Source organism: Desulfotomaculum copahuensis, from assembly GCF_001655685.1.
GTDB lineage: Bacteria > Bacillota > Desulfotomaculia > Desulfotomaculales > Desulfovirgulaceae > Desulfotomaculum_G > Desulfotomaculum_G copahuensis.
Window position 1 is genome coordinate 1 of sequence record NZ_LYVF01000013.1, and the last position, 57671, is coordinate 57671.

At 60.3% G+C, this 57671-nt stretch carries 52 protein-coding genes, 1 tRNA gene and 1 riboswitch (1 of these 54 running past the window's edge); of the genes, 6 read left to right on the forward strand and 47 right to left on the reverse strand.

Features of this window, described 5'->3' with window-relative positions:
• A partial coding sequence (locus A6M21_RS18585) for a hypothetical protein (protein WP_161485974.1) occupies positions 1-215 on the forward strand: 215 nt, incomplete at its 5' end.
• Positions 216-463: 248 nt separating this feature from the next.
• Positions 464-538 (forward strand) — tRNA-Val (locus A6M21_RS01335).
• Between the two features lie 191 nt (positions 539-729).
• On the opposite strand, the gene larC is transcribed toward A6M21_RS01335, so the two are convergent.
• From larC to A6M21_RS01410, 14 genes are all read right to left on the reverse strand, one after another.
• Complete coding sequence (gene larC, locus A6M21_RS01340; protein ID WP_066666111.1) at positions 730-1515, reverse strand: nickel pincer cofactor biosynthesis protein LarC; 786 nt, start codon at positions 1513-1515, stop codon at positions 730-732.
• Positions 1496-2275 carry a nickel pincer cofactor biosynthesis protein LarB gene (gene larB / locus A6M21_RS01345; RefSeq protein WP_066666112.1) on the reverse strand — a complete coding sequence of 260 codons (780 nt, stop codon included), beginning with the start codon at positions 2273-2275 and terminating at the stop codon, positions 1496-1498. The genes larC and larB overlap by 20 nt, the downstream gene beginning before the upstream one ends.
• Before the next feature lie 206 nt (positions 2276-2481).
• Entirely contained in the window at positions 2482-3582 is a 1101-nt protein-coding gene (locus A6M21_RS01350) for a M24 family metallopeptidase (RefSeq protein ID WP_242868727.1), read from the reverse strand.
• 79 nt (positions 3583-3661) lie between these two features.
• Positions 3662-4894: a benzoate/H(+) symporter BenE family transporter gene (locus A6M21_RS01355; RefSeq protein WP_066666113.1), complete on the reverse strand. Its 1233-nt coding sequence runs from the start codon at positions 4892-4894 to the stop codon at positions 3662-3664.
• Between the two features lie 100 nt (positions 4895-4994).
• Positions 4995-6419, reverse strand: a complete 1425-nt coding sequence (locus tag A6M21_RS01360) for a hypothetical protein (protein WP_066666114.1) — start codon at positions 6417-6419, stop codon at positions 4995-4997.
• On the reverse strand, positions 6419-7039 hold the full coding sequence (locus A6M21_RS01365) for a 4Fe-4S binding protein (protein ID WP_066666115.1): 621 nt from the start codon (positions 7037-7039) through the stop codon (positions 6419-6421). Before A6M21_RS01365 ends, A6M21_RS01360 begins: the two co-directional genes overlap by 1 nt.
• Before the next feature lie 2 nt (positions 7040-7041).
• Complete coding sequence (gene dmpG / locus A6M21_RS01370; RefSeq protein ID WP_066666116.1) at positions 7042-8061, reverse strand: 4-hydroxy-2-oxovalerate aldolase; 1020 nt, start codon at positions 8059-8061, stop codon at positions 7042-7044.
• Positions 8058-8933 (reverse strand): acetaldehyde dehydrogenase (acetylating), encoded by an 876-nt coding sequence (locus A6M21_RS01375; RefSeq protein WP_066666117.1) that lies wholly within the window; start codon positions 8931-8933, stop codon positions 8058-8060. Before A6M21_RS01375 ends, dmpG begins: the two co-directional genes overlap by 4 nt.
• Before the next feature lie 21 nt (positions 8934-8954).
• Positions 8955-9728, reverse strand: coding sequence for a 2-keto-4-pentenoate hydratase (locus A6M21_RS01380; protein ID WP_066666118.1), 774 nt, complete (start codon positions 9726-9728; stop codon positions 8955-8957).
• A complete protein-coding gene (locus tag A6M21_RS01385) occupies positions 9703-10623 on the reverse strand; it encodes a molybdopterin-binding protein (protein WP_066666119.1) in 921 nt (306 codons plus the stop codon). The genes A6M21_RS01380 and A6M21_RS01385 overlap by 26 nt, the downstream gene beginning before the upstream one ends.
• 2 nt (positions 10624-10625) lie before the next feature.
• Positions 10626-11432 carry a beta/alpha barrel domain-containing protein gene (locus A6M21_RS01390; protein ID WP_066666120.1) on the reverse strand — a complete coding sequence of 269 codons (807 nt, stop codon included), beginning with the start codon at positions 11430-11432 and terminating at the stop codon, positions 10626-10628.
• Entirely contained in the window at positions 11422-12243 is an 822-nt protein-coding gene (locus A6M21_RS01395; RefSeq protein ID WP_066666271.1) for an IclR family transcriptional regulator, read from the reverse strand. The genes A6M21_RS01390 and A6M21_RS01395 overlap by 11 nt, the downstream gene beginning before the upstream one ends.
• Before the next feature lie 320 nt (positions 12244-12563).
• Complete coding sequence (locus A6M21_RS01400) at positions 12564-12851, reverse strand: hypothetical protein (RefSeq protein WP_066666121.1); 288 nt, start codon at positions 12849-12851, stop codon at positions 12564-12566.
• A gap of 509 nt (positions 12852-13360) precedes the next feature.
• On the reverse strand, positions 13361-15151 hold the full coding sequence (locus A6M21_RS01410; RefSeq protein WP_066666272.1) for a SulP family inorganic anion transporter: 1791 nt from the start codon (positions 15149-15151) through the stop codon (positions 13361-13363).
• 683 nt (positions 15152-15834) lie between these two features.
• Here A6M21_RS01410 and A6M21_RS01415 point away from each other — a divergent pair.
• Positions 15835-16524 carry a manganese efflux pump gene (locus A6M21_RS01415; RefSeq protein WP_066666123.1) on the forward strand — a complete coding sequence of 230 codons (690 nt, stop codon included), beginning with the start codon at positions 15835-15837 and terminating at the stop codon, positions 16522-16524.
• A 59-nt stretch (positions 16525-16583) separates the two neighbouring features.
• On the opposite strand, the gene A6M21_RS01420 is transcribed toward A6M21_RS01415, so the two are convergent.
• The 8 genes from A6M21_RS01420 to spoIVA all read right to left on the reverse strand — a co-directional run bounded on the left by A6M21_RS01420 (position 16584) and on the right by spoIVA (position 25698).
• A complete protein-coding gene (locus A6M21_RS01420; protein ID WP_066666124.1) occupies positions 16584-18074 on the reverse strand; it encodes a flagellar assembly protein A in 1491 nt (496 codons plus the stop codon).
• A 301-nt stretch (positions 18075-18375) separates the two neighbouring features.
• On the reverse strand, positions 18376-19206 hold the full coding sequence (locus A6M21_RS01430) for a LysM peptidoglycan-binding domain-containing protein (RefSeq protein ID WP_066666126.1): 831 nt from the start codon (positions 19204-19206) through the stop codon (positions 18376-18378).
• Positions 19206-19359: riboswitch (cyclic di-AMP (ydaO/yuaA leader) on the reverse strand. It overlaps the preceding gene by 1 nt.
• Positions 19360-19497: 138 nt before the next feature.
• Positions 19498-19806: a hypothetical protein gene (locus A6M21_RS01435; RefSeq protein WP_078060301.1), complete on the reverse strand. Its 309-nt coding sequence runs from the start codon at positions 19804-19806 to the stop codon at positions 19498-19500.
• A 76-nt stretch (positions 19807-19882) separates the two neighbouring features.
• Entirely contained in the window at positions 19883-20170 is a 288-nt protein-coding gene (locus A6M21_RS01440) for a hypothetical protein (protein WP_151191747.1), read from the reverse strand.
• Positions 20171-20428: 258 nt separating this feature from the next.
• The gene (locus tag A6M21_RS01445; protein WP_066666129.1) at positions 20429-21667 is read right to left on the reverse strand and encodes an aspartate kinase; all 1239 of its coding nucleotides are present in this window, start codon (positions 21665-21667) and stop codon (positions 20429-20431) included.
• A 68-nt stretch (positions 21668-21735) separates the two neighbouring features.
• Positions 21736-22641 carry a homoserine kinase gene (thrB, locus tag A6M21_RS01450; protein ID WP_066666130.1) on the reverse strand — a complete coding sequence of 302 codons (906 nt, stop codon included), beginning with the start codon at positions 22639-22641 and terminating at the stop codon, positions 21736-21738.
• A 118-nt stretch (positions 22642-22759) separates the two neighbouring features.
• On the reverse strand, positions 22760-24052 hold the full coding sequence (locus tag A6M21_RS01455) for a homoserine dehydrogenase (RefSeq protein ID WP_066666131.1): 1293 nt from the start codon (positions 24050-24052) through the stop codon (positions 22760-22762).
• A gap of 167 nt (positions 24053-24219) precedes the next feature.
• Positions 24220-25698 (reverse strand): stage IV sporulation protein A, encoded by a 1479-nt coding sequence (spoIVA, locus tag A6M21_RS01460; protein ID WP_066666132.1) that lies wholly within the window; start codon positions 25696-25698, stop codon positions 24220-24222.
• Positions 25699-26012: 314 nt separating this feature from the next.
• Between spoIVA and A6M21_RS01465 the strand changes: the two genes are divergently transcribed.
• The gene (locus A6M21_RS01465; RefSeq protein ID WP_066666133.1) at positions 26013-27050 is read left to right on the forward strand and encodes a C40 family peptidase; all 1038 of its coding nucleotides are present in this window, start codon (positions 26013-26015) and stop codon (positions 27048-27050) included.
• Positions 27051-27225: 175 nt separating this feature from the next.
• Here A6M21_RS01465 and A6M21_RS01470 read toward each other — a convergent pair whose 3' ends face one another.
• The 22 genes from A6M21_RS01470 to A6M21_RS01575 all read right to left on the reverse strand — a co-directional run bounded on the left by A6M21_RS01470 (position 27226) and on the right by A6M21_RS01575 (position 52643).
• Positions 27226-28281, reverse strand: coding sequence for an NAD(P)H-dependent glycerol-3-phosphate dehydrogenase (locus A6M21_RS01470; protein ID WP_066666134.1), 1056 nt, complete (start codon positions 28279-28281; stop codon positions 27226-27228).
• A gap of 53 nt (positions 28282-28334) precedes the next feature.
• Complete coding sequence (gene plsY, locus A6M21_RS01475) at positions 28335-28916, reverse strand: glycerol-3-phosphate 1-O-acyltransferase PlsY (protein ID WP_066666135.1); 582 nt, start codon at positions 28914-28916, stop codon at positions 28335-28337.
• A gap of 156 nt (positions 28917-29072) precedes the next feature.
• Positions 29073-30401 carry a ribosome biogenesis GTPase Der gene (der, locus tag A6M21_RS01480; protein WP_066666136.1) on the reverse strand — a complete coding sequence of 443 codons (1329 nt, stop codon included), beginning with the start codon at positions 30399-30401 and terminating at the stop codon, positions 29073-29075.
• A gap of 151 nt (positions 30402-30552) precedes the next feature.
• Positions 30553-31863 (reverse strand): DUF512 domain-containing protein, encoded by a 1311-nt coding sequence (locus A6M21_RS01485; protein WP_066666137.1) that lies wholly within the window; start codon positions 31861-31863, stop codon positions 30553-30555.
• Between the two features lie 200 nt (positions 31864-32063).
• Positions 32064-32540, reverse strand: a complete 477-nt coding sequence (locus A6M21_RS01490; RefSeq protein ID WP_066666138.1) for a DUF3189 family protein — start codon at positions 32538-32540, stop codon at positions 32064-32066.
• 2 nt (positions 32541-32542) lie between these two features.
• Positions 32543-33829 carry a stage II sporulation protein P gene (gene spoIIP, locus A6M21_RS01495; protein ID WP_066666139.1) on the reverse strand — a complete coding sequence of 429 codons (1287 nt, stop codon included), beginning with the start codon at positions 33827-33829 and terminating at the stop codon, positions 32543-32545.
• The gene (locus A6M21_RS01500) at positions 33822-34556 is read right to left on the reverse strand and encodes a DUF1614 domain-containing protein (protein ID WP_066666140.1); all 735 of its coding nucleotides are present in this window, start codon (positions 34554-34556) and stop codon (positions 33822-33824) included. Before A6M21_RS01500 ends, spoIIP begins: the two co-directional genes overlap by 8 nt.
• A 250-nt stretch (positions 34557-34806) precedes the next feature.
• Entirely contained in the window at positions 34807-37002 is a 2196-nt protein-coding gene (locus A6M21_RS01505; RefSeq protein ID WP_066666141.1) for a bifunctional 4-hydroxy-3-methylbut-2-enyl diphosphate reductase/30S ribosomal protein S1, read from the reverse strand.
• Positions 37003-37009: 7 nt separating this feature from the next.
• Positions 37010-37603, reverse strand: coding sequence for a lysophospholipid acyltransferase family protein (locus A6M21_RS01510; protein WP_066666142.1), 594 nt, complete (start codon positions 37601-37603; stop codon positions 37010-37012).
• Positions 37603-38280: a (d)CMP kinase gene (gene cmk / locus A6M21_RS01515; RefSeq protein ID WP_066666143.1), complete on the reverse strand. Its 678-nt coding sequence runs from the start codon at positions 38278-38280 to the stop codon at positions 37603-37605. The genes A6M21_RS01510 and cmk overlap by 1 nt, the downstream gene beginning before the upstream one ends.
• Positions 38281-38367: 87 nt before the next feature.
• Positions 38368-39660: a 3-phosphoshikimate 1-carboxyvinyltransferase gene (gene aroA / locus A6M21_RS01520; RefSeq protein ID WP_066666273.1), complete on the reverse strand. Its 1293-nt coding sequence runs from the start codon at positions 39658-39660 to the stop codon at positions 38368-38370.
• Positions 39661-39805: 145 nt separating this feature from the next.
• Positions 39806-40900, reverse strand: coding sequence for a prephenate dehydrogenase (locus A6M21_RS01525; protein WP_066666144.1), 1095 nt, complete (start codon positions 40898-40900; stop codon positions 39806-39808).
• A gap of 117 nt (positions 40901-41017) precedes the next feature.
• Entirely contained in the window at positions 41018-42082 is a 1065-nt protein-coding gene (aroF, locus tag A6M21_RS01530; protein WP_066666145.1) for a 3-deoxy-7-phosphoheptulonate synthase, read from the reverse strand.
• Positions 42083-42330: 248 nt separating this feature from the next.
• Positions 42331-43158, reverse strand: coding sequence for a 3-deoxy-7-phosphoheptulonate synthase (gene aroF, locus A6M21_RS01535; protein WP_066666146.1), 828 nt, complete (start codon positions 43156-43158; stop codon positions 42331-42333).
• 13 nt (positions 43159-43171) lie between these two features.
• The gene (gene trpA, locus A6M21_RS01540; protein WP_066666147.1) at positions 43172-43978 is read right to left on the reverse strand and encodes a tryptophan synthase subunit alpha; all 807 of its coding nucleotides are present in this window, start codon (positions 43976-43978) and stop codon (positions 43172-43174) included.
• Positions 43978-45174, reverse strand: a complete 1197-nt coding sequence (gene trpB / locus A6M21_RS01545) for a tryptophan synthase subunit beta (RefSeq protein WP_066666148.1) — start codon at positions 45172-45174, stop codon at positions 43978-43980. Before trpB ends, trpA begins: the two co-directional genes overlap by 1 nt.
• A 168-nt stretch (positions 45175-45342) precedes the next feature.
• Positions 45343-45975 carry a phosphoribosylanthranilate isomerase gene (locus A6M21_RS01550; RefSeq protein ID WP_066666274.1) on the reverse strand — a complete coding sequence of 211 codons (633 nt, stop codon included), beginning with the start codon at positions 45973-45975 and terminating at the stop codon, positions 45343-45345.
• Between the two features lie 355 nt (positions 45976-46330).
• A complete protein-coding gene (trpC, locus tag A6M21_RS01555; protein WP_078060317.1) occupies positions 46331-47245 on the reverse strand; it encodes an indole-3-glycerol phosphate synthase TrpC in 915 nt (304 codons plus the stop codon).
• A gap of 78 nt (positions 47246-47323) precedes the next feature.
• A complete protein-coding gene (gene trpD, locus A6M21_RS01560; protein ID WP_066666150.1) occupies positions 47324-48358 on the reverse strand; it encodes an anthranilate phosphoribosyltransferase in 1035 nt (344 codons plus the stop codon).
• A 225-nt stretch (positions 48359-48583) separates the two neighbouring features.
• The gene (locus A6M21_RS01565; RefSeq protein WP_066666275.1) at positions 48584-49180 is read right to left on the reverse strand and encodes an anthranilate synthase component II; all 597 of its coding nucleotides are present in this window, start codon (positions 49178-49180) and stop codon (positions 48584-48586) included.
• 268 nt (positions 49181-49448) lie between these two features.
• Positions 49449-51113 (reverse strand): anthranilate synthase component I family protein, encoded by a 1665-nt coding sequence (locus A6M21_RS01570; protein ID WP_066666151.1) that lies wholly within the window; start codon positions 51111-51113, stop codon positions 49449-49451.
• A 264-nt stretch (positions 51114-51377) separates the two neighbouring features.
• Complete coding sequence (locus A6M21_RS01575; RefSeq protein ID WP_066666152.1) at positions 51378-52643, reverse strand: MgtC/SapB family protein; 1266 nt, start codon at positions 52641-52643, stop codon at positions 51378-51380.
• Between the two features lie 101 nt (positions 52644-52744).
• Between A6M21_RS01575 and A6M21_RS01580 the strand changes: the two genes are divergently transcribed.
• Both A6M21_RS01580 and A6M21_RS01585 read left to right on the forward strand, forming a co-directional pair.
• On the forward strand, positions 52745-52945 hold the full coding sequence (locus tag A6M21_RS01580; RefSeq protein ID WP_066666153.1) for an aspartyl-phosphate phosphatase Spo0E family protein: 201 nt from the start codon (positions 52745-52747) through the stop codon (positions 52943-52945).
• A gap of 292 nt (positions 52946-53237) precedes the next feature.
• Positions 53238-54440 (forward strand): MFS transporter, encoded by a 1203-nt coding sequence (locus tag A6M21_RS01585; protein ID WP_066666154.1) that lies wholly within the window; start codon positions 53238-53240, stop codon positions 54438-54440.
• A 121-nt stretch (positions 54441-54561) separates the two neighbouring features.
• Here A6M21_RS01585 and fabF read toward each other — a convergent pair whose 3' ends face one another.
• The 3 genes from fabF to A6M21_RS01600 all read right to left on the reverse strand — a co-directional run.
• Complete coding sequence (gene fabF, locus A6M21_RS01590) at positions 54562-55791, reverse strand: beta-ketoacyl-ACP synthase II (RefSeq protein WP_066666155.1); 1230 nt, start codon at positions 55789-55791, stop codon at positions 54562-54564.
• Between the two features lie 151 nt (positions 55792-55942).
• On the reverse strand, positions 55943-56386 hold the full coding sequence (locus tag A6M21_RS01595; protein WP_151191748.1) for an acyl-CoA thioesterase: 444 nt from the start codon (positions 56384-56386) through the stop codon (positions 55943-55945).
• A 279-nt stretch (positions 56387-56665) separates the two neighbouring features.
• Positions 56666-57671, reverse strand: the 3' portion of a protein-coding gene (locus A6M21_RS01600; protein ID WP_151191749.1) for a class I adenylate-forming enzyme family protein. It continues 662 nt past the right edge of the window; 1006 of the gene's 1668 nt are visible here — the last part of the coding sequence; its start codon lies beyond the right edge, outside the window; the stop codon is at positions 56666-56668.

The window sequence follows — 57671 nt, forward strand, 5'->3', positions numbered from 1 at the left end:
CGCTCAAGCAGGACGTCAGCGGACTCAAGCAGGACGTACTGGAGTTGAAGAAAGGCCAGGCCGCCCTTGAAGCCGCGATCAATGATTTAAGGGCCGCGAACCGCAGGACGCACAAAGAAATATTCAGCCAGCTCAATGCCATGTGGAAGGATATCAAACAACTTACTGCGCAAGATAAAAAGGCCGCCGACAAGTCGGCCTGCAACGACCGGTAACTGCCCGTGCGGCGGGGTGTTCCCGCCCGGAGAAAACGGAATCCGCCGTCCGGCCGTGCCGGCGCCGCTCCACATCGCCTTATTGATAATTGCCACCTGTGCCAGACGAAGATGCCGCCTGTTCATACCGGGCGGGCGGCAGTTTTTGAAGCAGCCATTTTACCCCTTGCCAAAGGACAATGTTTATGTTAAAATTATTTTTGCAACGGAACAAAGGGCGGGGCAAGAACGTAACCGTTGTGCAACAAGGGGGCATAGCTCAGCGGGAGAGCGCTTGACTCACATTCAAGAGGCCGGTGGTTCGAAACCACCTGTCCCCACCAGTAAAATCAAGGCTTGCAGGGATCGGTGAGGCTGTTGAGAAGCTCATTTGCCCACCATTTATCCACAAGCCTTTTTTCATGCCTTTTGGCGGTTTTTTCTTCATGCAAGCAGAGCCTGTATTGGAATAAACGGGCGAAGCGACGGCGATGGGGAGCATGGATGGGTAGGAACCGCTTTGCCCCAATTTATTTTACCGGCTGCCCCCTCCTGTCAAGGCGGGCAAAAGATTAGCCGGAAGTTTTTGTTGGCGGGGCAGCTCATGGTATTTCCCCATGATGAGACGCAAAAGATTCGGGTGTTCCAGGATTGTCTTTCCGGCCCCATAGCCTGTTTTTTCAACGGTCATCAGTGGCAGGGTAACAAAGGCTTTAGCTAGAGTTGTAATCAGCGCTGCCCCGGTAGGGGTAACCAGTTCACCCTCTATGCCTGCTCCGTAAATGGGTGCGTTCTGTAAAATTTCAAGCGTGGCCGGAGCCGGGGAGGGAATGATGCCGTGCATGCATTTGATAAAACCTTTCCCCATGGGCAGGGGTGAAGCGTAAATCTCGTTCACTGCCAACAGGTGCAGGCCCAGAACAGTGCCCACCACGTCCACTATGGCGTCCACGGCCCCCACCTCGTGAAAGTGGATATTGTCCGGGGTGGTATCGTGAACGGCGGCTTCAGCCACCGCCAGCCGGTGGAAAACGGCTTTGCTTTTTTCTTTCACTTCCTCCGGCAGCATACTGTGGTCGATAATTTGCTCAATATCGGCCAGGTGCCGCCCGGGCTGGTTGATATCCAGCAGGTCCACATAAACGTTGGCGGCGGCAATCCCATTCCGTTTGACCTTTTCCCAGCGCAGGTCATAACCTGCCACCGGAAGTTTGGCCAATTCCGCTTTCAATTGTTCAAAATCCACCCCGGCGCTGATTAAAGCGCCCAGGCACATGTCCCCGCTGATTCCGGAAAAACAATCAAAATAGGCGATTCTCATCTTTTGCCCTCTCCATCATCAGGGTAATGGCGTTGGCCATGGCGCCGGCGCCAAAACCGTTGTCGATATTGACCACGCTGACCCCCGATGCACAGCTGTTCAGCATGCACAGGAGGGCCGAAAGCCCGTTGAAGCTGGCCCCGTAGCCCACACTGGTGGGAACGGCAATAACGGGCTGTTCGGCAAGCCCTCCAACCACACTGGCCAAAGCGCCTTCCATGCCCGCCACCACAATGAGCACGTGCGCCCAGCGGATCAGGTCCAGTTTGTCCAAAAGCCGGTGAATACCGGCCACCCCCACATCATAAGCCTTGCGCACATCATTGCCCATGATTTCCGCGGTGACGGCCGCTTCTTCGGCCACCGGCAGGTCGGCGGTCCCGGCGCTCAGCACCAGGATATTGCCTTTTTTATGCGGTTCCTCTCCCCGGCGGACCACGATGGTTCTGGCCAGCCGGTTGTATTCCGCATCCGGGTAAATTTCCCTCACCGCTTCATAGGCCTCCGGAACCGCCCTGGTGCCCAGGATACTCCTGCTTCCACAACAAAGCTTTTGAAAGATTTGGGCGATTTGTTCCATCGTCTTGCCCTGGCAGAAAACTACTTCCGGAAAACCCTTGCGCAGGGCGCGATGGTGGTCCAGAACGGCAAAACCGAGATCCTCGTAAGGCAGGTTCTTCAGCTTGCCCAGCGCGTCCGCCACATCCACCCGGCTGTTTTTTACATCCTCCAGCAATTTTAGCAGTTCATCTTCCAGCATATTCAACAACCCGCTTTGCGATTTTTTATTAACATGTGCCTAAAACAAATTCAATTTTTCATGGGCAACGGCATAACGTGTCCGTTTTCAAAATTTGATCACCATTGACCGTGGGGTGATCCGGAACACCATTACCTGTTCAGCTGTTTTATATGGTTTTGATGGCGTCGCCCATAGATGCGGTAAGAATCAGCGGCTGTCAGGCTCTATACAATAATTAGATCACGCGGATAGGCAGTTAAAATCTCGTTCTGGTTTTCTCCGACATAAATGACATCGGTAACCCGGGGGCCGCCGGTTCCGGGCCGGTAAACGGTAGGCAGAAGCAAATCAACCACCATTCCGGCTTCAATTATATCACTTCCGCCCTTGCCGATGACCGGATAAAATTCGGATTGGCGCAAACCCATGCCATATCCAATGTAATCAAGAAAACTGCGTCCATAACCGGCTGCTTCAACGACCGCGCGGGCGGCCCGGTCGACATCGCCGGTGGTCACGCCGGGTCTCAAAGCTTCAATCGACCGCTGCTGGGCTTCCTGCAACACTTGATAAACTGCGGCCTGCTGCGGCGGAATTTCACCCACGGCAACAGTACGGCATATTTTGGCGCAATAGCCTTCGCATGTCGCCCCCAAATGAACGACCACGATTTCGCCCGGCTGGATCTTTTTGCTGCTGGCACACGGATGAGTCAGGAGTGCGCGTTCGCCTGAAACCACCTGCGGCCGGAAGGGTGAACCGGCCGATCCGGCCTTGAGCATGGCGTATTCCGCTTCGGCCAGGACATCCAGTTCCGTAACCCCCGGCCGGACTGCCCCGGCCGCCGCCTCCATGCCCCGGCAGGCGGCCATTGCCGCCTGCCTGATCAGCGCAACTTCCTGCTCATCTTTTATTGAACGTATTTTATAAAACAAATCAGCCGCACCGGTAAATCCGGCCTCCGGGAAAGCAGTCCGCAACCCGTCAAACAGGGCGAAACCAACAAAATATCGTTCAAACCCGATTCTCGGTTTTGTCAGACCATACTCCCGGATACGCTCAACGACCTTATCAACCAGACTTTCTTCGGGAAAAACATAACCGTAGGTTTTTAAACCGGATCCTTCCCGCACGTATGCAGCGTCCAGCCAGAGGGTGACAGCGCAGGCCTCTCCCTCTCTGGGAATCAACACCGCCATGCATTCAATCTGGGTCAGCCCGGTAAAATAAATGAGGTTTTCCCGGTTCACCACCAGAAGCAGGTCCAGGTCCATCTCTTTCATGGCTTCACGGGCACGGCGGATCCTGTCTTCAGTATTTAACACCACAATCACCCCGGGTAAAGTTTTGTCAATTTTCCAGTGAAAGACAGATGCTTATATAACCAAACAGACTCATTTAAAACTAAGCCGGGTTATTTACATTCTGAAAATCCTCTTTTTCCAGTAGATATGAGGCGATAACACCGCCAATTAACCCCCAGAACGGAGAACCGATTTTGAACAGGCTTATTCCCGAAACCGTGATCAGGAAAGCAAATACCGCACCCATTTTAAACCGCCCCGTAAAGGCATCCTTAAAAGTGCCCACCAGCACGCCAAGCATTGCCAACCCGCCTAGAATGCTGATTAGCGCCGCCGGTAAAATCTTAGTGATGGAAGCGGCCACAGGGGTGACAAGGGCAAATAATATCCACAAAATACCGTTAATTATCGAGGCGACATAGCGTCCATCTTTAGCACCGGAGGAAGGACTCGAGCAAATTGCCGTCGTCGGACCGGCTATACATGCAGGATGCCCTCCGAAAAAGGAGTTGACCAGCGTACCCAGACCACTGATGATCGTAAAACTGTTGATTGGTGGCTTATATCCCTGGTTTACCAGGACCCCAATCGCCTGGACGTTTTGCACTCCAATGACCATCAAAGTCAGGGGGATGGTCAGCTCCAAAAATGAATCCAGAGAAAAACCGGGCGTTACCAAAACAGGATGTGCGATCCCAATCGACAAGACGCCCCAATTGGCGACCCTGTCTATTGTCGCCGCAATCAAGCCTATGACCAAAGCCCCTAATACCGGTGGGATTTTTTGGGCCAATTTTTTTGAAGAGCTGAAAAGAACAAATGAAACGAGGGTTATAGCACCCACCAGCGGTAGTTTAGGTATACTGGATATTACATTAACACCGAGGGGCATTAATACACCCGCTACCATACCCAGCATTACCGGTACGGGCAACCAGCGCATGGCTTTTTTGACTATTCCGGAAACTCCCAACAAAAACACGAGCAATCCGGTTATAATGTATGCCCCCACTGCCTGGTTGAAACTAATGTGTGTCAGCGCAGAACCTACCAAAACGGCCCCCGGTATTGTCCAGGCGGCGGCCACCGGCTGACGGTAATAGAGCGCAAAAAATATGGAAATCAAACCACCAACTAAATAGATAATAAAAAGCCAGGATATTGTCATCGCCAATGTCAGGTGTGCCTGTTTAGCTGCGCTGAGTATGATCAGCGCCGGGCCGGTGACCCCAAACAACCAGGCCACGATTCCGGTGCCAATGGTCGCGGCATTCAGGTGCCCAATAACTTCCTTCAAGTTTATTTTTCCTTGCGCAGGCTCAAAGATCTGCATAAAATCACCTCATGCTCTTTAGTGTATTTAGGACCCCTCCGCAGATGGGTCCTAAATACTCAATTTCTGAAACGTCAAAGTTTAAACCAATTATGCTGTTTCAGCGCTGAATCACCCCCCGCTGCCGCAGCCACTTCGGCAGCAGTTCCTCATCGACCCGCCGGCTCACTGCCGGCGCTTTTTGCAGCAGCAGTTCGGCCAGCGGTTCGCTGACGTTGATGCCGCCCATGGCGCCGTCAAAAATGACCACTTTCCCGGTGCCGGTGGCTTTGTAGGCGAAGTCCATGGCCGCTCTGGTGTCTTCGGCCACCACGGCGTGCGCCATATAGGTCAGGTTTTGCGGGTCGCGGTTAAACAGTTCGGCCTGCTCCCGGCCCACCACCACGGTGGGGATATGCTCACTGAAGAAGGCGCTGGGGTATCCGGTCCAGGCGTAGTTATGCACACACATTTTGATGGCCGGGTTAAGCGGCGGGATGTCGTCAAGCAATGGCCGGCCGCGTTTGCCGTAGAAGGCTTCCGTGTACCAGGTATAGGCCGGCAGCGGCATGTCCAGGTCGTAAAGGTCCGTATTCGCCCCGGCAAAGTTGGCGTAAATCACCCCGGCCGAGAAAACGTAAACCACCGGGCAGGGGAAATCCAGCGCCGCGATGCACTCGTCAATTTCACCGAAAAGAGTCATCATTTTGCCGTAGTAACGGCAGCCGGTTTGGGTCACCCGGTCGTTCAAGGCGTACAAGTCGTTGTCGGCATCGACGCCGATGATGCCGTTCGGCGCCACGGTCAGGAAAGAGGCAAAGGCAAACTTGCTTTGCACAAAAGGCGAATCGAAGATCGCCCGGGCTGTAAAGTTGGCCGCCCGCGGCCCCAGGTTCTGGTGATAGGTGGAGCGGGTCTCAATGCGCGCGTAGGACATGCCGAAAGGTTTGACCGCCCGGTCCACCTGGCGGTGGAAATGCACCTCCCGCACGTCGCTGTTATGGGCATGAACAATCCAGTCGGCGTCATAAACCTTTTTAATGCCGTACAAAGTTCCGATTTCCGTTTCAATGGGAATCCCCTGGTCCACCGGCGCCACGCCAATCGCTTTTCCGTTGAAGTGTTCGTCCAGGCCGTAGCGTTTGATATACTCCTCGGTTTCCCGGAAGCGCAGGCCGACGCCGGCGCGCAGGCGGATGTTCTTACAGCCGGTGCGTTTTTCAATTACGTCTTTGATCGTCTTTAACATTTCAGCGTAAGGTTCGCCGCCCAAAAGGGTAAACCCGTGGTGGGAAGCCAGGATATTGACGGAGTGCTCCGGCTTGATCCGGCTCATATCGATTTTTTCCAGTGCCGCTTCGGCAGCCTTGCGTACAGCCTCCACTCCGCCCGGGCCGGGGAAAATCACTTCCGGCAGGTCGGGAAACAGTTCTTTGAGCAGCACCGAAGTCATGCCCGGCAGTTCACAAACACGTGTTTTAACCATTGCCGGGTCAATGCCGTACTGCGATTTGCGCGGCGGTAAGGGGGTAATCGGGGCACGCATTACGCATCACTCCTTCCCTGCAGGGGTGCAGCCGCCACCCGGTCCAGAATTTTGATGTCTTCGTCAAAGTAAAAGCCGCGGCTGGCATATTTCTTTTTCACCGCTTCGGGGATCTCCCAGACCGTCACCGTGCGGCCGTACCACTGCCAGCCGCCTTTGGGCGGTTGGGGCTTGATGCCGGCCGCTTCCAGCAGCCTCAAGATTGGCTGGATACATTCCACCTTGCAGCCGGTGCGCGCCCCGGTCAGAAACGACACTTCCTCCGGGGATTTTGCGCCCTGCAAGATGGCGGCCGCCGCTTCCTCGGCCCGGGTGCCGGTGCAATAGCAGATTAATTGTTCCGGGTTTAGTTTTGCCCGGCGGCAGATATCCATGATCCGGTCATAGTCCACGGCGCCCACGTCAACTTTCACCACCAGCGGCTCGTCACGCTTGACCATGGTGATGGCAAGATCCGGGCAGCGCTGCTCGCAGTTGGCGCAACCGCGGCAGCGCTCCGCATCGACCACGGCCACGCGGTTCTCCACCTTGATCGCCAGCACCGGGCAGATGCGCTCGCAGGTCTTGCAACCCCGGCATTTTTCAGTGTCGACCATGGCCAGCAGGTTGACCACTTTCACGCTCAAGCACCTCCTCTTTTTTGCGCCAGTTGATAAGCGACATCGATGATCATGTCTTCCTGTCCGCCGACCATCCCCCTTTTGCCCAGTTCGACCAGAATATCCCGCGGGTCAAGGGAAAACTTTTCCGCCGCCCGGTAGGCGTGCAGCAAAAAACTGCCGTAAACACCGGCGTAGCCCAGCATGAAGGGAGCGTTGCGCACCACCTGCGGGCGGTGCATGACCGGCTCCACCAGGTCTTCCGCCACATCCATGATTTTGTAGAAGTCTACTCCGGTTTGGAAGCCGGTTTTCTCCAGCACGCCGACCAGCGCTTCGATCTGGCAGTTGCCCGCCCCGGCGCCAAGGCCCCGGCATGTGCCGTCCAGGTAACTGGCCCCCGCTTCCAGAGCGGCCAGTGAATTGGCCGTGGCCAGAGTGAGGTTGTTATGGGCGTGAAAACCAACGGGCACTCTAACGGCATCAACCACCGCCCCGACGCGGGCCTTGACCTCTTCCGGCAGCATCGCCCCCGCCGAGTCGGCCACATAGACCACATCCGCCCCGTAGGACTCAAACAGCTTTGCCTGCTCGACAACTTTTTCCGGTGGGGCCATATGACTCATCATCAAAAAACCAAATGCTTGCAGCCCCATTTTCCTGGCCATGCCGATGTGCTGTTCGGCGATATCGGCTTCGGTGACATGCGTGGCCACGCGCACTGCCCTGGCGCCGCAGTGGATGGCCATTTCCAGGTCTTCCTGTGTACCGATGCCCGGCAGCAGCAGGACGGTTAATATGCCGTTTTTAATCGCCCCGGCCGCGGCCGTTAACATTTCTTCTTCACTGATGGCCGACCAGCCGTAGTTAATTGACGAACCAGCCAATCCATCGCCGTGGGAAACTTCGATATATTCCACGCCCGCCTCGTCCAGTCCGGCCGCTATGGCGGCGATTTGCTCCGCCGTGTACTGGTGGCTGATGGCATGGCTGCCGTCCCGTAACGTTGTATCCACCAAGTGTACAAACCGTGTCCCGCTCATGCTACCACTTCCCTTCTCAACATTTTAGCCGCTAATTTTTCTGCCACCGCTACTGCCGCCGAGGTGATGATATCAAGATTGCCGGAGTATCTGGGCAGGAAATCCCCCGCACCCTCAATTTCCACAATAGTTGTCACTTTATGATCCTCAATAATGGGCGGCACACGCAAATGATAACCAGGCACGTATTTTTGCACTTCTTTGACCATGGCTTCCACAGAGGCACGGATAGCCTGTTCATCCGGATTTTCCACGTCCACATATACGGTATCCGTCATCATCAACGGTGGTTCGGCCGGGTTCAATACAATGATCGCCTTCCCCTTTTTTGCTCCGCCGGCTGCGGTCAATGCTTTGGCCGTGGTTTGCGTAAATTCATCAATGTTTTGTCTTGTTCCCGGGCCGGCGCTCTTACTGGCTATACAGGCCACGATCTCCGCGTACCTGGCCCCGGCTACCCGGTTGATGGCGTAAACGATGGGTACGGTGGCCTGTCCGCCGCAGGTGACCATGTTCAAATTTGGTTCATCCTGTACCTGATCGAGATTGACGCACGGGATCACATAGGGACCGACGGCGGCCGGCGTGAGGTCGATGGCGATTTTCCCGGCCTCTTTGAGCAAAGGGGCGTGCTGCAGGTGCGGTTTGGCTCCGGTGGCGTCAAAAACGATTTTGATCTCCTCGTCCGCCAGTACGGCCTGCACTCCATCGATGGAAGTTTTCACGCCCATATTGCGCGCCCGCTTGATCCCTTCGGATTCCACAATGCCGGTCAACAAGCCCATTTCCAGATCATTGCTGCGCAAGATTTTATACATCAAGTCGGAACCGATGTTGCCGGGGCCGATTACTGCCACTTTTACCCTGTCCACATTTACATCTCCCTTGTCTGTTTACACGAATTTCAGGTTCAATGAGCCCAGCGTGTGGAACGATACGGTGAACACGTCCCCCGCTTCGGCATCCACCGCTGCCGTCAGTGCTCCGGAAAGGATAATTTCACCGGGTTCCAAAGCAATGTCGAAAGCAGCCAGTTTGTTGGCCAACCAGGCCACCGCCGCCGCCGGATGTCCCCAAACGGCCGCGCCGGCGCCATTGTTCACCATCTCGCCGTTTTTCTCCAAAACCATGCCGGTGTGACGCAAATCAAGTTCATTTATCGGCACCAGGCGGCTGCCCAGGACGAAACGGGCGCTGGAAGCGTTGTCGGCGACGGTGTCCGGAAGCTTGATTTTCCAGTCCCGGATGCGGCTGTCCACTATTTCAAAGGCCGGCATGATTCCAGTGGTGGCCCGGTAGACATCGGCAATATTCACCCCCGGCCCCTTAAGCCGCTCTTTAAGTATAAAGGCGAATTCCCCTTCAATGCGCGGCCAAATCAATTCGTCCCGGCGGCAGGGCTCTCCTTCCAGAAGCAGCATGCGGTCGAAAAGGTGTCCGTAATCAGGTTCGTTTACGCCCAGCAACTGCTGCATGCCTTTGCTGGTCAAACCGATTTTTTTACCCACCACTTTGCAACCCTGCTGCAGCTTCATGGCCACTCCGGCCAACTGAATGCGGTATGCCTCCTCGACACTCAATTCCGGATTGGCGTCTGTCAACGCGTCCACGGGGGTCTGAGTGGCTTCCGCCTCTAACAGCTCAGCGGCGATGGTTTGATAATCCATTGGCATGGCCTCCTTTATTCATCATGTTCTGCCAGCGCTGTCGCAGCGCGGCGGCAATATATTCCGCCAGGCCGGCCTTGTCCAGGCCCTGTTGCAGGCCCTCAATCAGCCGGTCGCAACCCAGCGCGGCCTCCTCATGCGGCCCGGGCAGGGCGACCAGTTTGGCGATACCGGCCTGGCCCACGGCAATGCGCACACCTTCTTTGTGGTGCCGGTGGTAATCCGGCTTGAATTTCAGGATCCAGGGCGTGCAGGCATCCGGATCCAGGCGGCAAACGGCTTCAATGCTAAAGTCCTTGTCTTCCGCGCCGACGCCGCCGGTGGTGATGATCAGTCCGTAGCCCTGCTCCAGGACAGCCTCAATGCTGCGGGCGGCCGGTAATGCATCATCCGCCAGGATGCCGCCGAATTTCGCCTGGTAGCCGGCTTCCTGCAGGGCGTTTATAATGTACGGGGAGTTGGTGTCCTGGATTTTCCCGGCCATCACTTCACTGCCCGAGGCAAATACCATCGCCCGCCGGGAAACAGCTTTACTGATATCCGCGGCCATCTGCGCCGAGTCCGCCAGCACCCGGGCCGCCTCTTTCTCGCCCAGCGCAATCAGGCCGAGCACACCTTCCGAGTGCACCGACGCCGCCGGTCCCAGTTTGACTCCGGGCAACTCTTTCAAGCGCTGCAGGATTTCTTTTTCCCTGCCGGCTACGGCTTCCGCTTCCACCCGGCGCCGCATGACGTCAAAGGCCACCAATCCCGGACGCACATCAACCACCATCACTTCTTCCGTGTCCAGGCCCAGGGCGACTGCCGCCGCGCCGGCCACAGCGCCAAGGTTTGCGTCCGCAAGTTCAATGTCTTCAATCCAAAAGGTGGTCTTCTCCAACAGGTCCCATTCCACGGTCAAGCCCCCTCAGCTTGGACATCAAGGCGGAAGTCAAGCATGGGCGCATCGATGATCGCCCGGCCGACATCCACTATATCCGCCCCGGCGGCGATCACTGCCGCCAATTCGTCCCCGGTCACGCCGCCGGCAAAGGCAATCTGTACCTTTTCACGCCAGCCGCTGTTCACAGCTTCCTTTAAAACGATTTTCAGATCATTTACGTCCCCTGTATCAATCATCAAAATGGCCGCCCCGGCCTCAACCGCTTCCCGGGCTTCGTCAGCCACCGGCTGTTTTTCGCCCCGCAGCTGCACAACAACCAGCCGGCCGGCGTCAAATTCCCCGGCCCGCCTTACCGCCGGACCAATGCCGCCAAACATGCGCACATAGTTTTTATCCAGGTATACAAACGGCTGATCGGTGATGCGTATACCGGCCCCGCCGGTGGCGATGGCCCGGCGCAAGTCCATTCTCAGCTCCGGGGCAACCTTCTTCCAGGCGCCGCAGACAACTTTTATTTTGCCCTTGCTTTGCCGTACAAAATCCGCTGCCGCCGTGGCCACTCCGGATGGTTTGCCGATTACCCCCAAGAGCGTCTCTTCCGCCCGGGCAACTTGCTCCGCTTCGCCGCTGGCGCGAAAAACAGCCCTCCCGGGCAGCAGGGAGGATCCCTCCGGAGCAATCGAAGCCACATCAATCCGGAGCTCCGCCGACTTTTTTTCTAACTGGCCGGCCCCGGAAAAAATACCCTTTTCCCGAACGGTAATGGTAAAGTTGAAGCGTTGCTTTTTCAGCGGTGAAAATAGAAAATCTCTAAGTTCCAAGCAAATCACTCCCGACGGCGGCAGGCCGGTAACCCAGGGCGGCGGAGATGTCCGCTGCCGCCCTGGTAACTGATGTTACGGCCAGTTCAAACCGTTCTTTTGCCAAACGGGCCACCGGCCCCGATACACTGATGGCGGCGCAGGCCCTGCCGGAATGATCGAATACGGGTGCCGCCACACAACGCAGGCTGTCCATAATCTCTTCGTTATCCACCGCGTATCCCCGTTCCTTGACCTGCCGCAATTCATTTCCCAGCTTTTGCGCCTCAGTAATTGTTTGTTTGGTATAACGGGGCAAGCCTTTGGCGGCGATAACCCTTTTCAGTTCACTTTCCGGCAGGTATGCCAGCAATGCCTTGCCCACCCCGGTGCAGTGCGCCGGCAGGCGCATACCGACCTGGGAAACAATCCGGAGTGATTGGTGACTTTCCCGTTTATCGATGTATAATACCTCCCCTTTGTCCAGAACCGCCAGATGTACCGTTTCTTCAATCTCCCCCACCAGTTGCTGGATATACGGGACGGCAACCGTGCGCACATCCAGGGAATTACCCACAATGTTCCCGATTTCAAACAGGCGCATCCCCAATTTATAATTCCCGGTAAATGGTGATTGCTCTATATACCCGAAATCTTTCAAGGTGGCCAGCAACCCGTGGGCGGTACTTTTGGCCATTCCCAGCCTGGCGGCTATTTTGGCCAGGGGCAATTCCCCTTGTACTGAAGCCATATAGTCGATGATCATCAACGCTTTGGCTACAGAACGGATTTGCGTGCCTTCCGCGGTTTTCATCTGCCCGTTCGCCGGCATTACCATTTCCTCCTCAAAGTTCATCATGCCTTGTGTTCGGCATCGCCGAACACATTTCGGTATACTCATAATTTCGCCGCCAAAAATAATTTCCCTTTTTGTGAATCCAAAATTCCGTTCGGCATTGTCGCAAGTTTCAGCCCACAACTCGTCTTTACGCAATATTTGAATGATATAGGCGTAAGGAAACCAACACCGGGAATCACCTCGCGAAATAAGAAGCCCCGCCGGAAATGGGCTTAACCGGCGGGGCACAGCCAGGAGGAGATAAAAAAGAACCGGGGGAATTACCCGGTTTTCCGCATGCAGCAAGTTGAACCTTATTTCTTTTTCTTTTTGCTGATCAAAATATAAACAACACCGGCGACGATGAGCAGGCCGGCCAGGAAAAGAAGCAGGTAAATTGAAATAAAGCTTGTTCTTGTCAGCAACCGGGGCAGTCCCAGAATCGTATTGTGGGGCAGGGAATGGTAGTCCTTTTCAAGCAGGCGCCAGTCCCGGCCGATGTGCTCCGTCCGGTAAGCCAGTTTTCGCAACCGGTGACCGGCAAAAAACAATACGGCACAGGCGATGGCGATTAATAAAACAAATCCGGCCGCCTTTTTCATCTGCCGTCACCCCCCGCAGGCAATGCTTTTTACGCTTACGCTCCGCCGGTATGGTTCCACGTAAAATTCCCGGAACGGCGGTGCCCGTCCTCCCGCCGGATCCGTCATCCGGAGTTCGACGCCCCTTGCCGGATTCATGCCCCCGGGCCGCCGGCCGGATATGCCGGCTGCACCCACCGGACGCCGGGCGGCGGTGCAGCATACCGCCCGCACCGGAAGGTCCATATTGCCATTATACACTGCAAATTTGCCAATTTCCAGCGCGGAAACATCAGCCGCCCTTTCCCCGCCGCAGCATGGAACATTTCGTCAGCCGGGCGAAAAAAATGCCTTGATTTACTCCCGATCCGGGCGCAATCAAGGTTTAAAAATGCTATTGCAGAAGTAGAAGCGAGGGCATAGGTCTAGGTAACATCAAAGCATCATGTCCATCGGGAAAGGGCCGCTGATTATGCATACCCGAATGCCTTCCGGCGGCGCTTCCCCGCCGTACCGCAGACAAAGGTCCGCTAAACATAACTTCTTATCAGCAATTTGGGCTCTCTTAAATTATCCAGTAACACATTCGCCCTGTCGATGGCGTTTTTGGTTGAAAAGAACAAATCATTGGACTTGAGGAAAATGTTCTCTTTGCCGGTCATTTTTACGATACCCGCCCGGTCGAGGATGTCGTAAGTCTCCTGGTTGACGTCGGAGAACAGCACCGCCTTACCGTCGTTTATGGTGTTCCGCACAAAGTTTCTGATCACTTCCAGTGCCGTTACGTCAATGGCCGATACATTTCTAAACCTCATGATAAAGACCTTGGCATTGCCCATGGCAAAATCATCAAGCCTTCGCTCCAGATCCGACGCCAGCCCGAAGTACAGGTTTCCTTCCGGTTCGATGATCGCCACGGGGGATACTTCACATTTTTCCTCATTGCAGGACTGCACTTCATATTCCATCAAGTGACCGTGCTCGCTTTTCAGCGGAATAATGGTTTTGATACTGGCCCGGCCGGTTTGTTTCAAAAACAGGATGACGGCCAGCATCACACCGATATAAATGGCGTATTCAATCTGGAAAGCCACTACGGTGACCACTGCGGTGGTGAGCATGATTACCGCGTCGCTCCGGTTGAGCTTCAATATTTCCTTGAAAGCCCGTTTATCGATCATGGTATAGGCGACAATCATCAGTACGCCGGCCAGGCTGGCATTGGGAATGTACTTGATGAAGGGTTTGAACACCAGCAACATGGCCAGTACCAGGACGCCCGACATTATGCCGGCCAGCCTGCTTTTTGCGCCGGCACCGTAGTTGACGGCCGAACGGGTGAAGGAACCGGAACCCGGAAAACAGCTGAAGAACGACCCGATCATGTTGGCCATGCTCTGCCCGAATATTTCCTGGTTTGTATCAATCCTTTGCCCGGTCAGGGATGCGATTGATTTGGAAATGGCTATCGCTTCCATCAATCCGACAATGGCAATGGTCAATGCGCCGCTGAATAGTATCTGCATATCGCTTAACGAGAAATGGAGCATGTGAAACGGCGGGTATGCCGAAGGAACGTTGCCGCAAATTTTCACTCCGAGTTTGTCCAGATGCATGCCCATGACCACGGCGGTGGATGCGATTACGCCCAACAGCGGGCCGGGCAGCCACATGGCGATACCGGGGAATTTCTTTCCGATGATGCGGCAGGCGATGATAATCACCATGGTGGCTGCCGCTATCGCCAGGGCGTAGTAATTCGTTGCGCTGATATGCTGGAAGGTGTAAACCACCTTGGCAAAAGTGGGCATGTTAATGTTCTGGGGTACAGTGATCCCGAAAAACGTATTCACCTGCTGCATGGCAATCAATACGCCCGCTCCCGCCGTGAAGCCGACAATCAGGGAATGGGGTACATAATTAATCAAGGCGCCCAGTTTGAATACGCTAAACAGCAACTGGATCAGACCGACCATAAAAGTCAGGAGAAACAGCACTTCAAACGGATAGCTGGCACTTTTGCTAAAAAATGGGAACATGACGCCGGCAATTAATATGCATATTGCGTTGGTCGGACCGGTAACCAGATGGTTTGAGCTGCCCAGAAGCGAGCCGACAACAGCCATCACTATGGCTCCATACAGTCCGTAAACGGGGTTGATTTTGGCGATCATGGCGTAGGCCATGGCCTGCGGCAGGCCCACAATCATTACCGTGATGGCGGCCATAAAATCGAAACTGATTGATCCCTTGTCAAACGCCCGGATCAGTCCCTTTACCGGCTTGAAAATGAAATCATTTTTCAATAGTAATTCCGTCATTATGATCACCCCTCATTTTTCCTGCCTTTCTTTATTTGGCAGTTATAAATCGTTTTCCCCTCTCAACCGGTCCGGCCGACTTGCTTCCCCCGACCACCAACTCCCGTCATTTCCCCCGCTGCATCCTCAATAATCTTTTTTAACTCTCATCCCTCCTGCAATATGATTGTGCGTGCGTTCACACAGTTAGGAATAAGCATACTTCATGCCAGCCGTTAAAAGCCGGAAAAAGCGGTTAAAAATCCGGCCGGCATAAACACGCCGGCCGGCTGAACCTGTTTATAAACATACAGCGCTGCCGGCCGCAACCGCTTGTGCAAGTAGTTACAAGCGTTTGTGAATGTCTAAATACAGACAGCAGGTGCTTGATATCAAACACCTGCTGTCTTCTATAAAACTCCGGCCTGTTTTTGAAATGCCCGTGGCGGCATACCCGCCTGTTTTCGTGAAATATTTCTTGTTGCCTGACATCCGGCCTTCATAGAACCCGCCGGCTGCACCCGGACGGACAGCTTTTCCCCGCGGGCCGCCCCGTTTGGTTTTTCCATAACCGGCCGGTGATATTTTGACCGGCCCGGCCGCGGCGCGGGATGTTACCGGGTTCTTTTCCTATAATCTACCAGGCACGCCCCCTTTTTGCGCATCATAAAACTGTAATTAACAACATGCAGGAGGTCGTGACAATGAAACTGTTACCGGCAATTTTGCTGGCCATCTCGTCCAACCTGGACAATACCGGCATCGGTACCAGCTATGGTATCCGGCGCATCGGTCTTCCCTTCCGTTCAAACCTGATTGTCGCTATCATAACCACGGCCGGGACCATCTTGTCAATGTGTATGGGCAGCCTGGTGGCCAGGTATATTCCGGCCCATCTGGCCGTGCTCACCGGGTCGTCCATTATCGCCGGCGCCGGGGCCTGGGTAATCCTGCAGTCCTGGAGGGAACCGGACGGCCCGGGCGCACCGGTTTCCGCAAAAAAGCCCGCTCCGCGGCCGCAAGAAGATGAAAATTTGCCATCCAGAGCAAAAAAGCTGGTGGAGTTTCATATCAAGTCGCTGGGCCTGTTTATCCAGATTTTGCGGGAGCCGTGGACGGCGGACATGGATTTGTCCAGAAAGATAGAAGGCCGGGAGGCTTTCCTGCTTGCCATCGCCCTGACGATCAACAACCTGGCCGGTGGTTTCGGCGGCGGCATTGTCGGCATAGACATTCCCCTGACCGCCGCAATGGTGTTTGTTTTCAGCCTTTTAACCCTGGCCGGCTCAGTCCGGTTCGGCCACCAATGCCTGTCCCGCTGGTTGGGCCGCTGGGCCGGCCTGATCGCCGGTTTGATATTAATCGCCGTGGGCCTATACGAATTTTTTTCCTGAACGGCCGCCGCCGGCAACCGCCGTGGCGGCCGGGGTCCACTCCGTTCCGGGAACAGCACTCAAATCAGTTCCAGTTCCCCTTCCTTGTTCAGACGCGCCTTGAAGGAACCGGTTTCCTGCGTCAGGGTGTGCCTGCGCTGACCGGCCTGAATCACCGCGCCGGCAAAAGCCCGGTTCACCCGGATCAGCCCGCCGGCACCGACCCTGACCACCGGCGGCACGCCCAGGGCGCTGCCCAGTTCCTGCACCTCCGCGTTGCCCTCACAGAATATTTCCCCGCCTTTAAAGGCCCCTTTGATCCTTACATTGCCGCCGGCATTGATGGTGGTATTCACACAACCCTGGCTGGTTACCGTCACATTGCCGGAACTTTGCACGGTGGAGGCCATGGCGGAGTGAATAATCACATCTGCCGGGGCGGCGGCTTCTTCCTGCAGCATTTGCGCCGTTTCAGCAACATTTTGGGTCAACTCGGAGAAGCTTTTCACCGTCAGCGGGTTCAGCCCGACCAGATGGTTCAGTGATTTGGCGCAGCGGACCACCTCTTCCGGCACGTCACCTTTGGCCTGCGCGATCTGGCGCAGGGCATTTTTGACCAGCGGGCGCAAATTCTTGAAACGGGCATCCAGCAGGGTCATCAGCAGACGGCCGAAATTGATCTGTTTAAAATCCCTGTTCCGCTGCAATTGCTCCATCGCCCGGCTGACCTGCTCCAGTGCGGCCTGGATGTCGCCGAGCACAAAGGTCAGCTTTCTGGCGCCGGGGAAAGTCCGGCCGGCTTTGAGCCGGCTGCTGATCACGCCCCGGTGCACAACCAGACGGCCGCCGCTGATCACAGTGGCCCGGGTGAGCAGGCCGGTGATTTCCACGTTGCCGCTGGCCTGTACTTCCATGGCCTCACCCACGCTGCCCAGGATTTTTACGTCGCCCTTAAACCGTATATGACCGGTCTTGATGGAGACATCCCCTTTTTGCACCAGCAGCGGATCCACGTGCACGGTAAACAGGTTGCCCGTCTGCTTGTACCAGGGACGGCCGTTGACCAGGGCCACCGCCCGGTTTCCCTCCGCATTGACGGCCACATTTTTGCCCGCCCGCAGCTCGATCAAACGCGGCTCCGGGGGCGGCAGCGGTTCACCGGTCACGGCCGTTCCGGGCGTGCCCGGCCTGGATGGATGCTTGACGGCCAGCAGGGCGTCTTTTTCCACGGATATTATGGTGCTGGTGTCGCGAAAATCGACCCGGGCCGTTTCCCTTCCGGCTCCGGTTTCTTCCTGTTCATGCGCTTCGGTTTTTACCAGCCATTCCACCGTTTCGTCCACTCCCGGCTGCGGCGGCAGCCCTTCGGCGACGAGTACCGCTTCCGCCTTCGGTGCGGCGGCGAAGGAAGCCAGTGTTTCCCTGTTTATGCCGGACACCACTCCAGCCGCTTGCAGGGTGCGGGACAATGCTTCCACGTCGAGCGCCGCCACCCCGTCCGGAGCGGAAACCCAGGCTTTAAGTTTGTCGTTGGTAATGCTTACCTTTACCGGAGCAGTTTGTTGTTCCATATATAACCTCCGTCTTCAACCAGCGGGCCATTCAGAGCACGGGCAAAATTTCTGTATAACCATAATTTCGGCAGGCGGTCTGAAAATTTTATCCCCAATTTGATTTTTTCTCCACCCGCTGTCCGGTTTCCTGCCCGGGGCCGGCCATTTCCGCACCTGTTTTCCGCCGCCGGCAAGCCGCCGCCACCGGCCGGCTTCCCGGCGCCTTCCGAAGCCAGAAAACACAGGGGACGGCGGGCGCTGGACGCCCGCCGTCCCCTGCCGCCGAATAGGCGGCGGTTTATGTGTGATTGTTGATCAATCAGCTGGTAAATGTAAAATCATCAAGACACTGTTTGTTCGGGCGCGACTGCAGCCAGGGGTTGGTCACCCAGGAATCGAAAAAGTACAGGGCGCCGTGGGTGGGATCCTCGCCGTTCAACGCAGCCAGGGCGGCTTTTTGCGCCTGCAAGCTGGCCGGCCGGTTGATCCAGCCGTTGAGCACCGGCTCAAACTGGTAGGAACCGGTATCATCCACCTGGTAGATCACACCCGGAATGCTGTGCGGAAAAATGTCCGAGCGGGCACGGTTCAGCACCACCGCCCCCACCGCCACCTGGGTGGTAAAGGACTGGTTGTCCGCTTCGGCGGTAATCAGACGCGCCAGCAGGTCGAAGTCCGACCGGTCGTAAGATACGGGGCCGCGGAACAAAGCGCCCCGGCTCACCTGTGCCGGTCCGGCCGTGCCGCGGCCGCTGCCGGCCGCCGGTATGAGCAGGGTCTGACCGGGATAGAGCGACGTGCCGGACAAACCGTTGGCGTTGATGATCGACTGGTAGTCCACGCCGTAACGCCGGCCGATGGAATAAAGGGTGTCCCCGGGTTGCACCGTATATCTTGATTCCTGGACGGATGAGCGGCTGCTGTTTTCCCCGGGAATGATCAATTTCTGACCGGGGTAAATCATGTCCGTGGTCAACCCGTTTGCGGAACGTAATGCCTCCACTGTGGTTCCGTGACAACAACTGATGGTATACAGTGAATCGCCCGGGTTGACCACGCAGGTGGCCGCCAGGGCGATACCGGCGGGCAGCAGCAAAAAAGCAGCCACTGTCGCCAGCGCACACCGCAGGCTAAACGACAGGCTTCTCATTTTTCCCTCCTCCGGCCTCCGGAGTTAGTTGACGGATTCGGGCGAGGGCACCCTACCGCGCCTGTTTGTTTCACCTCCCGCCAGGCGTGGATTCACCCCGCATCGATTGAATTCCCCCGTACCTCCCGGTGGAGGATTCGGCCGATATATTGGTTGGTAAGTCTCTATTATTATACAAGCCTGCCTTTTATGCTGCCAAGCGGTAAATCATACCAGGTTGTCTGGCAAGAGCTTGCGCTTTCGGGCACCAGCCCTTCCGCCAAGCCGTCCGCAGTCCGGCCGCAGTGCCGTTTAATGCAGGCGGGAGCGGATTTTGGCGTTGATTCTTTCCATTAAATGGACGGTGGAAAAAACGTGGTAGAGCTGAACGGCAATGCTTTCCAAAGGACGGTCCAGGGAAATCAGGTCCGGTTCCACCACCAGTTCCGTGCCGTATTGTTTCTCCACCCGCCTTTTAAATTCGTCCAGAATGGCGGCGCGGACGGCCCCGTCGCCGGTGGACAGCCAGGGCGTGGCAGCATCGCACGCCGGTACCCGTTCCCTCGCCGTTTCAAGCAGACCGTTCAAAAACTGCTCAAATGATGGTTTTTGCTCTTTCAATCGGATCACCTCATTATAAATTCAGGAACCCTTCTCAAGTGAGAAGGGTTTGACGCCAAATGACGCTTTGCCGCCATCAGAACCGCGGATGAAAGCGGTTTTTCAGACGCCCGTCCGGCGTATACAGCGGTTCCGCGGGATCAGCGGCCGGAAAGACCAGGGCGATGGTGATCATTGAGGGCCGGGGAGGCTCTTTGCCGTCCGGAGCGGGCTTGTCTTTTCCCCGGGCAACCGTCCGGACAGGACGGTTTACGCGCCCGCCCGGACGCCGCACCGGGGCGGCGTCCCCGGCGCCGCTGCGCCAGAGCAGGACCAGCGTGGCGGCAAAGAGCACCGCGGCCAGAAATAAAAGTATAAAGGCCACAGGAAGCATCCTTTCGCAAGCAGTATTTACCTGCCATTATGGCCACTATGCTTCCTTTTTATTCCACCACCGTCCTGCACCGGACGGCAATTTCGCCCGGCAATCCGGTCTGCCGCCGGCACCGGCCGGCGGGCAGCGCGGTTCAAACCGGTGCGCAAACCCGCCTGACGGACAGTGCATCAATTACCGCCCGCTCCCTCCGCCGCCGGCCGTCAACCCTTCCCTCCGGCACCGGCGCGGTGTTCAACGGGAACCGGTTTATGCGCTGGCCACACAGTTCTCGTTCTCCACGCACGAACTGAACCGGCGGTGCAGCGCGCGCACCGCCCTGGCCGCCTCGGAGGCTTTGATGATGCAGGAGATTTTGATTTCCGAGGTGCTGATCATATCCAGGTTGATGTTTTCCCGGGCCAGGGCGTCGAACATCATGGCCGCCACGCCGGGGTTGGAAACCATACCGGCGCCGACAATGGAAACTTTGGCCACATTTTCGTCGTAAGTATAGCCGCCGGCTTCCACCCGGTGCTGAACCTTCTCCACCACCGCCAGCGCCTTTTTCAAATCGCTCTGGGCGACGGTGAAGGAGATGTCGTTTACGCCGTTGCGCATGGCGCTTTGAATAATGATATCCACGTTGACATTTTCATCGGCCAGCGCCTGGAAGATGGTCCAGGCGATACCCGGCCGGTCCGGCACGTCAAACAGGCCGATCTTGGCCACATTCAAATCGTGGGCGATGCCGGTAACCACCAGTGCCTTCTCCATCTCGCCAACCTCCTTGATAATGGTGCCCAGGTTGTGGTTGAAACTGCTGCGCACATGCAAAGGAATACCGTATATCTTGGCGCATTCCACCGAGCGTGGGTGCAGCACCGCGGCGCCCAGATGGGCCAGCTCAAGCATTTCATCATAGGAGACGCAGGGCAGCTTGCGGGCGTCGGGCACCAGGCGCGGGTCGGCGGTAAAGACGCCGTCCACGTCGGTGAAAATCTCGCACAAATCAGCCTTGAGGGCGGCGGCCAGGGCGACGGCGGTGGTGTCCGACCCCCCCCGGCCCAGGGTGGTGATGTCATTGGCCGTGTTCATGCCCTGGAAGCCGGCCACCACCACCACCTGTCCGGCGGCCAGCTCTTCCTTCAAGCGGTCTGTTTTGATTTCCACAATGCGCGCCTTGGTGTGCACGTCATCGGTAAGAATGCCCACCTGAGGGCCGGTGAGGGAGATCACCTTTTCCCCCAGCTTGTTTATCGCCATGGCCAGCAGGGCGATGGAAACCTGCTCGCCGGTGGAAAGCAGCATATCCATTTCCCGTTCGGGCGGGTTGTCAGTAATTTTTTGAACCAGACTGATTAGTTCGTCAGTGGTATCGCCCATGGCCGAAACCACCACCACCACGTCGTCACCCTGCCGGCGCAAATCCACCACCCGCTGGGCCACCCGCCGGATGCGCTCCGGGCCGGCCACCGAACTGCCGCCATATTTCTGTACTACCAGCAATTTGCCATTCCCTCCAGGTTGATTAATCCATTGTTATCCAAACCGGAAGCGTATGCCGCAAATCCGGATCACGTTTTTATTTCCAGCGCCCGCGCCCCGATCGGACTGGGCTCCAGGACCATCGCCCGGGCCGGCACGCCGTTTTGTGTAAAGGTGTCTTTCATCGCCCGGGCGATCAGTTCCAGGTTGGTGTCGGCAAAGGCGATCAGCGTCGGACCGGCGCCGCTCAGGCAGACCCCGCGGGCGCCGGCCAGACGGGCGGCGGCCAGCACCTTCTTCATCCCCGGCACCAGGGAGGCGCGGTAGGGTTGATGCAGCCGGTCTTCCATCACCCCGGTGAGCAGGCCCAGGTCACCCCGGCAAAGGGCGGTCACCAGCAGGGCCACGCGGCCCAGGTTGAAAACGGCGTCCTGCATGCTCACCTGCTGGGGCAGGACCTCCCGGGCCATTCTGGTGGACAGTTTGAACTCGGGAATGGCCACGGCCGCTTTCAGGCCGGACGGCGGGTCGATACGGGCATACCTGACCTCGCCCTCCACCGCCGAAGTGACCACAATACCGCCAAAAAGCGCCGGCGCCACATTGTCGGGGTGCCCCTCAATCGCCGCGGCCAGGGTGAGCAGTTCCTTCTGTGTCAGCCTGCCGCCGGCAATGATATTGGCCGCGATCAGCCCGCCGGTGATCGCCGACGCGCTGCTGCCCAGTCCCCGGGCCACCGGAATGTTGTTGATCAGACGGATGCGCAGGCCGCCCGGGGCGAAACCAACCTGGTTGAACAGGCGCATGGCAGCCCGGTAGACCACATTGGTCTGATCCCGGGCGATTTCCTGCGCTCCTTCCCCGTGAACTTCGATGGACAGGCCCGCGTGCAAACGAACCATTTCCACCGTGTTATAGAGTTTGAGGGCCAGTCCCAGGCAGTCAAACCCCGGCCCCAGATTGGCCGTTGTGGCGGGAACCTGTACGCGGACCATGAAACCAAAACCTCCTGCCACCGGAACTCTATTCTAGTATCATAACATAAAAAGGCATGCCGGGGGAAGCCAATCCTGCATTCCGCGGCACGGCACCCCGGCCGGTCACGGAGGGCGCTTAAATTTCCTCTTCCACCCGGATGAAATTGCTCACTTCATCCACGGAAGACAGGCGCTCCACCAGGCGCAGGGCGTCTTGAAAGTTCTGCTCCCGTACCCGGTGGGTGACCAGCACGATTTCCGCCTTTTCGCCGTCGGTGTGCTTCTGCAGCACCGAGGCCAGGCTGACCTCCTTGTCGCCGAAGGCATAGGCGATGGAAGCGAGCACGCCCGGACGATCGGCCACCTGCAGGCGGACGTAGTATTTGCTCTCCACCAGGCCGGTTGGTTTGAGCGGCTTTTGTTCAAAACAGGTGCAGCTGATCAGGCCCGGTACATGATGCAGGCGGTTGCGTGCAGCATCCATCAGATCGGCCGCCACCGCGCTGCCGGTGGGCATTTCTCCGGCCCCCCGGCCATAGAACATGGTTTCCCCCACCGCATCGCCGCGGATGAAAATGGCGTTGAAGACGTCATTCACCGCCGCCAGGGGATGACCAACCGGAATGAAGGTGGGATGCACCCGTACCTCCACTCCATCGGCCGTTTCCTTGGCGATGCCGAGCAATTTGATCACATAATTCAGTTCCCGGGCATAGGCGATGTCCCGGGCGGTAATGCGGGTGATACCCTCCACGTATACATCGTGGACTGTGATGCGGCTGTTGAAGGCGATCGAGGCCAGGATGGCCAGCTTGCGCGCGGCGTCCACGCCTTCCACGTCGGCCGCCGGATCCGCCTCGGCGTAGCCCTTCTCCCGGGCGTCCTGCAGCGCGTGCTCGAAACTGCAGCCTTCCCGGGTCATCCGGGTGAGCATGTAGTTGGTGGTGCCGTTGATGATGCCCATGACCGTCTGAATGCGGTTGGCGGCCAGACACTGTTTCAGCGGGCGGATCACCGGAATGCCGCCGGCCACGCTACCCTCAAAAAGCAAATCGACCCCGCCGGCCGCGGCCGCGGCGTACAGTTCCTTGCCGTGCAGGGCAATCATGTCCTTGTTGGCGGTGACCACGCTTTTACCCCGCTCCAGGGCGGCCAGCACATAGTCCAGCGCCGGGTGGATGCCGCCGATTACTTCCACCACCACGCCAATCTCCGGATCATCCAATATATCGTCTATATTATCCGTCAGTAGGGCCGGCTCTATTTCCACTTCCCTCTTTTTGGCCGTGTCACGCACCAGCACCCGGCTTATTTGCACCGGGGCGCCCACCTTGCGGGTGATATTGGCGGCATTGTCCCGCAATATTTTATAGACCCCGCGGCCCACCGTACCCAGGCCCAGCAGGCCCGCTTTCACCGGTTCCTGCAAAATCCACTCTCCCCTTCCCGCCAAAAGCTCAAAAAATTACTGTCATTATAGCACCGGGGCATCACCACTGGCAATATGCGTGCCGCAACCGGGAGCACTTATAATTTTAACATAGAACCGTTAAGTTCCGGTGAAAAAGGCAAAAAAAAAACCGGTCATCCGACCGGTTAAATGATGATGCAGATTAATCCGCCGCTGCCGTCGTTCACTATGCGCTGCAGGGTTTCCTGCAGTTTGGCCTGGGCGTTTTCCGGCATCCGGTGCAGCTTGTTCTGGATACCCTCGCGCACCAGGTCGTGCACCGATTTGCCGAAGATTTCCGACTGCCAGATCTTTTGCGGGTTTTCCTCGAACTCGTTCAACATGTAGCGGACCAGTTCCTCGCACTGCCTTTCCGTGCCGATGATCGGGGTCAGTTCGGTGGTAATGCTGGCCCGGATCATGTGCACGGACGGCGCACTGGCCTTCAATTTCACGCCAAAATGGGCGCCCTGCCGGATCAGCTGCGGTTCCTCCAGATTCATATCCTCAATGCTGGGCGTCACCACGCCATAACCGGATTCCCGCACTTCCGCAAGGGCCTCGGCCACCTTGTCGTATTCCCGTTTGGACACCGCCAGTTCCTTGACCAGGCGGAAGAGTTCGTGGTCCCCTTCCACCCGGAAGCCGGATTCCTCACTGAGTACCTGGTAGAAAAGGCCTTCCGGCGAAGTGATTTCAATGGCCGCCACTCCGGTGCCCATATCCATCTTGTGCAGCTGTACATTCTGGACGAAGTCGTAATCGGCCAGCCCGTCCACCGCCCCGTTGACATCGCGCAGGCGCCGCACATGCTGAATGGTTTCCTGCACCGAAGACTCGAACTTCTGCCGCAGCCAGTGCCCGGCATCCAGTTCCTCCACCCACAGCGGCAGGGAGACATTGACCTCGTTGACCGGGAATTCCATCAGCACCTTTTCCAGGATATGCAGCACATCCTGCTGGGACATCTGTAAAACGTCCACCGGCAGCACCGGCACGTCGTATTTTTCGGAAAGCTCCTCAGCCAGGGCGATTGTTTCCGGGTCGGTGGGGCGGGTGCTGTTCAACAGCACCAGGAACGGCCGGTTGATGTCCTTGAATTCGGCAATCACCCGCTCCTCCGCTTCCAGGTAGTTCTCCCGCGGGATGTCGGTGACGCTGCCGTCGGTGGTGACCACGATGCCCATGGTGGAATGCTCGGAGATCACCTTGCGCGTGCCGATTTCAGCAGCCTCCTGAAACGGAATCGGTTCGTCGAACCACGGAGTGGACACCATGCGCGGCCCCTCTTCCTCTTCATAGCCCAGCGCACCTTCCACCCGGTAACCGACGCAATCAACCAGCCGCATTTTAACGGTCAGGTTGGGCATAATCTCGATTTCAACCGCCTCGTTGGGCACAAATTTGGGTTCGGTGGTCATCACCATCTTGCCCGCGCCGCTCTGGGGCAGCTCATCCTTGGCCCGCTCCCGGTCATAAGGGTTCTGGATATTGGGAATCATCAGCAATTCGGCGAAGCGCTTGATAAATGTAGACTTGCCCGTGCGTACGCCGCCACTCACGCCCAGATAGATGTCACCGCCCGTCCGTTCCGCAATATCCCGGAAGATATCAAGCTTTTCCATGGGTTCGCCCCCTCCTTTTAAAAATTGTAAAGTTGTATCTTCAACCTGAATTGCATCCCCCCTGGGAGGTGGCCGCAATTTTCGGGCTGCTTCCCAAACCGTGTATTCACCTGAAACGGCCTAGTCCAAGTGAATTTTTTTCCAGTGGCATACATTAACAATATATATATATTACCAGTCAACCGGAATATGTCCGCCCGCTTTATGAATTTTCATTTTAACAAATTTTTGGATCATCCGGCAGGATTCCCGTTCCCGGTGTCGAAGAATTTTTCAACGCCAAGGTGAAGTTGTCAGGAAGGGATAGGTGATGCATGAAAAACAAGGTTGGCGGGAATCATTCCCGGGCGGCAAAATACCTTTGTTTACTGTGGTTGCTCTGTTTGCCCGCCTTTCCGGCCGCGGCGGCTGCGGCTGATTATACGGTGAAGCCGGGCGACTCACTGTACGCGATCAGCATGCATTACCACACCACGGTAAAAAGCCTGCAGTCGGCCAACGGCCTGGATGGCAGTATGATTCATCCGGGACAGAAGCTGATGATCCCGGAAAAGGGTAACAACGTGCGGCCGGCGGCCGGCACCGGTGCTTTGCCGTCCCCGCAAAAGGCGCCGCACGCCTTGAAGGCGGACAAAGCACGGACAGCGGACAGACAGCAGACGGCGGCCGGAGCAAACAAAGCCGGAGGGCGCGGGAGCGCCGCACCGGCGGAAAAGCCGCCGGCGTCCGGCTCAACCGGCTACCGGGTGCAGCCCGGCGATTCCATTTACCGGATCGGACTGCGTTTCGGTGTGGATGAACAGGCCATCATGCGGACAAACAGTTTGAATTCCACCCTGATTTACCCCGGCCAGACGCTGGTCATCCCCGGTGCGGCAGGCGGCAAGCCACCGGGCGTCACTGCTCCCCCCGGGGGGTCTTCCGGCGGCGCGCCACCCGGCGGTACCGCCGCGCCGGCGGCCGTTTCACGCGGCGCCGCGGTTGACGCCCGCACTGTGCTGGCCGAAGCAAACTCGCTGCTGGGCCGGCCCTATGTTTACGGTGCCGCCGGGCCGTCGTCCTTCGACTGTTCCGGTTTCACCATGTTTGTTTTCAACAGCGCGGGTATCGCATTGCCCCACAACGCCGCGGATCAGGCCATGCTCGGCCGGACGGTGGACAGGTCCGCCCTGGAACCGGGTGATCTGGTGTTTTTCGGCTACAACGGCAGCAAGGACATTGAACATGTCGGTATATATGCCGGTAACGACCAGTTTATTCATGACTCTTCCACCGGCGGCGTCAAATATTCGTCGCTGAACGAATCCTATTACGCCGCCAATTACCGGGAAGCGCGCAGGCTGTTGTCTTAGCACGGAAGCGGCCAAACGGCGGAAGCCGGCCGGCAACATGGCACCGGCAAAGCCCGCTGCGCTGCAGCGGGCTTTGCCGTCCGTCCGGCCTGATTGATCATCGCCGCGCGAACCCGGCGTGCAGCCGGCGTGCCGCGGAGCAGTTACTGCCGCGTCAGCCGCCCCCGCTGGGCAATCACTTTTGCACCCGGTCGTAGCGCCAGGCCACCGCGGCCAGGGCCACCTCTTCCATTTCCCGCCGCCGTCCGCGGCTCATCAGGTTTTCCAGTGCCTGGCGGGGCGGCAGGTGCTCAAAAAGCACCCGGTACATCTGTTCCGTAATCGGCATTTCCACGCCGTATTGAGCGGCCAGGCGGTAGGCGGCCCGGGTGGTGCGCACCCCCTCCACCACCATGTGCACACTGGCCACCGCCTCGTCCAGCGTCCGGCCCCGGCCGATTTCAATCCCGGCCCGGCGGTTGCGGCTGTGCATGCTGGTGCAGGTGACAATCAAGTCGCCCACTCCGGCCAGGCCGGCAAAAGTAAGCACATTGGCACCCAAAGCCATGCCCAGGCGGGTGATTTCAGCCAGCCCGCGGGTGATCAAAGCGGCCTTGGTGTTGTCGCCGCAACCCAGGCCGTCGGCGATGCCCGTACCGAGGGCGATTACGTTCTTCAACGCGCCGGCCAGTTCGACCCCGGTTACGTCCGGATTGGTGTAAACCCGGAAGCTCCCGGTCATGAACAGGTCCTGCGCTTCTCCGGCGGCGGCCGGATCAGCGGAGGCCACCACCACCGCCGTGGCCATCCCCCGCCCCACTTCCTCCGCATGGCTGGGGCCGGAAAGCACCACGTAGCGGCAGAGCCTTTCCTCCCCCGCTTCGGCGGCGAAAACCCGGGACAGGCGCAGCAGGCTGTCCTCCTCGATGCCTTTGGCGGCGTTTACAATCAGCGTCTGCGCCGTCAGTTCGGGCAGGGCCGCCCGCAATGTTTCCCGGAAGGCGTGTGACGGCACGCCGAAGACGACCGCCCGGGCGTTATGTAAAGCGCCGGCCAGATCCACCGTGGCATGTACGTTTTCCGGTATGTCTACCCCGGGCAGGTAACCGGCATTCCGGCGCTGCCGGTTGATCTCCTCCGCCAGCGCCGCCCGCCGCGACCACATCAAAACCGGGCAACCCCGGCCGGCCAGCAGTACGGCCAGCGCGGTGGCCCAACTGCCGGCGCCCAGCACCGCAACTTTGTCTTCCATTGCGATTCTCCTTCCCGGTACGTTTTCCACCGCGGTATGCAACCGGGGGCCGGTTATCTCCCGCCGAGGCGTGATTCGGTGCCGTCCAGCAGGCGCCGGATGTTCGGCCGGTGCTTGTAGATGGCGATGGCCGCCGCCAGTACCGCGAAGAGCGTATCCAAAAGCGGCCGGCGCAGCGCCAGCATCCATACCGGCAGGCTGGCCGCGGCAATAATCGAGCCCAGGGAAACATAGCGGGAAACCGCCACCACCGCCAGCCAGATCAGCAGGGCCAGCAGGGCGGGAACCGGGGCGAGAGCCAGGAAGACGCCCAGTCCGGTGGCGATGATCTTGCCCCCCTTGAAACCCAGAAAAACAGGCCAGCTGTGGCCGGCCAGGGCGGCCAGGGCGGTAAGCACCTCCAGGCCGTGGCCGCCGGTGTGCCGGCCCAGGAAAACGGCGAGCATTCCTTTGGCCGCGTCGCCCAGCAGCGCCGCGGTTCCGGCCGCCGGCCCCAAAACGCGCCAGGCGTTGGTGGCGCCGATATTGCCGCTGCCGCGCTGCCGGATATCCACGCCGCGGGCGCGCCCCAAAAGATAACCAACCGGTACGGAACCAATCAAGTAGCTGGTCACCACCGCCAGAAACTGAACCACCCGGCAACCCTCCCCGGTCAATACTCGGATTTGACGTTTCGTCCCCAAATTGGCGGTTCAAAGAAGTGACGGCAAACCGATCCGCGGGCCGCACGCGGCGCTTGAACGAAATTCCCGCTGTGCAGCCGCGCGTGCCGCGGCCGGATCCGGCACGGTCTATTTTGCTCCTTCTTCCTTGCGCCGGCGCAGGAAAAAACGGATTGGCGTGCCTTCAAAGCCGTAGGCCTGGCGCAGCTGATTTTCCAGGTAGCGCAGGTAGGAAAAATGCATCAGCTCCGGATCGTTGACAAACAAGATAAAAGTGGGCGGGTTCACCCCGCCCTGGGTAGCGTAAAAAATCTTCAGGCGGCGGGTCTTCTGGGCCGGCGGCGGGTTGTGCAGCAGCGCCTCGCGAATCAGGGCGTTCAAATTGGCCGTGGCGATGCGCAGGTGGCTCTGTTCCGCCACCAGATCAACCGCCTCCAGCACCCGGCCGGTTCTTTTCCCGGTCAGGGCGGAAGTGAAGAGGACGGGCGCGTAGGTCATGAAGCCCAGCTCGCGGCGGATGGTTTCCGTGAAGCGTCCGGCGGTATGCGTATCCTTTTCCACCAGATCCCACTTGTTCACCACAATCACCGCCGCCTTGCCCTGTTCGTGGGCATACCCGGCAATGCGCTTGTCCTGTTCGGTGACTCCCTCCACGGCATCCAGCACCACCAGGGCCGCCTCGCAGCGGTTCACCGCCCGCAGGGAGCGGATCACGCTGAACTTTTCGGTGGGCTGATCGATCCGGCTTTTGCGCCGGATACCGGCCGTATCCACCAGCACATAATGCTTTTCCCCCCGCTGCAGGTGAATGTCCACGGCATCCCGGGTGGTGCCCGGGACATCGCTCACAATCACCCGTTCCTCGCCGAGCAGTGAATTGATCAGGGATGATTTGCCCACATTGGGCCGGCCGATCACGGCAATGCGGATCTGATCGGTTTGGGCTTCCGCCGCTTCCTCCGGCGGCAGCACGGCCAGCAGCCGGTCCAGCATATCGCCGGTGTTCAGGCCTTCGGCGGCGGAAACGGGAATGGGCTCGCCCAGGCCCAGCTCATAAAAAACGGCCAGGTGTTCAGTCCGGCTGAAGTTTTCCACCTTGTTGGCCACCAGCAGCACCGGCTTGTTGTTCCGGCGCAGCATCGCGGCCACTTCCCGGTCGGTGGCGGTCAATTCCGCCCGGGCGTCCACCACAAAAAGCACGGCGTCGGCCTCACGCACGGCCAGTTCCACCTGACGGCGCACGCCGCCGGCGATTTCCCCGGTTTCCCGCAGGTCCAGGCCGCCGGTGTCGACCAGGGTGAAGGCGCGCCCGGCCCATTCGGCATCCTGGTACAGGCGGTCCCGGGTTACGCCGGGCTCGTTTTCCACAATGGCCACCCGGCCGCCCACAATGCGGTTGAACAGGGTGGATTTGCCTACATTGGGCCGGCCCACGATGACTACAATCGGCTTGGGCATGACTGACTCCTTTAATGTTATCGAATGTTACTTTCACCGGCGGGTGTTCCCGTCTTCCAGCGGTTCCCGGGGGGCAAGGCGGGCCGGAAAATGGACGGCATCCAACGCCGGCAAGATCAAGCGCAACATGCGCGCATACAGCGACCGGCGGCTAACCACCAACGGCCAAACCGGCCAGCTCGCGCGGCCCGCCGGCCACGGCCACCGGCAGGCCCAGGCGGCGGGAAAGATCATCCACCGTCAAATCATCAAGAAAAACCCGCCCGTCGTGACGCAGCATGACGTCCGGAATAATCAGCAACCGCCCCGTCGGCCGGCCGGACAATTCCTTTAAAAGATCGCCGCCGGACAACAGACCGGCCACCGTCACCGTCGGGCCTAAAAGGCGGTTCGGCACGGCGTGCAGGCGCACCTGCAGGCCGCTGATCCGGTTCAGGTCCGCCACGGCCGGGGCGAGCACCTTTTCCCCCAGCATCCCCGTGGCCACACTCACCACGCGCTCATCCGGCAGGGCGGCGGGCAGTTCCTTCGCCGCCTGCGCCCATTCGTCCAGGAACAGGCGCGTCAGACCGACGCCGTTCTCCGTCTGGGGAAATTCACCATAGCTTTCCACCGGCGGAACCGGTTCACCGGCGGTCAGGTAAAACTCGTCGCTGGCGTAAACCAGCGGATCGCCGCAGCGGGCCAGACAGTCTTCCTGCCAGCGCCGCACCCTGTTCAGCACGGCCGCCGCTTCCGGCGGGGTGAAAGTGCGCAACGCGAAAAGACCCCGCCGGTGGCCGGTCAGTCCCACCGGCACCAGGGCGATCGAGCGCACCGCCGGCCACAGGGCGCGCAGGCCGGCAAACGTACGGTCCAACTCCGCCCCGTCGTTGAGCCCCGGGCAAAGCACCACCTGGGTATGCACCGCAATGCCGTTTTCGGCCAGAAAGCGCAACTGCGCCATGATTTTGCCGGCGGCCGGGTGGCGCATCATTTTTTCCCGCAGGGCGGGATTGGTGGTATGCACAGATATGTATAAAGGGCTCAAACGCTGCCGGACGATGCGCTCCAGTTCCCCGGACCGCAGGTTGGTCAGGGTGATGAAGTTGCCCTGGAGAAAAGAAAGACGGAAGTCGTCGTCCTTTACGTACAGGGTGTCCCGCAGCCCCGGGGGCATCTGATCCACGAAACAGAACAGGCACCGGTTCTGACAGCGCCGGGTGGCGCCCAGGCCGCCGCCGGCAAATTCCAGACCCAGGCCTTCGTCAAAATCCTTTTCGATTTCCAGCAGCCACTCCTCGCCGCCGGGTTTGACCAGGGTCACTGTAATCTCCTCGTCGCCGGTCAGAAACCGGTAATCGATGATATCGTTCACCGGACGGCCGTTTATTTCCGTCACCCGGTCGCCGGGCGCCACGCCCAGTTCGGCGGCAATGCCGCCGGGCGCCACCGCCGACACCGCCAGGCCGTTCTCCGCCATATGCTTCCTCCCCAGTCCATATCCCTACCATTATCTACTATCGGACATATTAAGTCAAGCCGCCGTTTTATGCCGCAGACCGGCGCGTTGAAAACCGCGAAACTCCTTTGCGGCCGCTTTTGTCCGCGGTTTGCGCCTTCGGTGCCGCGCCGGCACAAAAAACCGGAATGCCCGTCATATCCCGTTTTTCATTTCGCCCGTCACTGCAGGCGGTGCCGCTCCGGTTCCAATTCCTGCAGCACCGCCTGCACCAGTGCCCGCAGCGCCGGGTAGGCCCGCCGGATGCCCCGGGCGGCCAGCGGACGGCCCAGGGTCACCCAGCCCAGCCGGCGCGATAAAAAACCGCCGGCCTTCATGATTAGATTGACGTGTTCCTTGACGTTGACCAGCTTGTAGCTGCCGGCCGGCAGAGAAAAAATACCGGCCAGGCCGGCATAAACCAGTTCGATTAATTGCGGCCGGCCCGGCCAGCCCAGTACGTACACTTCGTTCCCCCGGTCGTCACGGCCCAAAAAGGCGGGAATGCCCTGCTGCCGGGTATCCCGCCGGTCGAACCAGGGGATGGCGGCGATTTCCCCGGCCGGCGGCAGCCTGTCCCGGGGCAGCAGGCCCAGATGAATGGCGGCGGCGGTAACGGATGAATGTGTACCGCCAAAGCAGTAATATATAATTTTCATCCTCAATCCTTACCGGACCGCTCCCGGAGCTTCCGCTCCCCTTCACCGCCGTCCGGACCGTGCTCCCCGCCGGATGCCCGCCCGGTCCCCGCCGGTTTGCCCAGCAGCGGCTTTTTGGCTGGACGGGAGTCGGGCAGGACGGCGAATTCGCGGCCGAAGAAGCCGTTCAGGCGTTTTCTGGCCTGTTCCCAACCGCCTGAACTGATCACCAGAAAAGCGCCGCTGACCAGCAGGGACAGGCCGATGATCCAGGCCAGCGCGCTCCAGCCGCCGGGGGTGGCCGCCGTGGGGTCGGTGACCGGCTTGCTGTATTCCGGCGCACCCGGTTTGGCCGGCCCGGCCGCTCCAAGCACCACCGGCACCGCACCGGCCAGCAGGTCGACGCCCCGTTCGGCTTCCCCTTTGACATTGGTGTAGGTGCCCGCTTCGACCAGCATCGCGGTGGGCATCAGATCCTGGTTATAATTGCCCTTGCCCATGAAGATCTCCTTGACGATCGGCTTGTGCACGCTGTTGGCGTAAGACATCAGCCGCTTGGCAAAATCCAGGTTGGCCTTCATGTTCGGGTTTTCCCGCCCCACCACCAACCGGGTCTGGGTAACATCCTGATTGGAAATGAAACGGCGGTAAAACGTAGCGTCGGGCACGCCGTCCCGGTGCACGTCGAACAGAGCGACCGGATTGCTCTTCATCAGATTCACCGCCGTACGCCGGGAGCGCTGATAGGCGGCGTTGTCGTGCGGGTCGTGGGGCGTCTTGTCATAGTTCACTTTTACTCCGTTGCCCTGCAGCCTGCTGACGAAGGACTGCCCGACCTGATAGATGCCGCCGTGAAACGGAATGGAATCGGCGCCGTCCGAAGGCAGGTAGGACTCGTCGCTGTGGGTGTGGTAAATGCCCACCGGACCGCTGTTTTTAGCCGCCGCGGCCACGGGTACGCTCAGCCGGGCGTAATAATCGCGGTAAGCCAGCAAATCGCGGTCCAAACCGGCAAAACGGGCATAGGCGGTATCACCCAGCACCCGGTTCACCCGGTAGTGCCTTCCTTCAGCGGTGTAGATCTCATCACCGGCCGTGACCGTGCGGGCCGTCTTGCTGATCACGCGCCCTTTTTCATCTTTGATCACAATCACCCGGCCGTCCAGGTGATCGTTTTCCGCTGTCTTGAATAAAAACGCCGGACTGAATACCGGCTGCACCGTCCGGTACAGGCCGGCCGCCGCCAGCAGGCACAAGCCGGCGGCCAGCATGACCGCACCACAGGTAAAACCGCACCGCGTCTTATTCATGCTTTTCGCCTCCTTCCTCCGGCCGGCTTTGCGCATCGAGTTCCGGTTTGCGCAACCCCCGCACCAGTTCCGGCGGCCGGCCGGCTACGGCCGGTCCGCCGGCGGCGCGTTCACGCACTTCCCCCACCACTTCGGCAATCAAGACGGCAAACACACCGGAAAGAATGATCGCGTCAAAAGCACCCGCGCCACCGATGGGCACCCGGCCGGCCGGGGCGCCCCGGGCGGCCAGCCAGAAATAATAACCGGCATCGTTGGCCAGCACGCCCAGTGTGGCGGCAATAAAGGCGCCGCGCCGGGAACGCCCGGCCAGATACCCCACCACCCCGGCCACCAGCGGATACAGCCACAGTGAGTCAAGAAATTCAAACCGCCCGCCCGGCTCGGCCAGGCCGCGCATGAGCAGGGAACCGGCGGCGAAAATGGCCAGGGCGGTAACGGCGGCGGCCACCAGGGCGCGCACCTGCTCCCTGCCCGTGCCGGCCTTGAACAAAAGATAAACGGACAGGCCCAGGGGGACCAGGGCGCCGCCCACATTGACGGACAGGGGGATGCGCCCGCCGGCCAGGGGAATAGTGATAAAACTGCCCAGGATAATAGCGGCGATCACGGCCAGCGCCCCCCGGTCGGACAGGCGCAGGCGGTCCAGCGCCCGGTGGGCCAGACCGAAATAAATGATCAGGGAAACCACCACCAGAACAATCAGGCCGACTGGAAACCGGGTCATTTATGTTGCCCCCTTTGCGGTTATCTCCTGTTTTAGCCTGTCCCGCCGGGTTGTAAATAATGCAAAAATGCGGCCGTTTTACCCGGCTGCAGCAACCGCCGGACTTTTGCCGCAAAAAAAAAGCGGCCGTTAAAGCCACTTTCGGTCCTTGCCTGTCAACACGGCAGTACTTTCAATACGCCGTTCAGCGGCCGTCCCCCGTGACGGGGCCGTCCCGGCCCGCCGGAACGGCCGTTGTCCGGATAACAGCCTACTTGTGTTCGTCAAAGATGTCGCCCACCACATCGCCAATGGTCACACCGCCGCCGTCGTCATTGGGGATATGCTGGTGATGCTTGGGCTGGTGATCACGTGAACGCCGGTTTTCCCGCTCCCGCGGCTCGCGGCCCACTTCCCGGATGGACAGGCGGATGCGTTTTTCGTCTTTATCCACGCTGAGCACTTTGACGTCCACTTCATCCCCCTCTTGAACCACTTCATCCGGAGTGGCCACGTGATGATCGGCCAGGTGTGAAATGTGCACCAGGCCTTCCACGCCGGGTTCCAGCTGGACAAAGGCGCCGAAGGGGGCCAGACGGACCACTTTGGCGTGCACGACGCTGCCCACAGGGTAGGTTTCGTCCACGCTGTCCCACGGATTGGGCAACACCTGCTTCAAGCCGAGGGAGATTTTTTCGTTTTCCCGGTCCACCCGCAGCACGGCCACATCCAGTTCGTCACCCACCTTGACCACTTCCGAGGGGTGATTGACCCGGTGCCAGGCCATTTCCGAGATGTGCAGCAGGCCGTCCACGCCGCCGATATCCACAAAGGCGCCGAAGTTGGTCAAACGCCGTACAATACCCTGGACCACCTGGCCTTCGGCCAGGCTGTCCAGCATTTCCTGGCGTTTCTGGGCCAGTTCCTCCTCCAGCACGGCCTTGCGGGAAAGAATCACTTTCTTGCGGCCGCGGTTTAATTCAATCACCCGGGCGCTGATCTCCATGCCCAGGTACTTGCTCAGGTCTTCCACATAGCCCCGCTCGACCAGGGAGGCGGGCAGGAAGGCGCGCACGCCCACATCAACCAGCAGGCCGCCCTTGACCACTTCGCGGACGGTCCCCTGCACCGGCTCACCGCTGTCCAGCATTTCCTGCAGTTTGACCCAGGCCTTTTCGGCGTCCGCCCGCTCTTTGGACAGAATCAACCGTCCTTCATTGTCCTCCGCCTTGACTACGGCCACCTCTATTTCATCCCCCACCTTGACAATGTCCTGGGGAGAACTCACACTGCAACAGGAAAGCTCGCGCAGGGGGATAATGCCCTCGGACTTGGCTCCCACGTCGACCAGCACTTCATCCGGGCCGACCTGAACCACCACGCCCTTGACGATTTCTCCGTGGCGCAGGGATTTGACCTCCATAGCCTCCTGCATTCCTTCGGCGGCCATCCCGGGCATCGCTTCTTCGGCCTGCTCCGGTTCCGGGGCGGCTTGTTCAGCCGGGGCGGCGTTTTCTTCCGGGGCGGCATGCTCTTCCGGAACATCCTGTTCTTCCGGGGTGGCGTTTACCTGCATTTCCTCCCCGCTTTCCGTGGTTTCCTGTTTGGTTTCCTCGTTTTCCGTCATCTCGCCCAACTCCTTCATGCGTCTTTGAACCTCCTCGATAATCCAGTCAGGTGTGGATGCCCCCGCCGTCAGTCCGGCCACCCGTACACCGGCAAACCAGGCCGGATCCAGCTCCGGCGCGGTTTCCACCTGGTAAGTGGGTACACCGGCCCGACGGCAAAGGCGGGCCAGTTTGCCGGTATTGGCGCTGCCGGCCCCGCCTGCCACAACCATCACCGCCACCCGGCCGGCCAGTTCCAGAGCCGCCTGCTGCCTGGCCACAGTAGCGTGACAGATGGTATTGCAAATCTGAAGGCGCCCTGCTTTGGTTTGCAGGACATCCACCACTGCCTGGAAGTTGGCCGCCGGCTGGGTGGTCTGGGCCAGCACGGCCATGTCCGCGGCGCCGGGCAGGAGCGCGGCCTCTTGCGGGCCTTCCACCACCACCGCCTGCCCGTCCGTCCAGTCAACTATCCCCTGTACTTCAGGGTGTTTTTTATCGCCGACCAGGATTACCTGTTTGCCTGCTGCGGCCAGTTCCCGGGCCAGGCGCTGCGCCCGGGCCACAAAGGGACAGGTGGCGTCCACCACTTGCAGGCCGAGCGCGCCCGCCCGGGCCAGCACCCGGGGACCGGCGCCGTGCGAACGGATGATTAAAGTACCGCCGGACGGCACCTGCTCCACCGCGTCAACCACTCCGACTCCCAGCCGGTTCAACTGCTCCACCACCTGCGGGTTGTGGATCAGGGGACCCAGGGAAAACACGGGACCGTCCCGTTCCCTGGCCGTATCCCGGGCCAATTCAATGGCCCTTTTCACACCAAAGCAAAAACCCGCTTTGGCGGCCCGCCGAACCTCCATTATGCCATCACCGTTCTTGTGCGCTATCCATCAGGCTGGCTATTTCCCCCATCAACATGCGGCTGACCGTCCGGTAATCCTCCCGGGTGTGCCGCCGGCCGTAAAAGGCGGGGAACTCCAGTGGTTTGCCAATATGTACGGTTACTTTGCCCCAAATCCCGCGGGTATTAATCACAGCCACAGGCAGGACGGGAACCTTCGCCCGCAAAGCAAGCATGGCCGCCCCCAGATGGGGTTCGATCAACCCGCCGCTGCGGCTGCGCGTACCTTCGGGGAAAATACCCAGCACCAGACCCCGGGCCAGGATCTGCAGCGAAGTACGGACGGCCGGGCGGTCGCCGCCCCCCCGCTCCACCGGAAAGGCGCCCAGCGCACGGATTACCGGACCCAGCACGGGAATGCGGAACAGCTGCCCCTTGGCCATAAAATGCACCTGCCGGTCAAGAGCGCAACCAACCACCACCGGATCCCAATAGCTCTGATGGTTGCTGATCACCAGCACGCCCCCCGTCCGGGGCAGGTTTTCCGCCCCGCAAACCGTCCAGCGGCGCAATACGAGCAGAATCAAACGGCATAACACCCGGGCCAAACGGTAAAACATCAGCCGTCCCTCCCGGCCGCCTGCGCCAGCACCAGTGCCACCACTTCCGGCGCGCTCAAAGCGGAACAGTCGATGATCACGGCGCCGGCGGCCGGCCGCAGCGGGTCCGCCGCCCGGGTGCTGTCCAGTTCGTCCCGCCGGGCGATTGCCCGGATCAACTCGTCCCGGTCCACATTCACCCCGCCGGCGGCCAGTTCCGCCCGCCGGCGCGCCGCCCTGGCCTCCACCGAAGCGGTGAGGAAAATTTTCACCTGCGCTTCCGGCAGCACCACCGTACCGATATCCCGGCCCTCCATCACCACGCCGCCACCGGCGGCCATTTCCCGCTGCCGGCGCACCATTTCCTTCCGCACGCCGGGCACTCCGGCCACCAGTGAAACCAGCCGGGTCACCGCCTGATCCCGGATCCGGCCGGTGACATCCCGTCCATCCGCCCAAACCCGGGTTTCACCGCCGGAACCGGCGTCCAGACGGATAACGGTCTTTTGTGCCAACTCCGTCAGTGCGGCCCGGTCGGACAAATCCACCCCCTGTTGGATGGCCGTCAAGGTGAGCGCACGGTACATGGCGCCGGTGTCAATATATAACAAACCGAGCCGCCGGGCCACTTCCCGGGCCACGGTGCTTTTGCCCGCCCCGGCCGGGCCGTCGATGGCAATGCTGATTTTGCCGGTCATGGATCCGCTCCTTGAATCATAACACAAATACTCTTGTACTTTCGACACCAGAAAGTAATTTCCTTTTTTTAAAGTCAAATAATAATATTATTTTACCCCCAGTGAAGCTAAAATACCGGTAAATCCGGGGAAGGACACATCAACACAGGCCGCGTCACGCACCGTGGTGGCGCCCCGGGCGGTCAGACCGGCCACCGCACAGGCCATGGCCACACGGTGGTCTCCGTGGCTGTCGCACAGCGCCCCGCGCAAAGGACGCCCCCCGCGTACCACCAGGCCGTCCGGCAGTTCGGCAATTTCCGCCCCCATTTTGCCCAGCTCCGCCACCATGGTGGCGATGCGGTTGCTTTCCTTGACTTTCAGTTCGGCGGCGTCGCGGATCACGGTTTCCCCCGTCGCCAGGGCGCCGGCCACCGCCAGTACCGGGATTTCATCAATCAGGCGGGGAATCAGCGCCCCGCCCACGCTCACGCCGTGCAGCGCCGCCGCCCGCACCCGGATGTCCGCCACCGGTTCGCCGGCCGCCGTCCGGCGGTTGCACGGGGTGATGTCCGCCCCCATGCGTCCCAGCACGTCAAGAATGCCGTCACGGGTCGGGTTGACGCCCACGTTGGCAATGGTCAGGTCGGAGCCGGGCAGCAGCGAGGCGGCCACCAGCAAAAAGGCGGCCGAAGAAATATCCCCGGGCACCGGCACGGGCTGGGCGGTCAACTTCTGCCCGCCGGCCAGGCGTACGGTGAGGCCGTCCACGGTCAGGCGCGCGCCGAAATAATGCAGCATGCGTTCGGTGTGATCCCGGGAACGGACCGGTTCGGTGACGGACGTTTCCCCGTCCGCCAGCAGGCCGGCCAGCAAAACAGCCGATTTCACCTGCGCGCTGGCCACCGGCGAGTGGAAATCGATGCCCCGCAGGGCGCCGCCCCGGATGGACAAAGGAGCCAGTTCGCCATTTCCCCGCCCGTCGATGCGCGCACCCATCTGTTTTAACGGCGCGCTCACCCGGGCCATCGGCCGCCGGCGCAGGGAGGCATCGCCGGAGAGCACGCTGAAAAAGGGCAGTCCGGCCAGGATGCCCAGCAACAAACGCATGGTGGTGCCGGAATTGCCCGCGTCCAGCACATCCGCCGGTTCCTGCAGGGCGGCCGCCCCCCGGCCGTGCACGGTCAGCGCGCCGTCACTGTCCGGACCGCTGAAACGCACCCCCATGGCTTTCAAGCAGCGCACGGTGGACAGGCAGTCGTCGCCGGGCAGGAAGTTTTCGATGCGGGTGTCCCCTTCGGCCAGCGCGCCCAGCATCACCGCCCGGTGGGAAATTGATTTGTCCCCGGGCACGGTGACGGTACCGGTCAGCGGTCCGGCCGGGTTGACGGTCAGGTCCATATCACCACTCCGTTTTTGTTTCCGGTATAAAAAGCCGGTTTTTACCGTAAAATTGGTCAACTGAAACCGCATAAACAAACTTTTTTAATTTGCGTGTTGTGTTCAAAAAATCATGGCCGTTAAAGGCAACCTTCCTTGTGCACTTCTACCGGCCCGCCGCCTGGATGCCTTCTTTTTTCAATACGGCCACGGCGGCGTCGCGGTCCTCCTCCGTGGCGAAAGCAAGCCGGATGGTGCCCCCCTCGCCTTCCCGCACCCGCAGGATTTCAATGTCGGTGATGTTGATCCCGGCCCGGCCCAGGGGGGCGGCCAGATCGGCAATCATGCCCGGCCGGTCGGGTACGGTGGCCACCAGTTCAAAAAGGGCGGGCAGATAACCCCGCGCCCGGGCGGGCAGGGAATGGCGCACCTGCCTGGCCCGCTCCAGCAGGTCCGCGATGGCCGGGCCGTCCCCGGCGCCGACGGCATCCTCCAGCGCCTGCAGCTGCCGGCGGAAAACAGCCAGCACATCCAGCACCGCCCGGCGGTTGGCCAGAAAAATGTCCCGCCACATGGCGGCGCCGCTGGCGGCCACCCGGGTGGTGTCCCGGAAACCGCCCGCCGCCAGGGGCAGGAAATCATCCCGGTCGGGCAGGATGGCCAGGGTATTGACCAGGGTTGCCGCAATCAGGTGGGGCAGGTGGCTGACGGCGGCCACCGCCCGGTCGTGCTCCTCCGGATGCATGCGCACCATCCGGGCGCCCACGCCGGCAATCAGTGCCTGCATGCGCTTTAATACCGCCTCCGGGACGTCCCGGGCGGGGGTGATGATATAATAGGCGTTCTCAAAAAGAAACGGATCGGCGCCGGCGCAGCCCGTCTGCTCCGAACCGGCCATCGGATGGCCGCCCACGAACCAGACGCCGTCCGGCATCATGGCGGCGGCCCGCGCCGCAATGGACGCTTTCACACTGCCCACGTCCGTGACCACCGTACCGGGCTCCAGGCGGGGCAGTATTTCCGCCAGCACCGTCATGGTGCAACCCACCGGCGTGGCCAGCACCACCAGTTCCGCCCCGCGCACCGCCTCACCCGGATCCGCGCAGACCTGGTGCACCGCGCCCCGCTCCAGCGCCAGGCGCCGGTTTTCCGGGTCCGGGTCGGCGCCGGTCACCCGGCGGGCCAGTTTGCGGCCGCACAGGGCCATACCCAGGGAACCGCCGATCAGTCCGACACCAATAATTGATACTTTTTCAAACAACCATACTCACCTGCTTTGTACTGCCTGCACCATTCCAACCAATAACCTGGAAACCTTATTGCCACCGCCTGTGGGACCGGACAATGGAACCGGAAGGAAAAACCGGATGCATTCCCCTCAGCCACCAACATTACGATTTTCACCGCGGGCGCCGCACACCTCCCGCCGCCCGACCCCCCGGTCCATCAGTGCGGCCACCCGGCGCACATCCTCCATCAGGGCGGCGAAGTTTTCCGGGGTCAGTGACTGCGGCCCGTCGCACAAGGCGTGCGCCGGATCGGGATGCACCTCGATCAGCAGGCCGTCTGCCCCGGCGGCGACGGCCGCCCGGGCCATGGCCGGGACAAAACGCCATTTGCCGATACCGTGGCTGGGGTCCACGATTACGGGCAGGTGGCTCAAATATTTGACCACCGGCACCGCTGTAACATCCAGCGTGTTGCGGGTGTAATTTTCAAAAGTGCGGATGCCCCGCTCGCAGAGGATGACCCGGTGGTTGCCCCCGGCCATGATGTACTCCGCCGCCATCAGCCACTCTTCAATCGTGGCCGAGGGGCCGCGCTTCAATAGAACCGGTTTGTCCACAGTAGCCACTTCCCGCAGCAAAAAGAAATTCTGCATGTTGCGCGCGCCGATTTGCAAAATATCCGCATAAGCGGCCACCAGGGGCAGCGTACGGGCGTCCATCACTTCGGTCACGATTTTCAAGCCGGTCGCCTCCCGGGCCTCGGCCAGCAGTTCCAGGCCTTTTTCCTCCAGACCCTGGAAGGAATAAGGCGAGGTGCGCGGCTTGAAAGCACCGCCGCGCAAGATGGTCGCCCCGGCCTCCCTAACCTGGTGCGCCGCTTCCAGCAATTGTTCCCTGCTTTCCACCGCACAGGGACCGGCCATGACCTGGATCTGCCCGCCGCCGATGGCGATATTGCCCGCCGTAACCACTGTATCGCCGGGGTGAAAGGCCCGGCTGGCCAGCTTGTACGGCTGTAACACCGGCACCACCTTTTCCACGCCGCTCATGGCTTCCAGTCCCATATCCCCGAGGCGGGTGCGGTCGCCGATGGCGCCGATGATCGTGCGCTCCACGCCCTCCGAAAGATGCACTTTGAAACCGGTGTTTTCCAGCCGCTTCAAAACCGCTTCCACCTCCCGGGCGGAAGCATTATGGCTCATCACAATAATCATCTGTTTACCTCCATCCTGCCTGCCTTGCGTTTATTTTACCCCCAAAATCAGACAAAGGCACCCCAGAGGAGTGCCTTTCAAGAAAAATCGCATCGCCTCCCCCTGCCGTACTGCCGTCCTGCAACCATTCTACAAAATTTATGTTACCATAGATTACTGCCGCTGGCAATGATTTTTCCTTTCTCCCTGTCCGGCCCCCGGAGAAGGCTTTTAGCCGGGAGAAATCCGCAAACCGGCAATGGTTTTCCTTATTCTCCGTCCAGGCGCCGGCCCAGGACGGCGGCCAGGGGGCGCAGTTCGTTCAATAAAGCGGCGAACTGCCCGGGCTCCAGGGACTGTTTGCCGTCCGACAGCGCCCGGGCCGGATCCGCATGCACTTCCAGCATCAGTCCGTCGGCGCCGGCCGCCACCGCCGCGCGGGAGACCGGCCCGACCAGGGAGCGCCGGCCGGTGCCGTGACTGGGGTCGACGATCACCGGCAGGTGGGAAAGCTCCTTCACCGCCGGCACGGCGTTGATATCCAGGGTGTTGCGGGTGTAGGTTTCAAATGTGCGGATGCCGCGCTCGCACAAGATCACCCGCCGGTTGCCCTCGCTCAGTATATATTCCGCCGCCAGCAGCCATTCCTCGATGGTGGCGGCCAAACCGCGCTTTAACAGCACCGGCCGGTTGATGCGGCCGGCCGCTTTGAGCAGGGCGAAATTCTGCATGTTGCGGCTGCCGATTTGAATGATGTCGCAATAGGTGCAGACTTTTTCCAGGTATCTGACGTCCGTGACCTCGCTGACCACGGGCAGGCCGGTGTATTCCCGGGCGCGGGCCAGAATGCGCAGGCCCTCCTCCCCCAGGCCCTGAAAAGAATAGGGCGAGGTACGCGGCTTGAAAGCGCCGCCCCGCAGCACGTGCGCGCCCATCTCCTTCAACGTACGGGCCAGGGAAAGCATCTGTTCTTCACCCTCCACGGCGCACGGCCCGGCGATAATGAGCACCCGGGGGCCGCCGGCGCGGCAGGTGCCCAGATCAATGACGGTGTCTGCCGGCCGGTGCTCCCGGCCGGCCAGCTGAAAGGATGGCAAAACCCGAACCCCCTTATAAATTCACCAGCGCGCTTTTAATCTCACCGGCCAGGCCGGCCGCCGCCGGCACCGGGTCGCTGTCCGCGGCCGCCGCCACCCGGTCGACAATGGCGCTGCCCACCACCACGGCGTCGCAGCAGGGAGCCACCCGGGCGGCCGCGGCCGGACCGGAGATGCCGAAACCGACGGCCAGGGGCAGGCCGGTGTATGCGCGCACCCGCCCGGTAAACTTCGCCAGGTCGGTGTGGATTTCCTGCCGGGCGCCGGTGACGCCGGTGACCGAAACGCAGTAGACAAAGCCCCGGGCGGCGGCGGAGATGGCCTGCAGCCGCTCCGGCGTGGTGGTCGGGGCGACCAGCGGGATCAGTGCCAGTCCGGCGCCACCGGCCGGCGCCAGCAGCGCCCCGGCTTCCTCCAGCGGCAGGTCGGGCACAATCAGGCCGTCCACACCGGCCGACGCGGCGTCCCGCACAAATTCTTCCAGGCCGTACTGTAAAACGGGATTGTAATAGGTCATGAAGATCAGCGGCACATCCGTGCGCCGGCGGATCCGCGCAGCCGCAGCGATGATCTGCGCCACTTTCACCCCGCCGGCCAGGGCGCGCGCGGCGGCGCGCTGGATGGACGGACCGTCGGCCACCGGGTCGGAAAAAGGGATGCCCAGTTCCACCAGGTCCGCCCCGGCAGCGGCTATCGCTTCCACCAGACGCACGGTGGTGTCCAGATCGGGATCCCCGGCGCAGATATAGGCAATCAGCCCCTTTTCCCGCCGGGCGGCCAGTTCGTCAAAACAGCGGCTGATCCGGTTCACTGCCGTCATTACTGTTCACCCCCTTCTTGATCTTCCAGTGCGGCCACTGTTTCCACATCTTTATCCCCCCGCCCGGAAAGGTTCACCACCAGCACGGCGTCCGCCGGCATTTGCGGCGCCATGCGCACCGCTTCGGCCAGGGCGTGGGCGCTTTCCAGCGCCGGAATGATTCCCTCGGTGCGGCAGAGCAGGTGAAAGGCCGCCAGCGCTTCCCGGTCGGTGACCGCGGTGTAGGCAACCCGGCCGGAGTCTTTCAAAAAGCTGTGTTCCGGCCCCACGCCGGGGTAGTCCAGGCCGGCGGAAACCGAGTGGGCCAGGTTGATCTGGCCGTCTCCGTCCTGCAGGACATAGCTCAGCGAGCCGTGCAGCACGCCCGGCCGGCCGCGGTTCAAGGTGGCGGCGTGTTTGCCGGTTTCCAGGCCGGCGCCGGCCGCCTCCACTCCCACCAGGCGCACCGGAGCATCTTCCAGGAAGGGATGGAAAATGCCCATGGCGTTGCTCCCCCCGCCCACGCAGGCTACGATGGCATCGGGCAGCCGTCCGGTCTGCTCCAGCACCTGGCGGCGTGTTTCCAGGCCGATCACCCGCTGGAAATCGCGCACCATCTGCGGATAGGGGTGGGGACCGGCCACCGAACCCACCAGGTAGTAGGTGGTTTCAACATTGGTCACCCAGTCGCGCATGGCCTCGTTCATAGCGTCCTTCAGTGTGCGGCTGCCCGCTTTCACCGGCACCACCTCCGCACCCAGGATGCGCATGCGGTAGACGTTCAAGGCCTGGCGGGCGGTGTCCTCTTCGCCCATGTAGACGGCACACTCCAGGCCGAACAGGGCGGCGGCGGTGGCGGTGGCCACCCCGTGCTGCCCGGCGCCGGTTTCGGCGATCACGCGCTTTTTGTCCATGCGGCGGGCGAGCAGGATCTGGCCGATGGTGTTGTTGATCTTGTGCGCGCCGGTGTGGTTGAGATCTTCCCGCTTCAGGTAGATGCGCGCCCCGCCGCAGTGTGCGCTCAAACGGGCGGCGAAATACAGGGGTGAAGGCCGCCCCACGTACTGGGCCAGGTAATAGTTCAGTTCCTCGTGAAATTGCGGATCCGCCCGGGCGTCCTTGTAGGCGTCCGCCAGTTCCGTCAGGGCGGGCATCAGCGTCTCGGGCACGAAACGCCCGCCGAATTTGCCGAAATAACCCCGTGTGTCGGGCAGCATGGTTCTTCCTCCTTTGAAAAAGGCTGGTGTTGTTGCACCTCGTCTCTCCAATGCTCCGGTCCGGTTCGGGCTGCCGGTGCGCTTACCGAAAGCACCGCCGTGTTTCGTTTCCGGACCGTAGAAGCTCGCTTCCCCGGTCCGGCCACCACCTTCTAAAGCAGTCATTTTTCACATTTGAAGCGGCGCTGAACCCGCCTCCCCGGCCGCCCTGATCAGACGGGCTATTTTTTTCCGGTCCTTGCGCCCGTCCGTTTCCACACCGCTGCTCACGTCCACCGCGTACGGCTTGACCAGCGCCGCGGCCCGGGCCACATTTTCCGGTGTCAGGCCGCCGGCCAGGATCAAAGGCGTTTTCAGTCCGGTGTTCTGCGCCAACCGCCAGTCGAAGGCCCGCCCGCTTCCTCCGGCCCGGCCGGGCACCAGCGTATCCAGAAGCACGGCCGCCACCGGGTAGTCCCCCATGTCCGCCGGCAGTCCCGCCCCTCCGACCCGGAAGGCTTTGATCACCCGCACCCGTTCGCCCAGGGCGCGGCAGTAGTCCGGCGGCTCACTGCCGTGCAGCTGCACCGCGTCCAGGCCGCAGTAGTCCACCATTTGGGCCACCTCCGGCAGGGGCGCGTCCACAAACACCCCCACCCGGGACACGAAAGGCGGCAGGGCGCGGCAGATCAGGCGGGCCTGCTCCGGGCCGGCGCGCCGCCGGCCCGGGGCGAAGACAAAACCGAGGGCGGCGGCGCCGGCCGCGGCGGCAAAAAGGGCCGTTTCCAGGTCGGTGAGGCCGCAGATTTTCACTTTGACCACCTTTTCAACCTCCAGGAACAAAATTTGAGCGCTTGACAAACCGTCCGGACGCCAGGGCGTTGAAATCGATCGCTATTGTCACGGACGAAGCAGGCAATGCCCGGCCGCAAAAAGGCTTTCGCCATTCCGGCGCCACGGCCGCTTCACGGCTGCACCGCCCCCGGAATACGCTTTTTACGGGTACGGCCGGACAGCGCCGGTTTTCCCCGTGCCGCGGCCAAAGACCGGCGTTTATGTTGAATGGTCTTCCGAACAGGCAGATTTTAATGCTATAATGGAACAGACTATTTACAGGAAGGGCGGCTGTTTTATGTTAACCTGCAAGGTGCGCAACACTTTCCTGGTGCTCGGGCCGTTATTCATCCTGGCCGGCTTCACCAATTTCTTTCACTCCATCTTGAATCTGGTTGTCCTGGCCTTCGGCATTTCCATGGTCTTCTGCGTGCTCTTCCGCGGCCTGACCTGACGGAAGTAACTGCGTGCGGCCGTCGGCCGCACCGAACAACTCCCCGATCCGTCCGGTTACATCAGAAGCCGTGACCAGCGCCTCCCCCACCAAAGCGGCGTCCACGCCGCAGGCGGCCAGAGCGAGTACATCCCGCCGGGTGGCGATGCCGCTTTCACTGACCACCACCACCGAAGGAGCGGTGATCAGTTCCCGCAACCGGCAGGTGGTGGACAAATCCGTGTGAAAGGTGCGCAGATCGCGGTTGTTGATGCCGATGATTTCCGCACCTGCGTCCAGCGCCCGCTGCACTTCCTCCCCGGTATGCGCTTCCACCAGACAGGCCAGGCCCAGCCCGCCGGCCAACCGGAAAAGGGCAGGCATCTGTTCCGGTGACAGGGCGGCCGCAATGAGCAGCACGGCGTCCGCCCCCAGGCAGCGGGATTCATACAGCTGATAAGGATCGATGATAAAGTCCTTGCGCAAAACAGGCAGCCTCACCCGCCGCTTGATCAAGGGCAGAAAGGCGGCGTGGCCGCGGAAAAAATAATTGTCCGTAAGCACCGACAGCGCGGCCGCCCCGGCCTGCTCATAAAGCCGGGCCAGAGCCGCCGGCCGCAGGCCCGGGCAAAGCCACCCCCGCGAGGGAGAGGCGCGCTTGATTTCGGCCAGCAGGGCGACCCGGCCCGGTTGGCGTAACGCCGGTTTGAACGGCCGGGCGGGCGGCAGGCCGGCGAGCACCTTTTCCAGTTCCCCCACCGGCCGCAATTCCCTGCGCCGGGCCACCTCCCGTTTTTTTTGGGCGATAATACGGTCCAGAATCATTTTGACATCCTCCAACGGACCAACCGGCATGCAGCCGGGAAAGGGTTGACCGGACGCTTTTATAACAGCGGCGGATGCCTATAAACTGGCCACCTGTCTGGCCGCCCGGCGGGTGTAGTCGATCAGGGCTTCCAGTTTGGCCTGCGCCTCCCCGCTGTCAATACTTTGCGCCGCCAGGGCCAGCCCGCCCGGAATGTCCGCCGCCGCCCCGGCGGCCACCAACCCCAGGGCGGCGTTGATCAACACCGCATCCCGCCGCGGTCCGGTGACGCCGCACAGGATCTCGCGGATGATGGCGGCATTTTCTTCCGCACCGCCGCCGGCCAGCGCCTCCACCGGCGCCCGCGGCAGGCCGCAGGCGGCCGGATCCAGCGTAAAGTCTCTTACTGCGCCTTCATCAACCTCGGATACCTGCGCCGGACCGGCCGGGGAAACCTCATCCAGGCCGCCGGCCCCGTGCACGACAAAGGCCCGCCGCACCCCCAAACGGCACAACACCCGGGCCAGGCGGGGCACCAGTTCCGGACTGTAAACCCCGAGCACCTGGGCTCCGGCGCCGGCCGGGTTGGTCAGCGGGCCGAGTACGTTGAAGACGGTGCGGATGCCGATCTCCCGCCGCGGACCGGCGGCGTGCTTCATGGCCTTGTGCAGCGCCGGGGCGAAAAGGAAGGCCATGCCCACTTCCTCCAGGCATCCCTCCAGCGCCGCCGCCGGCAGATCCAGGTGCACCCCGAGCGTCTCTAGCACGTCGGCCGACCCGCAGCGGCTGCTGGCGGAGCGGTTGCCGTGTTTGGCCACCGGTACGCCCGCGCCGGCAATGACCAGGGCGGCCGCGGTAGAGATGTTGAAGGTGCCGGCCCCGTCGCCGCCGGTGCCGCAGGTGTCCACCGCCACCGGAAAGCGGCAGCGTACGGGGGTGGCCAACCGGCGCATCACCCGGGCAAAGCCGGTGATCTCCGCCACCGTCTCACCCTTCAAGCGCAGGGCGGTGAGCAGGGCGGCAATCTGCGCCGCACTGGCCCGGCCGCCCATGATATCCTCCATTACCCGTTCCGCTTCTTCTTCATCCAGGCTGCCGCCGGCCACCACGCGGTTGATGGCTTCTTTGATCATCTTTGCTCCACTCCTCTCAGCTGTTAGCCGGACTCAGGCGGCCGGATCAAAGGCACGGCCCCGTTACCCCTGCCCCGGCCGCTGTGCCGCGGAGATCTGCATCTCTCCCCGGCTCCGCCGGACATGGATTTGGACCCGGCAATAACCGCCCCGGGGATCCGCCGGACCCCGCGACCGGGGCAAGCCGGCGCCGGCGCCGGATTTTGCCGTCTTCGCCCGGCACAATCACCCGGATACCGCCGGCCGCTCCCGCCGGCCGGAGCGCAGGTTTAAAAAATTCTGCAGCAGTTCATGCCCGCATTCGGTGAGAATGGACTCGGGATGAAACTGCACCCCCTCAACGGTAAATTCCCGGTGGCGCAGCCCCATGATTTCCCCGCTGTCCGTCCAGGCACTGATTTCCAGGCAGTCCGGCAGGTTTTCCCGCTCCACCAGCAGCGAGTGGTAGCGGGTGGCCGTCAGGGGGTCGGGCAGGCCGGTGAAGATGGTCCGGCCGTCGTGGTGCACGGCCGAGGTTTTGCCGTGCATCAGCCGCGCCGCCCGCACCACCCGCCCGCCGAAAGCCTGCCCGACGGCCTGGTGGCCCAGGCACACGCCGAGCACCGGGATCCGGCCGGCCAGGTGTCGAATGGCGGCCAGTGAAACCCCCGCCTGATCCGGATTGCCCGGACCGGGGGAAATGATCAGATGAGTGATGTTCAGAGCCGGAATTGCCTGCAGGGTGATCTGATCATTGCGCCGCACGGTCAGCGGCGCCCCCAACTGTCCAAAATACTGCACCAGGTTGTAAGTAAAGGAGTCATAGTTGTCAATGACCAGCAAATGCACCGGCCGTGCCGGCGTGAAAGAATACTGATCCGGATAAAACGCTGCTGATCCGGTCAAAAATACTCCCTCCCTCCAAATCTCTTTTCCCTGCCACCATCTAAAATCAGCGGGACGCCCAGGGGAGCGCGTCCCTGAAACAAGTCTCCGGCCCTCCGGAAGCGGGCCGTGACCAACCCCGGACGGCACACCGCCGGGTTGGCACGGCAACAACTTTCCCCGTCTCCGGGCGGGCGGCATACGCTTGCCCATTCACCGCACCGGTTCACCCGCGGGCCGGAACAGGTTCCGGTGCCGCTTCGGCCAGTGTCTGCAAAAGCGCGCGCGCTTTGTTCATTGTTTCGTCATATTCCGCTTCCGGATCGGAATCAGCCACGATGCCCGCCCCGGCCTGCACATAAGCGCGGCCGCGGTGAAAGACAATGGTGCGGATGGTGATCGCCGTGTCCAGGTTGCCGTTGTATCCCAGGTAGCCCACCGCACCGCCGTAAGGGCCGCGGCGCACCGGTTCCAGTTCGTCGATAATCTCCATCGCCCGCACCTTGGGCGCGCCGGAGAGCGTGCCGGCGGGAAAACAGGCCTTTAATGCGTCAAAAGCCGGCCGCCCGGGGGCAAGTTTCCCCTTCACCGCCGAAACCAGGTGCATAACGTGGGAATATTTCTCCACCGCCATGAACTGCGGCACTTCCACACTGCCCGGCACGCACACCCGCCCCAGGTCGTTGCGGCCCAGATCGACCAGCATGACATGTTCCGCCCGCTCCTTGGCGTCGGCCAGCAATTCTTCCACCAGCGCCCCGTCTGCGACGGCATCCCGGCCGCGCGGTCGCGTGCCGGCAATCGGACGGGTTTCCGCTTCGCCCCCCTCCACCCGCACCAGCATTTCGGGGGAAGCGCCGGCTACAACCACTTCGCCCAGGTCAAGGTAATACATATAAGGCGAGGGGTTGATCCGCCGCAGGCGCCGGTAGGCCTGAAAGGGCTGTCCGGCATAGGGCGCCTGCAGGCGCTGGGACAACACCACCTGTAAAATATCCCCCTGGCGGATATATTCCTGCCCCCGCCGGACCAGTTCCATGAACTGCCCCCGGGAAAGGTTGGCGGACACGGCGCCGTCCCCGGACAACAGCTGCGGCCCGGTTGGCTCGAACAGCGCCTCCACCGGTCGAGCAACGCCCGTCGCGGATGCGCCGCCGGCCTGCCCATGCGCGCCGCCGGCCACCGCACCACCGCAAGACATCGCCCGGCCGGCCTGCCGTCCGTCCGGCAGGGCGGCGGCGCCATCCGGGGTGTATAAATCACCGGCCGGGTCACCCGCTTCCGGCCGGACCAACCGGTCATAGATCCGCTCAATGCGCTCCGTCGCCCGGCGGTAAGATTTCGCCGGGTCATCCCCGGGCAACGTATTGATCACCACGCGCAGGGTGTGCCGGACGTGATCCAGCACCAGCAGCGTACCGCTGAAGACAATGCTGCAATCAGGCAAGCACAGGTCGTCTTTGGCCGCCGCGGGCAACTTTTCCAGGTGGCGCACCAGATCGTAGCCGAAATAGCCCACCGCGCCGCCGTAAAAACGGGGCAGGCCGGGCAGTGCCGGACCCCGGAAGTAGCGCATCAGCTGCTCGATCAATGCAAAGGGATCACCGTCAACGTCTTCAATAACAGGCATGTTTTCCGCCGCCGGCCGTTCGACCCGCCCGTGCTTTCCCCGGTGGGTGTAAACCAGCAACGGCTCCAGTCCGATAAACGAATAGCGGGCCAGCCGCTCCCCGCCTTCCACGCTTTCCAGCAAAAAACGGGGGCCGGAACCGGACAGCTTGTTAAAGACGGTGACCGGCGTCTCCATGTCCGCCGTGTACTCCCGGCTCACCGGCACCAGGTTGAATTCACCGCTCAAGGATATATATTCTTCTTCCGCCGGGTAAAACATAATCAAAGCCCCCCGCCACCATAATCAAAAACGCAAAAAACCGGCGCTCAAATGAACGCCGGCGGTCAGTCGAAAAGACGCGCCACGACTCATCTCAGCTCTGCTCCACTCTGCTTTTGCTCAACTATCTCTCGGCTGAAACCCTTGCTAGTTGGTAAGTTATCATAGAACAGGCTGTTTTGTCAAGGGATTTTTTGCAAAGGGGAAGTAAAGCCGGGCCGGCCCTATCGCGCCGCCCGGGCGGCCTGCGGCAACCCGCCCGCCCTACCGCCAGACGGCCGGAAAACCGTGCCGGACGCTGAACAGGATACCGGCCAATCCGGCGGCAATCACGATGATAGTATAAATAAACATCCGGCGCCCCAGGTTGACCCCCCTGCTTACGCGCCAGGCCAGGGGAAGGTGCACTCCGCAGCTGACCAGGGAGGTCAGCGCCACGCCCACAGCGGCCGTAGCGGCGGGAAGATTTCCGTGCCCGGCCAGGGACGCGGCCGTGGCCGTAACCGAGGAACTGCTGATCAGGCCGCCGGCCAGGCTGACGGCGTAGAACCCCAGGGAGCCCAGCATGCGCTGGGCCAGCCCGCCCACAACAGTCAGGGCGAGGAACAACAGGCCGAATTGCAGGGCCATTTTGAGCGAAAAGGGTGAGGAGACGGTGATTTCAGGCAGGCGCCCGCCTTCTTCCGCCTTTACCTGCCAGGCCAGAGCTGCGCTGACCAGGATCATCAGGAGCAGGGAAAAACCGGCCAGATATAGCACTCGCGGGGCGAGCAGGGCCATGATCACCAGGTTTCTCAAAAACATGGCCGCATTGGCCAGCATAATCCCCCGCAGGGCGAAACCGTTCATGGTTCCCCTGCCTTCGCGCGCCCTGGTGGCGATCTGGACCACGGTCACCGTGCTGTTGGTCAGACCGCCCAAAAAACCCGTATAGGCAATCCCTTTCAACCCGTACAGGCGCAGCAGGATATAGTTGAGAAAGGCGATGGCCGAGAGCAGGACCACAATCAGCCAGACTTTGCGCGGATCCACCAGTCCCCACGGATCCACGGTGCCGGTGGGCAGCACCGGCATAATCACAAAGGCCAGGACGCCAAAAGTAATCGCGGCGTGTACTTCGCTCCGGGACAGGTGGGTGGTGAACTCGACCAGTTCTTCTTTAAAGGAAAGCAGCATCATGATCAGGATGGTCACCGCAATGGGGGTGAAAACCTGTCCGGTGGCGATCAGCGTGCCGTCCAGGGCGGCCAGGAAAAGGGCGGCGGAGGTGGTAATCTCGGCTCCCCGTCGCCGGTAGAGAGACTGCACGTTCATAATCAAGATGATTATACCCACCACACCCAGGGCCACCATGTTCACCGTCACGGAAAGCATGCGGGAAAGAGTGCCGATCAAAGACACAAAAGCAAATGTACGCAGTCCGATTTCCTTTCCCGAGCGCTGCCTCTCCAGGCCCAGCAGCAGCCCCAGGCCGAGGGAAAGAACGAGCTGCTGCAGCACCGGCAGATAATGCCAATGTATGTCGGTCAATTTTTACCCTCCGCCAAAATTTTTATTACTTTTCACCTATTTTCGACAATGTTTTCCTATGTCATGAGTTATAATTACTAATAGGAAAGGAGGCTTGGACCATGATCGGACTGCATTCCACTTTGCTTTGCCTGAATACGCCGGACGGCAGAAAACAAAGAAAGCTGTCCGATCTCCTCGACAGGATCGAACAAACCCGGCTGCGGTTATACAAAACAGCGGAAAAATCGGAACGGCTGCTGATCAGCCAGAAGCTGGATACTTTGTTAAACCGGTATTACCGCCTTTGCTCCCGGCGCTGAGCGGTTGATCATCATTTTTCACATTATCTCCGTTTCAAAACCTTTCTTTCCCTATTTCCACGTTGTTTCCCCGCTCCGGGCAACGACCGCCCGGGGACATTTTCCGCCGGCTACGGCCGCATTTTTTAAAGGTTCGCGTTTATAAACGCGAACCTTTCATCCCGGTAAAGGTTTTCAGCTCAAAAATATTATAGCATACCCGGCGGCAGGAAAATAGAATTTAGTTATCGAAGCACATACGGCAGGGAGTCCTTCTGCGAATTTTCAGGTTCCGGAAAAGGTGTGTTCAATCTTGGAATATATAGAGCCGGGCAGCGGACAGTACGGCCGGGCCATTTCGGCATTGTTTCTGGGCAGCTTTGTCACCTTTGCCGCCCTTTACAGCACGCAGCCGCTCATACCGGCCATTTCAAGGGAATTCAACGTAACGCCGGCCGTCGGCAGCTTGTCGCTGTCACTGGCCACCGGCGCCCTGGCTGTTTTTATGCTGGTTGCGCCGGCCATATCGGATCTAACCGGGCGCAAACCGGTTATGACCGCATCCCTGCTCTTTTCAGCCGTGCTTTCAATTTTTACGGCCTTTACCCGCAGTTTTACCATGTTGCTTCTGACCCGTCTGCTGCAGGGAGTTTTTCTGGCCGGATTTCCCGCCATAGCGATGGGTTATATCAACGAAGAAATCGACCCGCGCAGCACGGGCCTGGTGATGGGGATTTACGTCAGCGGCACCAGTTTCGGCGGCATGGCCGGGCGCATTATCACCGGCGCGCTTACCGATCTCTTCACCTGGCATACTGCGCTGGGCATACTCGGCGCGATCAACCTGCTGGTCAGTTTTTTCTTCTGGCGGATGCTGCCGGAGTCACGTCATTTTTCTCCCCGCAAAAATACGGTTCAAACAACGTTTTTTGCCCTGTTCAAGAATTTGCGGACGCCCGGCCTGCTGCCCCTTTATTGCCTCGGCTTTATCCTGATGGGCGCATTTGTGACCTTATACAATTATATCGGCTATCCATTGATGGCCCCGCCTTATAATTTGAGTCAAACCGTTGCCGGGCTGATCTTTTTGGTCTACCTGACCGGTACTTTCAGTTCCGCCTGGATGGGCGGGCTGGCCGACCGCACCAACCGGGCGAAAGTATTGAAAGCAGGCATTGCCATTATGTTTTCCGGCGCCTTGCTCACCCTCGACAGCGTTTTAATCATTAAAATAATTGGCATCGCCATTTTTACTTTCGGTTTCTTCGGCAGCCATTCCGTTGCCAGCGGCTGGGTGGGCAAACGGGCCGGCACTGACAGCAAGGCGCAGGCGTCGTCTTTGTACCTGCTTTTTTACTACGCCGGCTCCAGCCTGGTGGGAACAACCGGGGGACTTTTCTGGAGCCGTTGCGGATGGGCGGGAGTTGTTTCGCTGATTGGATTTTTGTTGTTTACTGCCTTTTGTTTATCATTATTGGTACACGTGGTAAAAGTTAACGCCAAACGCGTCACCTGATCGGCCGCCAGACGGGGCGGTGTTATTCAAGTGCCGGATTCCGGACCGTGTACCCCTTTCACCGCCACATAACAGAAGGCTTGTTCAGCGTCGTGCGGCATTTTGCCGCCTGACTTTACCGTTAAATATAGCGGCGTACCACCAGGCAGGCGTTCTGACCGCCGAAGCCGAAGGAATTGGACATGGCCGCCCGCACATGCACCCGGCGGGGATGGTTGGGCACGTAATCCAGATCGCACTCCGGGTCCGGCTCATCGTAATTGATGGTGGGCGGCACCATACCTTCCTCAATCGCTTTCACACAGGCAATCAACTCGGTCACCCCGCCCGCGCCCATCAGGTGTCCGGTGGCGCCCTTGGTGGAGCTGACGGGAATTTGCGCCGCCAAAGCACCAAAAACAGCCCTGACGGCCAGCGTTTCCACCCGGTCACCGAGGGGGGTGGAGGTGCCGTGGGCGTTGATATAATCGATTTCCCCGGGCGTCAGGCCGGCTCTTTCCAAAGCCCTGCGCATGCACAGGATTTCTCCCCGCCCGCCCGGTTCGGGCGCCGTAACATGATAAGCGTCGCCATAATTGGCGTAACCGGTCAATTCCGCCCGGATGCGGGCGTCCCGGCGCCGGGCGTGGGAAAAGGTTTCCAGAACCACTGCGCCGGCGCCCTCACCCATCACCAGACCGTCCCGCCGGCGGTCAAAGGGCCGGCTGGCCTTTTCCGGAGCGCCGTTGCGGGTGGAAAGGGCACGGGCGGCGTGGAGTCCGGCAATAACCAGCGGGCAGAGAATGGATTCCGCCCCCACGGCCAGCATCACGTCGGCCTCCCCCCGCTGCAAAAGCATGACCGCCATACCCACCGCATCGGCCCCGGCCGAGCAGGCGGTGCCTACGGTCAGGCTGGGTCCGGTCAGTCCGTGGGCGATGGCGATTTGCGCCGCGGCCACGTTGCCCAGTATGCGCGGCATGAAGTGCGGGCTGATGCGGACGGAGCCGGTGCGGCAGAGCTTCTCCTGGGATTCTGCGATGGTGGCGATACCCCCCACGGCGGTGCCCAGGACCACTCCCATCCGTTCCGGGGCACCGGCGGGGCCGCTGTCCTGCAGTGCTTCCCGGGCCGCGGCCAGAGCGAACTGCATGAATAGATCCGTTTCTTTGAGCAGTTTTTTGGGTAAAAAATCTTCCGCCCGGAAGTCCAGCACTTCGGCGCCGATTTTGACCGGTAAGTGACTGGTGTCGAAACGCGAAATATAACCAACCCCGCATTTGCCCTGCAACAGGTTGTGCCAGTAGCTTTCGACACCAATGCCGACCGGGGTCACCGCTCCCATACCGGTAATCACCACGCGTTCCCGCATCTCTCCACCCCCTGGTATTGTCTGCAGCCGGCCGGCCTGTTTCGCTGCATCCACCAACATTTTCAAGCGTAATCAGATTATGTCCACCTGACCTGTTTTGGTTACCGCATTGCGCAAATACTTCGCCGGTATTTCGTCCGGGGCCGGCGTATTAGCTTTCAGTTGTGCCGGGAAAAACAGCATTCATTTTTGCCCACAGAGCCGGGTGTCGTTTTTTAATGTCAAAGGGTTTACCCCTTTCATCCACATAGGCGTGGACGGTGAACCCCCCGGCGGCCGGCGACCCGTCCGTTTTAAATATCGTATACTTAAACCCGATTCTCGTCCTGGTCAGCGTATCCAGGACGGTTTCCAGGCTAACCGCCTCTTCCGGCCATAATGACCGGCGGTAGCGGCAGCCGGCTTCCAGGGCCACCATATTGACATTTTGCCGGTGAAAGGTGCTCATATAGGGAAGACCGTATTTTTTAAAGAGCTGAATGCGCCCGTTGGAAAACCAGTCAAAGTACCGGGCATAGTAGGTGATGCCGGCGGCGTCGCAGTCACCCCAGGCCACTTCCATTTCAAACCGGCAACAGGGATACCGCTGTTGCATATAAAAATCATCTCCCAACCCACAAAATGCTCCCGATCGGCAAAACACCGGTATAGCTTCGGAACAAACCTGACAACGCTACATATTACGCGCAATTTCCGCCGGCTTTCAATGGCACCCGTTTTCCAAGCGCAAATCCGGGGAATCCGGTGATCTTTTCCGGCGCGCGATTCGCGCCGCCGTTTCACTTGCCCCGTCTACGCCGTGTTTGTTTCCGGACCGTATTTGCTTGCTCTTCTGGTACGACAACCACCTTCCACCGCCGCTACGCGGCGGCGTTCAGGCCCGTTCCAGCAGTCCCGCCCGCAGATCGCCGGCGGCTTGCTCTTTTACCTTGTAGTGGATCTTTTTACCCGTACCCGTGTAGGGCAACTCATCCACAAAACGGTAAAAGCGCGGTTTTTTATACATGGCCAGCATCGGGTGGCTGCGGCAATGCTCGTCCAATTCCTTTGCCGTAAGCGAGGGATCCGCCTTGACCACATAGGCCGCCACGGCCTCGCCGCGGACTTCGTCGGGCACGCCGGTGACCACCGATTCCTTCACCTTGGGATGTTCGTTGAGCACCTCTTCCACCTGAACCGGATGGATGTTTTCCCCGGCCGAAATGATTATATCATCCTTTCTCCCCACCACGGTAATATACTCGTTTTCGTCCCAGGTGCCCACGTCACCGATGTAAATCCAGCCCTTGTAAAAAACCCGTTCACTTTCCGCCGGGTTGTTCACATAACTGTAGGTGGTTTTGGCCGGCGCCTTGACAATTATTTCACCGGCCTCCTGATTGTCCCTGGACGCAAAATCATCCGGTTCGGCGCGCCGGTCCGGGTGGATTTTCACCACCCTTACGTCGTCGTCCGTGCAGGCGCGTCCGGCCGTACCGGCCATCCGCGGCAGGTCGTGCGGCCGCAAAAAGGTGTTCCAGAAGGCTTCGGAAGTGCCGTAACCGTTGAAAATGTTCGGTGTGAGCACCTGCTGGAACTTGATACAGGCTTCTTTTTCCAGCGGTGCGCCCATGGTCACAATGCCCTTCAACTTGCCCAGGTCCCTGGGGTTTTTGAGCTGGAAGTCGTGCAGCAGCTTGAGCATGGGCGGGGCGCCGATCAGAAAGGTGATGCCGTACTTTTCCACGTAATCCAGGCATGTGCGGGGCCTGAACTGCCTGAGCGCCACCACTTCCCCGCCCGCGTACAAGGTGGGGTTGGGGCCGCCGGAATACAAGCCGCCGCGGTGGAACCACGAGCTCATATTCATCGTCTTATCCAGTGGTGACAGGGGAAAGTGC

Coding starts and splice junctions, on each gene's coding strand:
- larC (WP_066666111.1), bottom strand. CDS start 1,515: ATGAGAATCGCCTATTTTGATTGTTTTTCCGGAATCAGCGGGGACATG.
- larB (WP_066666112.1), bottom strand. CDS start 2,275: ATGCTGGAAGATGAACTGCTAAAATTGCTGGAGGATGTAAAAAACAGC.
- A6M21_RS01355 (WP_066666113.1), bottom strand. CDS start 4,894: ATGCAGATCTTTGAGCCTGCGCAAGGAAAAATAAACTTGAAGGAAGTT.
- A6M21_RS01360 (WP_066666114.1), bottom strand. CDS start 6,419: ATGCGTGCCCCGATTACCCCCTTACCGCCGCGCAAATCGCAGTACGGC.
- dmpG (WP_066666116.1), bottom strand. CDS start 8,061: ATGAGCGGGACACGGTTTGTACACTTGGTGGATACAACGTTACGGGAC.
- A6M21_RS01380 (WP_066666118.1), bottom strand. CDS start 9,728: ATGGATTATCAAACCATCGCCGCTGAGCTGTTAGAGGCGGAAGCCACT.
- A6M21_RS01395 (WP_066666271.1), bottom strand. CDS start 12,243: ATGCCGGCGAACGGGCAGATGAAAACCGCGGAAGGCACGCAAATCCGT.
- A6M21_RS01400 (WP_066666121.1), bottom strand. CDS start 12,851: ATGAAAAAGGCGGCCGGATTTGTTTTATTAATCGCCATCGCCTGTGCC.
- A6M21_RS01410 (WP_066666272.1), bottom strand. CDS start 15,151: ATGACGGAATTACTATTGAAAAATGATTTCATTTTCAAGCCGGTAAAG.
- A6M21_RS01415 (WP_066666123.1), top strand. CDS start 15,835: ATGAAACTGTTACCGGCAATTTTGCTGGCCATCTCGTCCAACCTGGAC.
- A6M21_RS01420 (WP_066666124.1), bottom strand. CDS start 18,074: ATGGAACAACAAACTGCTCCGGTAAAGGTAAGCATTACCAACGACAAA.
- A6M21_RS01430 (WP_066666126.1), bottom strand. CDS start 19,206: ATGAGAAGCCTGTCGTTTAGCCTGCGGTGTGCGCTGGCGACAGTGGCT.
- thrB (WP_066666130.1), bottom strand. CDS start 22,641: ATGGTCCGCGTACAGGTTCCCGCCACAACGGCCAATCTGGGGCCGGGG.
- spoIVA (WP_066666132.1), bottom strand. CDS start 25,698: ATGGAAAAGCTTGATATCTTCCGGGATATTGCGGAACGGACGGGCGGT.
- A6M21_RS01465 (WP_066666133.1), top strand. CDS start 26,013: ATGAAAAACAAGGTTGGCGGGAATCATTCCCGGGCGGCAAAATACCTT.
- A6M21_RS01470 (WP_066666134.1), bottom strand. CDS start 28,281: ATGGAAGACAAAGTTGCGGTGCTGGGCGCCGGCAGTTGGGCCACCGCG.
- der (WP_066666136.1), bottom strand. CDS start 30,401: ATGCCCAAGCCGATTGTAGTCATCGTGGGCCGGCCCAATGTAGGCAAA.
- A6M21_RS01485 (WP_066666137.1), bottom strand. CDS start 31,863: ATGGCGGAGAACGGCCTGGCGGTGTCGGCGGTGGCGCCCGGCGGCATT.
- A6M21_RS01490 (WP_066666138.1), bottom strand. CDS start 32,540: ATGAAAATTATATATTACTGCTTTGGCGGTACACATTCATCCGTTACC.
- spoIIP (WP_066666139.1), bottom strand. CDS start 33,829: ATGAATAAGACGCGGTGCGGTTTTACCTGTGGTGCGGTCATGCTGGCC.
- A6M21_RS01500 (WP_066666140.1), bottom strand. CDS start 34,556: ATGACCCGGTTTCCAGTCGGCCTGATTGTTCTGGTGGTGGTTTCCCTG.
- A6M21_RS01505 (WP_066666141.1), bottom strand. CDS start 37,002: ATGGAGGTTCGGCGGGCCGCCAAAGCGGGTTTTTGCTTTGGTGTGAAA.
- A6M21_RS01510 (WP_066666142.1), bottom strand. CDS start 37,603: ATGTTTTACCGTTTGGCCCGGGTGTTATGCCGTTTGATTCTGCTCGTA.
- cmk (WP_066666143.1), bottom strand. CDS start 38,280: ATGACCGGCAAAATCAGCATTGCCATCGACGGCCCGGCCGGGGCGGGC.
- aroA (WP_066666273.1), bottom strand. CDS start 39,660: ATGGACCTGACCGTCAACCCGGCCGGACCGCTGACCGGTACCGTCACC.
- aroF (WP_066666145.1), bottom strand. CDS start 42,082: ATGATTATTGTGATGAGCCATAATGCTTCCGCCCGGGAGGTGGAAGCG.
- trpA (WP_066666147.1), bottom strand. CDS start 43,978: ATGACGGCAGTGAACCGGATCAGCCGCTGTTTTGACGAACTGGCCGCC.
- trpB (WP_066666148.1), bottom strand. CDS start 45,174: ATGCTGCCCGACACACGGGGTTATTTCGGCAAATTCGGCGGGCGTTTC.
- trpC (WP_078060317.1), bottom strand. CDS start 47,245: ATGATTCTGGACCGTATTATCGCCCAAAAAAAACGGGAGGTGGCCCGG.
- trpD (WP_066666150.1), bottom strand. CDS start 48,358: ATGATCAAAGAAGCCATCAACCGCGTGGTGGCCGGCGGCAGCCTGGAT.
- A6M21_RS01570 (WP_066666151.1), bottom strand. CDS start 51,113: ATGTTTTACCCGGCGGAAGAAGAATATATATCCTTGAGCGGTGAATTC.
- A6M21_RS01580 (WP_066666153.1), top strand. CDS start 52,745: ATGATCGGACTGCATTCCACTTTGCTTTGCCTGAATACGCCGGACGGC.
- fabF (WP_066666155.1), bottom strand. CDS start 55,791: ATGCGGGAACGCGTGGTGATTACCGGTATGGGAGCGGTGACCCCGGTC.
- A6M21_RS01595 (WP_151191748.1), bottom strand. CDS start 56,386: ATGCAACAGCGGTATCCCTGTTGCCGGTTTGAAATGGAAGTGGCCTGG.